Origin of the sequence: Humibacillus xanthopallidus (assembly GCF_006716675.1) — a bacterium.
GTDB classification, from domain to species: Bacteria; Actinomycetota; Actinomycetes; order Actinomycetales; family Dermatophilaceae; genus Humibacillus; species Humibacillus xanthopallidus_B.
Genome location: NZ_VFPM01000002.1, coordinates 1,029,943 through 1,086,614, shown reverse-complemented (window position 1 = coordinate 1,086,614; position 56,672 = coordinate 1,029,943). Strand labels below are relative to the sequence as shown.

Here is a 56,672-nt window from a genome sequence, read left to right as displayed (position 1 = left end):
GCGGCCTCGTAGAGGTCCTTCTTGGAGGTCTTCGGCTCCTTGGTCTTGAGGGTGCCACCGTCGACGACCTTGAGCAGCGCGGCGACTGCCTCGGTGGGCTGGGCGCCCTGGGCGAGCCAGTAGTGCGCGCGCTCCATGTCGATCTCGATGAGCGAGGGCTCCTCGGTGGGGTGGTACTTGCCGATCTCCTCGATGGCCCGGCCATCGCGCTTGGTGCGCGAGTCCATGACGACGACGCGGTAGAACGGTGCACGGATCTTGCCCATGCGCTTCAGACGAATCTTGACGGCCACTGGTGTGGTTTCCTCTTCCGTGTTGTGAGCGCGGCAAGACCACGCTGATCTGCGTGGGGGGCCGACACCCGGTGTAGGCGTCCGGGTCAGGCAAGAGAGTTCTGGCCCGACGGGTACAGCCGTCCATTCTGCCAGACTCCGGGGCCTGCTCCGAACCGGCGCCGGTCGTGCTCAGGCGAACGCCGTGCGCACCGCCAGCGCCTGGCGCACGACCTCTGCCTTGGGCACGTCGACCGCGGCATCGAGCACGGGCACGGCCGACGGGTCGAAGCCGGCCCGGGCCAGGCCCATGCGCAGCTCGGGAGCGCTCGCCCGGCACTCCACGACGCCGCCGACCGGCGACGATCGCAGCAGCTCGAAGAGGGTCGGCGTCTGCGGCACGGTGCTCGAGGAGTAGAGCGGCACCTCGAGCTCGAGCGCGAGGGCCGCAGCCAGGGTCGTGCCACCGTAGCCGGCGGTGCCCGTGACGATGCACGCCACCCGGCGGGCGCCGTGGGGCCGGTAGGGCGCCGCGGGCCAGTCGGTCGCGAGCATCGTGTAGCGGTCGTGGTCACGCCAGGCGCGCCGGCCGTCGATGCCGGGCAGGTGCAGGAACGCGCGCGAGAAGCCCTCGTGGACGAAGCCGAGCGAGCGCACGAGCCCCGCCGACCGGGCGTTCGCCGGCTGGATGTTCGCCTCGACGCGGTGCAGCGCCATCCCCACCGGCTCGTCGGCGAAGAGGAGGTCGAGCGTGAGGCTCAGCCCCTCGACGAAGAGGCCGCGGCCGGCATACGGGTCGTAGGCGTCGTAGCCGATCGACGCGCTGAGGAAGGATCCCCGCACGACGTTGGCGACGTTGATCCGCCCGACGAGCCCGTGCTCGCCGGCCGGCTCGCGCGCGATGACCATGAAGGTGCGGTAGTGCGGCGACTGGCTCGCGAGCACCGTCGGCAGGTTGTGGGGGTCGGGCATCGCGAAGTCGGCGAGCCGCCGGCTCGAGCGGGTCACGGCCTCGACGTATGCCGGCTCGTCGGCGGGCGTCGGCGGCCGCACGAGCACGCGCTCCCCCACCGCGGTGAGCGGAGCATCGACCGGGCCGGTCTCGGGGGTCAGGTCAGAGGACAACGCGACCTCGCAGGACGACACCGGAGGGGTCCGTGACGACGCCGACGTCGTCGCGTGGGTCGGCTTTCAACACGACGAGGTCGGCATCGGCACCCTCGACGAGCCCGGGTCGCCCGAGCCACTCGCGGGCCCCCCACGTGGCGGCCGAGATGACCTCGAGGTTCGACAGGCCGGCCTTCGTCAGCTCGACCATCTCCGCGCCGACGAGACCGTGCGGCAGGCTGCCGCCGGCATCGGTGCCGACGTAGATCGGCACGCCGGCCTCGTGGGCGGCGCCGACCGTCGCGTAGCGCCGTTCGTGGAGGTCGAGCATGTGGCGGTGGTAGTCGGGGAACTTCTCCTTGGCGGGCGCCGCGAGGTCGGGGAACTGGGCGATGTTGACGAGGGTGGGCACGATGGCGATGCCCTGGGCGGCAAAGGTGTCGATGGAGTCCTCCTGCAGGCCGGTGGCGTGCTCGATGCAGTCGATGCCGGCGGCTGCGAGGTCGCGCAGCGACTGCTCGCCGAAGCAGTGCGCGGTCACCCGCACACCCTCCTCGTGGGCTGCTGCGACAGCGTCGGCGACGGCCTCGCGGCTCCAGCTCGGCGCGAGGTCGCCCACGTCGCGGTCGATCCAGTCGCCGACGAGCTTGACCCAGCCGTCACCGCGGTGCGCCTCGAGCCGCACGTGCTGCGCGAGCTCGGCCTCCTCGACCTCGTGGGCGTAGTTGCGCATGTAGCGGCGGGTGCGGGCGATGTGTCGGCCGGCGCGGATGATCTTGGGCAGGTCCTCGCGCTCGTCGACCCACCGGGTGTCGCCCGGCTGCCCGGCGTCGCGGATGAGCAGCGTGCCGGCGTCGCGGTCGGTGAGGGCCTGCCGCTCCGCCTCCTCGCGAGGCACCTCGCCGTCCGGGCCGAGCCCGACGTGGCAGTGCGCGTCGACGAGCCCGGGCAGCACCCAGCCCTCGAGCGTCAGGACGTCAGCGGCATACCGGCTCGTCGGTCGTGTGAAGGTCACCCTGCCGTCGACGACCCACAGCTCGTCGACCGTCTCGTCGGGTCCGACGAGGACCTGACCTCTCACGTGGAGCACCGGCGCTGTCATGATCTCGACCCTACCCAGAGCGGTCGCGCGTGAGGGTGGCGAGCATGTCGCGCCAGTAGGGCATGAGGGTGGCGAGGTGGCCCGCGCCCTCGCGCACGACGAGGGTCGAGGTCGGCAGGCGTTCGTGGAGCCACCGACCGTGCTCGAGCGGCACCTGCTGGTCGTGGTCGCCGTACCAGAGCCACACGGGCGCCGTGACGGCCTCGAGGTCGATGTCCCAGCCGACGGCGAAGGCGAGCGAGTCGCGGGAGGCGCCACGGTAGGACGGCAGCCCCGGGCGCCCGCTCGGTGTCCACGGCTCGAGGATCTCGGGTGAGCTGAAACCCCGGGCGCCGGCGCCGCGACGGGCCGCTGCGGCGGCGGTGGCTGTCACGGTGGCGTCCTGGAGGGTGATCGCACCGTCGTGGTCGCCGGCGACAGCGGCCCGGACGGCAGCTCCGGCCGCCGACCCAGGATCGAGCTCGAGCAGCGGACCGACCCCTGCGACGACCCCGACCGCGCGCACGCGGTGGGGCAGCACGGCACCCGTCGCGACGGCATACGGCCCTCCCCCGGAGACGCCGAGCACCGCGAAGCTGCCGATGCCGAGCGTGTCGGCGAGCTGACCTGCGTCGCGCGCCACCGACGCGAGCGTGGTGGCTGCATCCGTCGACCCGCCGTAGCCGGGCCGCGAGAAGGAGACGAGCCGCACGCCGACCCTCGCCGCGGCGCCGTCGCCGAGCGCGCCCTGCAGGCGTCCGCCCGGAGTGCCGTGCAGGAACAGGACCGGGGAGCCGTCCGGGTCACCGCCCTGCCAGACGTCGAGCGCGCGACCGTCAGGCAGCCTCACCCGTGAGCGTCCGTCAGCGGTGACCACGCCCCCGAGCGTATGCCGCCCGCCTCGTCCTGCGGTCGCTTCCACGACACCCACCGCAGCCTGATCCGCAGACTGATCCGCAGACTGATGATGGCCGGCATCAAGCGGCGGATCAGTCTGCGGATGGGGCTGCTCTGACGACACCAGACGCGGACTGATCCGCAGCCTGATCTTCAGGCCCTCCAAGCCCAGGCATCGCGCTCTGTGGCGATGACGGGCGGCCTGGTGCGACGGCGGGCTCGCTCCAGTCCTGCAAGCACGGCCTGGAGGCAGCTGTCCGCATCGTTGGCGATCACGTTAGGCGTCAGGGGCACCACCTCGACGCCCGCGTCGCGGAGATCCTGGTCTGCCAGCACGGTCGAGTCCCAGTCGAGCACGTTCGAGTGGAAGCGACGGGAGTGCACCATGATGGCGAGGCCCACCTCGTCGATCCAGAGGTCCGGCGTTGTCAGCGGCACGTCGTCGCTGGTCGTGAGAGCCGGGTTGGCGCAGAGTCCCGCCAAGAGGGGTGATCTGCGCAGGACACGTGCGAGATCCGACTCCGGCACCGACCACGCCCCTGTCGCGGCTTCGGCCAAGGCTGCGGTGAGCCGCACCGTGCCGTTGCGGCGCCGCACCCCGACCCAGTGCTGCACATCGGCGAGCCGGACGAACCGTTCCTGGATGGCGCCGACGATGATCGCCCGCGCCTGCCGCTCGTCGACCACATCAGCGGCGGCGTCCACGACGGCCCGCGCACGGCAGGAGATCCGGAGCGGACCGCGCTCGATGATGCGCTCGTTGGTGAGGCGCGTCGCCGCGATCGATAACCACATCACACGACGTGACCTCTGCGGGTGAGGGACGAACATCTGGACCGGGGCGCGCAGACCAGGGGGGCCTCCACCGTGAAGCGCCAGAGCGGTTTCACCCCGGAACCAGGCGGCCGGCCCTGCGTAGAGCTGCGCAGCGACGAGCCTCTGCTGATCGGTCGGCTGCCCCGTGTTGAGCATGAGCACCCCAGGCAGGAGCGAGCGCCAGTGCCTGCCGCTGTGCCACCGAATCAGTCCCGGCGGCACACCGACCGCCTCGAGCTGCGCGCGGCTGACCACTCCGGACTGAGCCTCAGCCAACTCTCGGGTCTCTTCAGGGATCTGCATAGGCCGCAGCGTCTGCCCGACTCGGCCTCACCTGAGCGACGGCGGTGGGACCTGCGGATGACGCGTCCGACGCTGGGGCAGGTGTGGACGATGCCGTCGAGGAGGCCAGCCCCTCACGGCCGTCTACGCAGACTGATCTGCAGACTGATCTGGTCAGAGAATCAGTCTGCAGATCAGTCTGCGATCGGTGCCGCCATGACAACACCAGATGCAGACTGATCCGCAGGTTGACGGCCCGAGGCGATCAGTCTGCGACTCAGTCTGCAGTTGAGGTTGTCATGGCGGCACGTCCGGCGCTGCGCGTCTGGAGTCAGCGGCCGCCGAGGAACTTCTCGAAGCCCTTCGGCAGGTTGTTGGGGTCGAAGCCCGCCGCCGGGTCGCCGGCCTGACCGGCACCATCGGCTCCGGCGCCAGGCACGCCGAACGCACTCGCCGCTGCAGCGGACCGACCGGCCGCTGCCTTGTCGGCCGCGGCTCGCTCCTCGGCCGCACGCTTGGCCGGGTTGCCGCTCTTGCTCTTCTTGCGCTGCGGCTGCTGGGGACGACCACGCTTGCCGGTGCCGGGGATCCCGGGCATGCCGGGCAGGCCACCGCCGCCGCCCCGGGCCATCGACTTCATCATCTTCTGCGCATCGCCGAAGCGGACGAGCAGCTGGTTGACCTCGGTCACCGTGACGCCGGAGCCCTTGGCGATGCGGGCGCGGCGCGAGCCGTTGATCTGCTTGGGGTGGGTGCGCTCGAAGGGGGTCATCGATCGGACCATCGCCTCGACCCGGTCGAACTCGCGGTCGTCGAAGGCGTCGAGCTGATCACGCATGCCCTGCATGCCCGGCATCATCTTGAGCATGGACTTCAGCGAGCCCATCTTCTTTATGGCGTTCATCTGCTGGAGGAAGTCCTCGAAGGTGAAGTCCTCCTCGGCCATGAACTTGCGCGCCATCTCATCGGCCTGGCGCTTGTCGAACGCCTTCTCGGCCTGCTCGATGAGCGTCAGCACGTCACCCATGTCGAGGATGCGGCTGGCCATCCGGTCGGGGTGGAACACCTCGATGTCGGTGACCTTCTCACCCGTCGAGGCGAACATGATCGGCTCGCCCGTGATCTCGGCGACCGAGAGCGCGGCACCACCGCGGGCGTCACCGTCGAGCTTCGAGAGCACGACACCGGTGAACGCCAGGCCGGCGTGGAAGGCCTGAGCGGTCTCGACGGCAGCCTGGCCGATCATCGCGTCGATGACGAAGAGCACCTCGTCGGGACGGATCGCCGCACGGATGTCGGCAGCCTGCTGCATGAGGTTCTCGTCGACGGCGAGTCGGCCCGCGGTGTCGACGATGACGACGTCGTACTGCTTCGCACGCGCCTGCTCGATGCCCATCCGCGACACGGCGACCGGGTCACCGAAGGACCGGGTGCCCTCACCGGAGTCGAGCACTGCGTCGTGGCCGCCCATGTTGCCGCGCTCGGGCGCGAAGACGGGCACCCCGGCCCGCTCACCGGTGACTTCGAGCTGAGTGACGGCGTTGGGGCGCTGGAGGTCGGCGGCGACGAGAAGCGGCGTGTGCCCCTGGTCCTTGAGCCACTTGCCGAGCTTGCCCGCGAAGGTCGTCTTGCCCGAGCCCTGCAGGCCCGCGAGCATGATGACGGTCGGGGGCTGCTTCGCCATCGAGAGCTGGCGGGTCTGCCCGCCGAGGATCGCGACGAGCTCCTCCTGCACGATCTTGACGACCTGCTGGGCAGGGTTGAGCGCCTGGCTCACCTCTGCGCCGAGGGCCCGCTCGCGCACCCTCCCGGTGAACCGCTTGACGACGGGCAGCGCGACGTCCGCGTCGAGCAGCGCCAGCCGGATGTCACGGACCGTCGAGTTGACGTCGGACTCCGAGAGGCGGCCCTTGCCGCGGAGGTTCTTGAAGGTGGCGGTCAGCCGGTCAGACAGGGATGCAAACACCCGGCAAGGCTATCCGCTCCCGCGCCCTGCTCCGACTCGGGCGCACTCCTCGGACCCGATGCCGTATGCCGTCCGGCCGCCTCCCGCTCCCGGTCGACGTACCAGCGCGTGCCCGGGCCCGCGAAGATGCATCGACCGGGGAACTCCGGGAAGGTCGGAGGTCGGGATGGGGAGGGCGGGCGGGACTCAGCCGTCGCAGGTGTCGATGATCATCGCGACGGCCTGGGCGGCCCGGGCCGGGGCGAGCTGCCCGCCACCGAACTCCGTCACGTAGAACGTGTCGAGGGTCTGGCCGGCATACGTCGCGATGTGCGCCGAGCGCACCGACAACGCGGCGCGGGCGAGCGTGATGCCGATGTCCTGGAGCAGCCCGGGACGGTCGGTGGCGCGCACCTCGATGACGGTCGCGGTGTCGGAGGCGCTGCTGATGACCATGGCGCGAGCGGAGTCGACCGAGCCCGAGCCGGGGCTGCGCACGCCGCCGGACTTGCGCCGCTGGAGCTTGCCCAGGGGTGAGCGGTCGCCTGCGGCCACCCGGGACAGGTCGCGGGAGATGATCTCCGGCAGTGGCGTCTCGCCTCCCGGCGAGTCGACCCACCACTCGTTGACCGCGAGCCCGTCGACGGTGCGGACGATGGCCGAGCGCACGATGAAGCCGTGCGCAGCGAGCAGGCCCGCGGTGTCGGCGAAGAGTCCGGCGCGGTCGCGGGCGATGATGTCGATGCGGTGGGCGCCACCGAGCGATGACACGGTGACGTAGGGCTCCCCGGAGGCGACCCGGTCGAGGGCCTCCTCGGAGAGCGGCAGGGTCTCGATCGGTTCCACGACGAGAGCCCCCTCTCCTTCGGTCTGGGCGATGAGGGCCGCCCGGCAGGCCGTGTAGAGACGCGAGACGAGACCGGCTCGCCAGTCGCTCCAGGCCTTCGGGCCGGCAGCTGACGCGTCCGCCTCGGTGAGGGCGCGCAGGAGGTCGAGCGTCTGCACCGAGCCGTCGACGGCCTCGGACAGCGCGGCGATGGTCGCCGGGTCCTCGGGGTCGCGGCGCGTGGCCAGGTCGACGAGGGTGAGGTGCTCGCGCACGAGCCGCACGATGATGGTGCGGTCGCCCTCGGACACCCCCATGCGGCGCAGCACGCCGTCGGCGATCTCGGCGCCGGTCACCGCGTGGTCGCGCGAGCCGGGCACCTTGCCGATGTCGTGCAGGACGGAGGCGAGCATGAGCAGGTCGGGTCTCGAGACGTCACGCACCATGCCGCTCGCGGCGACGACGGTCTCGATGAGGTGGCGGTCGACGGTGTGACGGTGCACGGCGTTGCGCTGGGGCCGGCTGCGCACGGCGGACCACTCCGGGATCCACCGCTCCACGACACCCGCGAGGTCGAGGCCCTCCCAGACCGTGACGAGGCCGGGCCCAGCCGCCAGCAGGTCGGCGAAGAGGTTGCGTGCCACCTCGGGCCACGGCTCGGGCAGCGCCGGCGACTGGGCTGCGAGGTTCTTCAGGGTCGTCGGTGAGAGCGGTATGCCGCCGCGTGCCGCCACGACCGCGGCGCGCAGCGGGATGATCGGGTCGGACGAGAGGTCGGCCGACGGGCCGAGCACGGCCTCGCCGTCGTGACGGTAGAGGCCGTAGCCGAGCGGCGCGAGCTGTGGTCGGCGCGGACCGACCCGCAGGGTGCGGGCGCGCTGGGACTGCATGGCGCGACGGACGGTGCTGTCGACGGCATACGCGATCGTGCGGGCCGAGGTGGACAGGTCGGTCAGCAGGTCGTCGGAGTCGGTGTAGCCGAGCAGCGCGGCGCAGGCGTCCTGGTCGTCACGCGTCAGCCGGTCACGGCCGCGGCCGGTGACGACGTGGATCGCGTCGCGCACGTCGAGGATGCGCTCGTAGGCCTCGTCGACGTCGCCGTGGGGGCGGTCAGTGAGCCAGGCGGCCGTGAGGGCCCGCAGGACCGACATGTCGCGCAGGCCGCCGTGGGCCTCCTTGAGGTCGGGCTCGATGAGGTGAGCGAGGTCGCCCTGTCGGGCGTGCCGCTGCACGACGGACTCGTGCATCTCGCCGAGGCGGGTGCGGGCGTTGGCCCGCCAGTCGTGCGCCACCGTGGAGCGGGCCGCGTTGACGACGTCGGCGTCACCGGCCACGTGGGTGAGGTCGAGCAGGCCGACCGCTGCCGAGAGGTCGTCGGAGGCGACGGCGCGACAGTCGGCGACGGTGCGAACGCTGTGGTCGAGCCGGACCCCGGCATCCCAGATGGGATACCAGAGCTTGTCGGCGAAGGCACCGACCTCCTTGCCGGACAGGCCTCGCGGGTGGTGCACGAGCACGAGGTCGTAGTCGCTGAGAGGGCCGCCGTCGCCGCGGGCGAGCGACCCCACCGCGGCGAGGGCGACACCCTCGTGGCGCCGCCCGGCGCAGGCCTCGCGCCACAGCTCCTGGAGCCACCCGAACCCGAACTCCGCGAGCGCCCGGCGGCGGGTCTGGCCCGCGCCGGGCGTCGCGAAGGTTCGGGTGCCGGCGAGGTCCAGACGTCGTGAGGTCACATCCGTCATGTCAGATTCTCGCCGTCCCCTAGGTAGCTGTTCTTTGTGTCGAGCAGTGCGTCGGTGCTCAGAGAGCGTCGACACCGCGCTCGCCGGTGCGGACGCGCACCACCTCGTCGACCGGGACGGACCAGATCTTCCCGTCGCCGATGCGGCCGGTCTGGGCCGCCTTGAGGATGACCTCGAGGACGTCCGAGCTGTCCACGTCGTCGACGAGGACCTCGAGGCGGACCTTCGGCACGAAGTCGACGGTGTACTCCGCACCGCGGTAGACCTCGCTGTGGCCGCGCTGGCGGCCGTAGCCGCTCGCCTCGCTGATCGTCATGCCCGCGACGCCGAAGGCCTCGAGGGCCTCCTTCACCTCGTCGAGCTGGTGGGGCTTGATGATGGCGGTGATGAGCTTCATGCGTTGGCTCCTTCGGCCTGCTCGGCCGGGACGGCAGGACGGTGGGTGGTCGAACGACCGGACGAGGCGGCGAATCCACCGATCTCGTAGGCGGACTCGGCGTGCTCGGTCTGGTCGATGCCCTCGGACTCCTCATCCTCGCTGATCCTCCAGCCGAGGGTCGCCTTGAGGCCCATCGCGATGGCGTAGGTGAGGACCAACGAGAGGACGAGCGAGATGAGGGCGATGAGGATCTGCAGGACGAGCTGGTCCCAGCCGCCGCCGTAGAACAGGCCGGTGGAGGTGGCGAGCAGACCGGCACCGATGGTGCCCCAGAGGCCGGCGACGAGGTGCACGCCGACGACGTCGAGCGAGTCGTCGTAGCCGAACTTGTACTTGAGCCCGACGGCCAGGGCCGAGAGGCCACCGGCGACGACGCCGAGGATGATCGAGCCGACCGGCGACAGCGCGCCACAGGCCGGGGTGATGGCGACGAGACCGGCGACGACCCCCGAGGCGGCGCCGAGCGAGGTCGGGTGGCCGTCACGGACCTTCTCGACGAGGAGCCAGCCGATGGCCGCGGCGCAGGTGGCGACGGTCGTGTTGAGCCACACGGCCGAGGCGACGCCGTCGGCGGCGAGCTCGGAGCCGGCGTTGAAGCCGAACCAGCCGAACCACAGCAGGCCGGCGCCGATCATGACGAGCGGGAGGTTGTGCGGCCGCATGGCGACCTTGCCGAAGCCGAGGCGCTTGCCGACGACGAGCGCGAGGGCCAGGCCCGCCGCACCGGCGTTGATGTGGACGACCGTGCCACCGGCGAAGTCGATGGGCAGGACGTTGGCGACGCCGTCCGTGGCGCCGAAGAGCTTGGCCGACAGGCCGTTCTCGGAGCCGGAGAGCAAGCCGCCGCCCCAGACCATGTGGGCCAGGGGGAAGTAGACGATGGTGACCCAGATGACGGCGAAGGTCATCCACGTCGAGAACTTGACGCGGTCGGCGATCGCACCGCTGATGAGGGCGACCGTGATGACGGCGAAGGTCAGCTGGAAGCCGACGTAGATGTACTCGGGGATGAACACGCCGACCCCGAACGGGTCGATGAGCCGGGGGCCGTCGGGACCGGTCAGGTCACCGAGGCCGAAGAGGTGGAAGGGGTTGGCGAAGATGCCGGCGATGTCACTCGTGCCGTCCTGCAGGTTGCCGAACGACATCGAGTAGCCCCAGAGCACGTAGATGATGCCGACGGCCGCGAGCGCGCCGAAGCTCATCATCATCATGTTGAGGACCGACTTGCTGCGGGTCATGCCGCCGTAGAAGAGCGCAAGACCCGGCGTCATCAGAAGGACCATGGAGGAGGCGATGAGCATGAATGCGGTCGCGGCCTCGTTGATCACTGGTGGTTCTGCCGCGAAGGGCATCAGTGCTGTTGTCATGCGGAGAGTGTCGTGAGGCGCCGTTTCGCCGGAACGCATCGATTGTTACGGGCGTGCTAACAACGCCGGGGTGGTGTAAGCGGATGGTTTCGCGCACGGAGCGCGTCCAGATGCTGGAAAAGCGACAGCGGGCGCCCGGCCGGCCGCGGGGCCGACTGGGCGCCCGCTGGACGTCCGCTGTGAGCCCCGAGCAGGCTCCGTCAGGGCCCCGTCAGGGGGCTCCGCCAAGGGGCTCGGTCAGGCGATGATCGCGTCGACGAAGGCCTCGGGGTCGAAGGGAGCGAGGTCGTCGGGCCCCTCGCCGAGGCCGACGAGCTTGACCGGCACGCCGAGCTGACGCTGGACCGCCACGACGATGCCGCCCTTGGCGGTGCCATCGAGCTTGGTGAGCACGATGCCGGTGACGTCGACGGCCTGGGCGAAGACCTTCGCCTGCTGCAGGCCGTTCTGGCCCGTCGTCGCGTCGAGGACGAGCAGCACCTCGTCGATCGGGCTCTGCTTCTCGATGACGCGCTTGACCTTGCCGAGCTCGTTCATGAGGTCGACCTTGTTGTGGAGGCGGCCGGCCGTGTCGATGATGACGACGTCGACCTCCTCCTCGATGCCCGCCTTGACAGCGTCGAAGGCCACCGCCGCCGGGTCGGCGCCGTCCTTGTCGGAACGCACCGTCGCGACACCGACGCGGGCGCCCCACGTCTCGAGCTGGTCGGCCGCTGCCGCGCGGAAGGTGTCGGCCGCGCCGAGCAGGACCTCACGGTCCTCGGCGACGAGCACGCGGGCGAGCTTGCCGACGGTCGTCGTCTTGCCTGTGCCGTTGACTCCGACGACGAGCACGACGGCAGGACGGTCACCGACCCGGCTACTGGCGATGCGGCGGTCCATGTCGGGCTGGACGAGCGTCAGCAGGTCCTCGCGCAGCCACTCGCGCACGGTCGCCTCGTCGGTCGTGCCGTCGACCTTGACACGCACGCGCAGCGAGTCGACGAGCTCGGTCGTCGCCTCGACGCCGAGGTCGGAGGCGATGAGGGTGTCCTCGACCTCCTCCCAGGCCTCCTCGTCGAGCTTGCCGCGTGACAGCAGGGCGAGCAGTCCCTTGCCGAGCGCGCTGTTGGAGCGGGCGAGCCGGGCGCGCAGGCGGGCGAGCCGCCCCCGCGCGGACTCCGGGCGTTCGATGGTCGGTGCGGCCGGCTCGGTCGGCGCCGGCTCCGGCGGGGCCTGCGGGCCGGCAGTCTCCACCTCGGCCGGCGCAGGTGGCGCTTCCGGTGGAGCCGCCGTTCCGGTGCCTGCCGGCCTGCGGTCGAGGTCCTCCCCGGGCAGAGCGGGCGCGCTCGGCGCCTCGCGGTCGAGGGTGCGGGTGTCTCCGCCGCGCCCGCGGGTCAGGTTCACGCCGTAGGCGATGGCCCCCGCGAGGATGACGACCCCGATGATGACGTAGATCCACACGTTCTCCACGCCGACCATCCAACCACGCTGGCCCGCGGTCCCCGGCCGCGCCGCATACGGCCCCCGGGCGTGGCGGTGACATGGCTCGACCACCGGGCTGGCCGGTGGTCGAGGATTGGGCAGGCGGTCAGCCCGAGCTCACGGCGTGCGTGCGCGCGTGTGTCGACCGAGGGCCGCGGCCCGCTGCTGCGCGGACCGAGCGACCCCTTCCCCCTTGGTGGTGAGCAGGTCCCGGCCATCGCGGTGCGCGGGCACCGCGACGACGCCGACGACCGCCACACCGAGACCGATGATGACGAGCATCGCAATGACCAGGAGAGCCATGTGAACAGAGTGACGCATGTGACCTGTGTGACGCAAACACCCCACCGTGACGGACGCGCACGCACGCCCTGTCCCACCCAGCCACTGGCGTTCTCACCCGGGCGGGTATGCCGTCAGGCGGGCTGCTGCTGGTCGGCGACGTCGCGCAGTCGCTGGGAGACGACCGTCGTCACGCCGTCGCCGCGCATGCTGACGCCGTAGAGGGCGTCGGCGATCTCCATCGTCTTCTTCTGGTGCGTGATGACGATGAGCTGCGAGCTGTCGCGCAGCTCCTCGAAGAGGGTGATGAGACGGCCGAGGTTGGCGTCGTCGAGGGCTGCCTCCACCTCGTCCATGATGTAGAAGGGCGACGGCCGCGCCTTGAAGATGGCGACGAGCAGGGCCACCGCGACGAGCGAGCGCTCGCCACCGGAGAGCAGCGAGAGCCGCTTGATCTTCTTGCCCGGCGGGCGGGCCTCGACCTCGAGCCCGGTCGTCAGCATGTTGCCGGGATCGGTGAGCACGAGGCGCCCCTCACCCCCGGGGAAGAGCCGCTGGAAGACGCGCTCGAACTGCACCGCGGTGTCGGCGAAGGCCTCGGCGAAGACCTTCTCGACGCGCTCGTCGACCTCCTTGACGATGTCGAGCAGGTCGCGCTTGCTGTTGCGCAGGTCCTCGAGCTGCTCCGTGAGGAACTTGTGCCGCTCCTCGAGAGCCGAGAACTCCTCCAGCGCAAGGGGGTTGATACGGCCCAGGGCCCCGAGCTTGCGCTCGGCCGCCCGCAGCCGCTTCTCCTGCACCTCACGGACGAACGGCACCGGGGCGGGCGGCTCGGCCGAGGGGTCGGCATCGGGGTCGGGCACGAAGGGGACGAGCCGGTCGGGGCCGAACTCCTCGACGAGCGCGTCGGGCGAGATGCCGAGCTCCTCGACCGCCCGGGTCTCGAGCTGCTCGATGCGCAGGCGCTGCTGGGTGCGGGCGACCTCGTCGCGGTGCACGGAGTCGGTGAGCTCGCGCAGCTCGGCCTGCAGCACCGCGAGGTCGCGGCGCACGACGGCGAGCTCGGCGTCGCGCTCGGTGCGCGCGGCCTCACCGGCCGCCCGGACTCGACCGGCCTCCTCCGCGGAGCGCGACAGCAGGTCGTGAGCCCAGGTGGAGGCGGTGCGCACGGCCTCGGCGACGGCTGCCTCGCGGCGCCGTCGGGCCTGCTTCTCGGCCAGGCGCTGGCGGGCCTGCTCCTCGTGGCGGGCGCTCCGCTCGAGCGCGTCGGCACGGTCCTTGAGCGCGCGGGCCCGCTCCTCACGGGTGCGCAGCCCGAGGCGCAGCTCGGTCTCCGTCGTGCGGGCTTCACGGGCAAGGGCGTCGAGGCGGTCGCGCTCGGCCGTCGAGGGATCGGCCTCGATCTCGCCCTCGCCGCTCGCGGCCTCGAGGCGCTCGAGAAGCGCGGCGTGCTCGGCCTGGTCGCTCTCGAGAGCGGCGCTCGCGTCGGCGATGGCCTTCTCCGTGCGCTCGACCTCGGCGCGGGCGGCGCGGAGGGCCTGCCCGAGCGAGCCGAGCCTCTCGGCGATCGCCGCCATCCGGGCGTCGCTCTCGTTGAGCCGCTCGAGGGTCGCCTCGACGGCCTCGGCCAGCTCGGCGCGCGTCGCCTCCGCGGCGGCCGCACGGAAGCGAGCCTGCTCGCCGTCGCGGGTGGCCGCTGCCATCCGCGTCTGCGCGTCCTCGAGTGCGGCCTGCAGCTCGAGCAGGCTCGGGGCCGACGTGCTGCCGCCCCGCACCGTACCGGGCGCGTAGACGTCGCCGGCGCGGGTCACCGCGGTGAGCCCGGGGTGCGAGCGCACGAGCCGGACGGCGTCGGCATCGGTGGTCACGAGCGCGACCCTCTCGAGCACCTGCTCGACGGCGGGACGCACCGAGTCCGGGCAACCGACGACCTTACGGGCCCAGCGGGCGCCGTCCGGGAGGGCCGGCCACGAGCGGGGGTCGACGGGGGTGGCCGACTCGGCGACGAGCAGGCTGGCCCGGCCGGAGTCGTCGTCGCGCAGGGCGTCGAGCGCGATGGCTGCTGCGTCGAGCGAGCCGACCGCCAGCGCCTCGGCTGCCGACCCGAGCGCAGCGGCGACAGCGTTCTCGAGGCCGGCCTCGACGGTGACGAGCGAGGCGACGGAGCCGAGGATCTCGTGGGCGTCGTCGGAGGCGGCGAGCAGGGCGGCGGCGCCGTCCTTGCGGCGGAGGCTGAGCTCGAGGGCCTCGACGCGGGCAGCCGCGGTGGTGCGGGCGCGCTCGGCCGTGGCCTCGGCCTCCTTCCAGCGAGCGAGCTCCGCCTCGGCGGCGTCGAGCCGCTCGGCGGCCTCCTCGTAGGCGGTGTCGAGACCCTCCTCGCCCTCCTCGTCCTGGGCGACGCTGGCCTCCAGCCGGGCGAACTCACGCTCGGCCTCGGCCGCGCGGGCCTGGCCCTGGGCCACGGTGGCCCGCAGTCGACCGATCTCGGCCTCTCGCGCCTCGATGCGCGAGGCCTTGGCGCCAACCTGGCCGCCGAGCTTGGCCAGCCCTTCACGGCGGTCGGCGGCGGCGCGCGCGGCGCGGGCGAGCCGCGAGGTCTCCTCGGCGTGGCTGCGCTCGGCAGCGGTGCGGGCCAGCACGGCCTCCTCGAGGGCTGCCTTGGCGGCGGCGATCTCGGCGACGAGGGCCTGCTCCTGCTCGCGCACCTGGGCGGACTGCGACCGCAGCTGCTCGGGGTCGCGGGACTGACCGACGGGCTCGGGCTCGTCGTCCTCGGAGAGCAGGCGCACACGCTCGGCGGCCAGGGAGCGTGTCGCGGCCAGCCGCTCGACGAGCCGGCCGACGGCGACGTAGTCGTCCTGGGCGCGGGTCAGCGCGGGCCGGGCCTGCTCGGCGGCTGACTCGAGGGCGGCGAGCCGGGCAGCCAGCTCGGCCATGGCCGCCTCGACCTCGGTGCGCCGCTGGATGAGGGCGGACTCGTCGGCGACCTCCTGCTCGAGGGTCGAGGTGAGCTGCACGAGGTCGTCGGCGAGCAGTCGCAGGCGCGCGTCGCGAGCGTCTGCCTGGATGACCGCGGCCTTGCGGGCCGTCTCGGCCTGCCGTCCGAGCGGGCCGAGCTGGCGGCGGATCTCGCCGGTGAGATCCTGCACGCGGGTGAGGTTGGACTCCATCGTCTCGAGCTTGCGAAGCGCACGTTCCTTGCGCTTGCGGTGCTTGAGGACACCCGCGGCCTCCTCGATGAAGCCGCGGCGCTCCTCCGGGGTGGCTCGGAGCACGGTGTCGAGCTGGCCCTGGCCGACGATGACGTGCATCTCGCGTCCGATGCCGCTGTCGCTCAGCAGCTCCTGCACGTCGAGCAGGCGGCACGGGGTGCCGTTGATCGAGTAGTCGGAGCCGCCGTTGCGGAACATCGTGCGGGCGATCGTCACCTCGGTGTAGTCGATCGGGAGCGCACCGTCGGTGTTGTCGATCGTCAGGGCGACCTCGGCGCGGCCGAGCGGCGCACGCCCTGCGGTGCCGGCGAAGATGACGTCCTCCATCTTGCCGCCGCGCAGCGACTTCGCGCCCTGCTCGCCCATGACCCACGCGAGCGCGTCGACGACGTTGGACTTGCCGGAGCCGTTGGGGCCCACGATGCACGTGATGCCAGGCTCGAGCCGCAGGTGGGTCGCCGAGGCGAAGGACTTGAAGCCCTTCAGGGTGAGGCTCTTGACGTACACGGGAGGTGAAGTTCCTTCGTCCTGCGATCGGCGATCCCGGTCAGCGTACTAGCCGGGCCGAGCGACCCCGGGGAGGCGAGCGCTCCCGGGCCTCGCGGCATACCGTGGCGGGGTGAGCTCGCAGCCCCCGCAGGACCCGTATGCCGTGACCTCGATCGAGCGGCTGCTCGAGGTCTATCCGCTCTCCCCCGCGCCCAACTCCCTCGCCAAGGAGTCGGTGACGATCCTGCCGACGCACGCCCGCGTCATCGCGGCCTCGCCGTTCTGCGTCATCGCGACGGTGGGCGACGGCGGACTCGACCAGTCGCCCCGCGGCGACGCGCCCGGCTTCGTCACGGTGCGCGACGAACGCACGCTCGTCGTGCCCGACCGCCGGGGCAACAACCGGCTCGACACCCTGCGCAATGTCGTCGCCGACCCACGGGTCGGGCTGGTCTTCCTCGTGCCGGGTGTCGGTGAGGAGCTACGCGTACGCGGCACCGCCGTCGTGTCGACCGACCCCGCCGAGCTCGCTCGCCACGAGGTCCGGGGTGTCCGGCCGGCCTCGGTGCTCGTCGTGACCGTCGAGCGGGTCTACTTCCAGTGCGCCCGAGCCATCAAGCGAAGTCGTCTGTGGGACAACGAGGCTCGCGTCGACCCAGGCACGGTGCCCTCCGCCGGGCAGATGACGCGCGAGGCCGGTGGCTTCGGGTCCGACGACGAGGCCGCGGACTACGACCGGGAGCTCGACGCTCGTCAGGACGCCACGCTCTACTGACCGGGTGCCCTACTCCTCGCCGGCAGCGATGCGCTCGTGGTGGTGGATGACCTCGGCGATGATGAAGGAGAGGAACTTCTCGGCGAAGACGGGGTCGAGGCCGGCCTCGTCGGCCAGGGCCCGCAACCGCGCGACCTGCCGCTCCTCGCGGGCCGGGTCGGCTGCGGGCAGGTGCCGCTCGGCCTTGAGCTGACCGACCTGCTGGGTGCACTTGAAGCGCTCGGCGAGCAGGTGCACGAGGGCGGCGTCGATGTTGTCGATGCTGCTGCGCAGCCGCGCGAGCTCCGTGGGGATCTCCGTGGAGATCCCGGGCGGGATCTCGGTCGGGATCTCGCCTCCGGGCCGGGTCGCGTCGCTCACCTGTGCAGCGTAGGTCGTCGTCGCCACGTGGGCGTCGGGGGTTTCGTCCGCTGGGACGGCGTCGTGACACGCCGCCGCCGGACGCCAACGGGCCGTGCCGGCCACTCCCAGCGGCGCCAGCAGCCCCGACCCCGGCAGTCCTAGCGCTCCACGAACGAGGTGATCCCGTCCTTCGCGGCACTGCGCTGCGACACCACCTGCGTGACGCGCCCCGGGCGACGGGCTGTCGAGGGCACCTCGGTGAGCAGCTCCTGGAGGCGGTCGACCGCATCGGGCGGCCCTTGAGCGACGACCTCCACCCTGCCGTCCACGGTGTTGCGCGCGTGCCCGACGAGACCCAGCTCGAGCGCCCGGGCGCGGACCCACCAGCGGAAGCCGACGCCCTGCACGTAGCCGTGCACGAAGAAGGTGCCCCGCACCGGTTCGGCCGCGGACGACTCGCTCGCATCCATGACCCCACGGTATGCCGCCGGGCGGGGCCGCGTGGGACGGTGGCGACCCGCTCGAGCGCACTCCACGCATACCGTCGTGGCGGGGCGGAGACGCGCCGCGCGCCTCCGTCGCGCGTGTCCCACCCGTCACTATGCTCACGACAAGCACACCGGGGTTGCAGCGGACCTCCCGTCCGACGCGTCTCCCCGGCGCCCGAGGAGGGAGCGGCGTGACGACGTCGGCGAGGCCGCTGGGGCAGGAGCGCACCGCTTCCGCCGAGGTGGCGACCGGATCGATCCCCGTGGGCGGCCGGCATCCCCGTGACCGCATCGAGGGACTCGACGGCCTGCGGGCCCTCGCGATCGTCGGCGTGCTCATCTACCACCTCGACGCGGCGTGGCTGCCCGGCGGCTTCCTCGGCGTCGAGGTCTTCTTCGTCGTGTCGGGCTTCCTCATCACGACCCTGCTCGTTCGCGAGCACCGGCGCACCGGGCGGATCGCCCTCTCCCAGTTCTGGGTGCGCAGGGCCCGGCGGCTGCTGCCCGCCCTCGTCCTCTGTGTCGTGACGAGCGTGCTCATCGCCCGGGTCGTCAGTGCCGACCTGCTCGTCGACGTCGGGCGGCAGATGGTGGGCGCCCTGACCTTCTCGACGAACTGGCTCGAGATCACCGCGGGGTCGAGCTACTTCGACCAGACGGCGCCGCAGCTGTTCATGAACTTCTGGTCGCTGGCGGTCGAGGAGCAGTTCTACCTCCTCTGGCCGCTCATCACCATCGGCCTCCTCGCCTTCTCGAGCCGGGTCAGGGTGGCGGCCGCGGTCGCCATCGGCGGCGGCTCGGCGCTGCTCATGGCGCTGCTCTACGTGCCCGACAGCGACGCCACCCGCGTCTACTACGGCACCGACACCCACCTCATCGGCCTCATGGCCGGGGCGGCGCTGGCCTTCGCGTGGGCCAGCCCCCGCCTGGCTCGCTTCGTCACGCCGTCCCACTGGGGGCGGTTCGGCTGGGTCGCCGGACCACTCGCCGGCATCGTCCTCGTGACCGAGATGCTCCTGCTGGACGAGCAGGAGGCGCTGACCTTCCGCGGCGGGATCGCCCTCGCCGCCCTGGCGACGACCGTGCTCATCATCGGCGTCATCGACCCGGCGCCCGCGGCGACCGGCGGCCCGACGGTGCTCCAGCGCATCGCCCGCCATCGCGCGGCGACGTGGATCGGCGCGCGCTCCTACTCGATCTACCTCTGGCACTGGCCGGTCATCCTGCTCGTCGCCCTCGACAACCCGTCGGCCCCGGGCACCCTCTCGCACGTGCTGACGCGCTTGTGGTGCGTCGTCGTGACGCTGGCCCTGGCCGATCTCACCTACCGCTTCGTCGAGGGGCCGTTCCGCACCCTCGGCTTCCGGGGCGTCGGTGCGCGGGTGCTGGACCGGGCCGCCGCGCTGTCGGTGCCGACCCGGCGAGGCGTGGCAGCACTCGTCGTCGTCGCCGCCGCGCTCGTCACCGGCATCGTCGTCACGGCGCCCGCCCAGAGCGAGACGGCACGGATGCTCGCCGCCAACGAGGCGGCGGCCGAGGCCGACGAGCCGAGCCCGCTGCCATCGGGCGCTGCCGCCACCGGTTCGCCGTCGGGGCAGCCCAGTGCGGTGCCGAGTGCGGTGCCGACGGGCCTCAACGCCACCTTCACGATGCCCGCCGGCACGGACATCGACGCCTACGGCGACTCCATCATGGTCGGCAGTCTCGCGGCGATGCGCTACTACTTCCCCGGCATCCGCATCGACGCCAAGTCCAACCGCAGGTGGTCCGACGCGGTGACGCAGGTGACGGCGCGAGGGGATGCCAACCGCCGTGCGGTCGTCCTGGCGTTCGGCACCAACGCCGGCGTCGACGAGGACGGCGTGGTCAAGGTGCTCGACGAGCTCGGCCCCAACCGGATGATCGTCCTCGTCAACGTCATGGGGCCCTTCAGCCGCATCGAGAAGGACAACGCGAAGCTCGAGGCCGTCGCACGCGGGCGCAGCAACGTCGCCATCGCCGACTGGGCCTCAGCAGTGCGGGCCCACCCGGAGCAGGTCCAGTCCGACCGGATCCACCCGACCATCAAGGGCGCTCACCTCTTCTCCAACGCAGTGCGACAGGCGCTGGCCGAGATCTCCGAGCGCAACACGGGCAAGCCAGTCGTCCTCAAGGACCTCCCGATCCCCTGACCCCGATCGAAAGAGCAGTTTGTCGTCGAGGCCGCTCACGGCCGAGCCGACGAACTGCTCTTTCGATTGGGTGGGGGCGGTCAGCTGTGGTCTGGCGCGGCGTGGGCGACCACGTCGTCTCCGACGCGGATCGTGGCACCGGGTGCGAGGGGCAGCACGGGCGTCAGGCGGACGCCGAACCACGTCGCGCCCGCCCACTTCCGGTGCCTCGCCAGGGTGCGGATCGGCTCCTGCGCGCTCTCGCCCGTCGCCCGGTCGATCGTCGTCATGACGCAGCGGTCGCACACCATCGTGGCCCGGAACGGCACGTCGCCGATGCGGACCTCCGTCCACGAGTCCTCGGCGAACGGCTCCCGACCGCCGACGACGACGTTGGGCCGGAAGCGGTCGTGCCCCAGGGGCACTCTCGGCTGCTCTCCACGCTCCAGCGCGGTCTCGGCCACCCAGTCGTTGAGCCGACGCAGCGATGCCTCGGAGGTGACGTGCAGCGGCGCCGCGTCCGAGAGCGAGTTGCGGTCTCCCTCCACGCCGCCCATCTCCGGCCGGATCGGACGGTGCGTGCCGTCGTCCTGCCACACGAGCCGCAACGGGCGCCCGAGCCGCTCGGTCAGCCAGTGATCGGCCTCGTCGCCCGCCGGGCGAGCAGTCTCCTGCCCGGAGAACCGGACCGCCACGGGTGCCGCGTCACGCGGGGGCGCCACCTCGAGGGCGTCCCCTCCCGGCGACACCAGCCGAACCGCACCGTGCTCGAGGGGCTCGGCCCTCAGGCCGAGGAGGGCGCGCTCCTCTCGAGCCGTGACCTTGGTGCCGTGCGGGTCGACGACGGCCCACCGGCGGTCACCCCGCAGCCCCCGCTCCTCCACCGCCGCCTCGGCGAGCGAGACTCCCGCGAGCGACTTGACGGGGTATGCCGTCAACGACGTGACGCGCACGGGCGCGGCGAGCATCACTCCGCCAGCCAGGCGGCATACGCGTCGAAGGTGTAGGGGCGGCCGAGGAAGTCCTCGACGAGGTCGGCGGCGTCGCGCCGACCACCTTGCGACAGCACCTTGTCGCGGTAGGCTCCCGCGACCTCGGGGTCGAAGAGGTCGTGACGGTCGAACGCGGAGAACATGTCCTTGGCGATGACGAGCGACCACATGTAGGTGTAGTAGGCCGAGCTGTAGCCGTCGAGGTGACCGAAGTGGCACTGCATGTGGGTGCCTTCGAGGTAGGGGAAGACGGAGTAGCGCGCCATCAGCTCGCGCAAGCGCGCCGTGAGGTCATCGGTCTCGTTGACGTGGAAGTCGTAGGACAGCGCTGCGTAGAACATCTGGGTGCGGGCGTCGTAGCCCTTGCCGAAGTCGTCGGCACGCCGCATCGCCTCGACGAGGTCGGCCGGGATGGTCTCGCCGTCGGCGTTGCGGGCGAAGGTCGCGAGCACCTCCGGGTCCCAGGCCCACTCCTCGAGCATCTGGCTCGGCGCCTCCACGAAGTCCCACTCGGTCGCGACGCCCGAGAAGCGCACCCACTCGGTGCGCCCGGCGAGCACGTGGTGCACGAGGTGCCCGAACTCGTGGAAGAGGGTGACGACCTCGTCGTGCTCGAGCAGGCCGCGGTTGAAGTTGCAGACGAGCACCCCTTCGGCGAGCTGGACGTCCGTGACACCGCGGACGAGGTCGAACTGGGCCGCGTGCTTGTACTTGCCGTCGCGCGGGTGCAGGTCGAGGTGGATGCGCCCGATCCGCTCGCCCTCGAACGACACGTCGTAGGTCGCCACCTCCTCGTGCCAGGTGCGGGCCTCCTCACGGGGCACCGGCACCCACTCGAGGCCGAAGAGCCGGCCGGTCACGTCGAGAAGGCCCTGGCGCACCGCCTCGAAGGGGAAGTACGTGCGCACCCGCTGGGCGTCGACGGCGAGCTGCTCCTTGCGAACGAGCTCGGCGTAGTACGGGGCGGCGGCGCCGTCGATGTCGGTGGCCTCGGGGCGGTCCTGCCGGAGCCGCTCGAGGAGCACTGCCTTGTCACGCTCGGCGCTCGCGGTCGACAGCTCGGTGATGCGGTCGATGAACTCGGCGATGGCGGAGCCCTTGCCGATCATCTTGACCTCGGCGTCGTAGTCGGCCCACGAGGCGTAACCGAGGAGCGCGGCGTGCTCACGCCGGACGGCGAAGATGTCCTGGAGCACCCGGTCGTTGGCGGGCCAGGCGATCGTCAGGAACTGGGTGACGAGGTCGCGACGCGCCTGCGCGTCGCGCGCGAAGGTGCGGAAGGGCACGATGTCCGGGTAGTCGGTCGTCACCGCCACGAGCCCGTCGTCGCCCACCGGGTGCGCCGCCACCCAGTCGTCGGGCATGCCGGCGAGCTGCTCGGGCCGCACGCGGATGCTGCGCACGTCGCCGCGGATGTTCTTGCTGAACTCCTGGCTGAGCAGCACGGCCCGCTCGGAGAGCTCGCGCAGTCGCGCCCGCGTCGCCTCGTCGCGGTCGACGCCCGAGCGGCGGAAGTCGCGCAGCGTGCGCTCCAGCACGCGCGACGCGTCGGCGTCGAGGCCGTTGCTGTCGACCGCGGCGAGGACGGCATACAGCTCGGTGTCGAGGCCGAGGTCGGTGTCGAGCTTCTGGACGTCCTGCGCGACCTTCTCGGCGCGCTCGCGCACGGCCTTGTCGGGGTGGACCTCGGCGAAGAGCGAGCCCACGGACGCGGCGTTGGACAACGCGAGCTGCGCGTCGTTCCACAGCCGAAGGACCTCAAGCCCCTCGCTCGGGGGCTCGCTCTTCAGCTCGCCCACGAGGGCACGAGCGCGGACGAGCTGCTCCTGCCCACGCTCGGTGACCCAGTCGAGCCAGGCGTCGTCGGAGGGCAGCGGCAGCGATGTGGGTGTCGTCGTCACAGAGGGCACTGTATGCCGCCCTCCCGGCGCCGCGTCGACGGCTTTCCCCAGGGCGCGGCCGGCCTCTCAGTCCCAGAGGCTCATCGACCGACCGATGATGCCGGCGAGATCGTCGGCCGTGACCTCCCGGGGGCTCGTCGCAAGGAGCCGCTGCTGGGCGAGCGCGCCCTCGACGAGACCGTCGACGTCGCGCTCGTCGTAGCCCACGGCATACAGCCCGTTCGGCATGTCGATGTCGCGCATGAGGTCGCGCAGCACACCGGGCAGCACGTCACGGGGCTCGGACTGCCAGCGCGGCCCGTGCCCCGGGTCGAGGAGCCGGGCCGCCGCGAGGTGGCGCTCCGGAGCCGCGTCGAAGGTCCAGCGGAACGCCTCCGGTGCCGTCAGCGCCACGGCCATGCCGTGCGGCACCATCGGTTCCTCCCTCGGGTAGTCGGCGGGGTGGAAGCCGCGCACCCGACCGGCGATGGGGTAGGCGTTGGCGTGGGGCACGTGCACCCCGGCGTTGCCGAAACCGAGCCCCGCGAAGGTGGCCGCGAGCGCCATCTCACCGCGAGCCCCGGCGCCGGCTCCGTCGTGGACAGCGGCGCGAAAGGCGCCCGCCAGCAAGGACATCGAGCGCTCTGCCCACATGTCGGAGATCGGGTTGCTCCCGCAGTACGGCACGCGCTGCTCCGGCCGCTTGCGCTCGTAGCTCGTGAACGGGCGCGCGGTCCAGCTCTCGAGCGCGTGGCAGAGGATGTCCATGCCGGCGCTCGCCGTGACACCCGCCGGCTGCGTCACGGTGAGGTCGGGGTCGACGATCGCGAGCACCGGACGCAGCCGGACGTGGCTGATGCCGGTCTTGACCTCGAGGGCGAGGACGTCGAGGACGCAGATCGTCGTGCTCTCGGCCCCCGTGCCCGTCGTCGTCGGGACGGCGACGAGCGGCAGGAGGGGGCGCTGCGGCGCCCGCCCCGCCCCGACCGGCGCATTGACGTAGTCCATGAGGTCGCCGCCGTTGCTGAGGATGAGGTCGACGGCCTTGGCGGTGTCGATCGACGAGCCTCCACCCACCGCGACGACGGCGTCGAAGGGTCCGTCGGCGCGAGCCCGGGCGATCGCCACCTCGAGGCTCGCGTCCGTGGGCTCGACGTGTGCCGAGTCGTGCACCACGGCCACGAGCCCGGCTCGGCGCAGCGCCTCGGCGACCAGGTCCGGCGCCCCGGTGGCGAGGACGCCGGCGTCGGTGACGACGAGGACCCGGGAGGCCCCGAGGGCCGCGACGTCGTGCCCGATCTCCAGGGCGGCCCCCGTGCCGAACTTCAGCGCCGGCGCGCCGTAGGTGAAGACGGACTCGGGCTGCGTCGGCGACCACGTCATGCCGCGATTGTGGCACCGACGGGCACCTACGCTGGAGACATGACGTCTCGCCCGACCCTCGTCGTCGGCGCCGGCCAGGCCGGCATCTCGCTCGTCGCGGAGCTTCGGGCGCTCGGCGACAAGCGGCCCGTCGTGCTCGTCGGCGACGAGGACGAGCCGCCCTACGAGCGCCCTCCCCTGTCGAAGGGCTACCTGCGCGGAGAGCACAACCGCTCCTCGCTCACGCTGCGCGATGCGGCCTGGTGCGCCGAGCACGGCGTCGAGCTCGTCACCGGCGATGCCGTCGTGTCGATCGAGCGGGGCGACGAGGGCGGCCTCGCCCTCACACGGTCGGGCCGCCACCTCGACTTCGACCGGCTCGCCCTGACGACCGGGGCGTCCGAGGCCGCGCTGCCCGTCGACGGGGCCGAGCTCGACCGGGTGCTCACGCTGCGCACCGTCCGCGACGCCGACCTTCTCGCCGCCGCCCTGCGCGACAGTCGCGATGTCGTCGTCGTCGGCGGTGGCTTCATCGGTCTCGAGGTGGCGGCCAGCGCCCGCCTGCTCGGGGCGACGGTGACGGTCGTCGAGGCGGCCGACCGGCTGCTCGCACGCTCGGTGACGCCGGTCCTGTCGGACTTCTACCTCGCCGCGCACGAGCGCCGCGGCACGAGAGTGCTCCTCGGCACGACGGCGGTGCGCATCCACGGCACCGCCGACCGGGCCGAGGCGGTCGTCCTCGACGACGGGCGCGAGCTGCGCGCCGACCTCGTCGTCGTCGGCATCGGGGCGCTCCCCCGCACCGACCTCGCCGCGGCCATGGGCCTCGAGGTCGAGCCCCGCGGCATCGTCGTCGACCGCCGGGCGCTCACCTCCGACGGCGCCACGGTGGCCGCCGGGGACTGCACCGTCGGGCCCAATCCCTTCACCCGCGGCCGCCCCGGACGACTCCGGCTCGAGAGCGTGGCGCACGCGACCGACCAGGCGCGGGTGGCGGCGGCGACCCTCCTCGGCCACGACACGGCATACGCCTCGGTGCCGTGGTTCTGGAGCGACCAGGGCGACCTCCGCCTGCAGATCGCCGGACTCCCCCACGGAGCCGACCAGCTCGTCATCCGAGGCGAGCTGGGCTCCGAGTCGTTCTCGCTCCTGTCCTACCGAGAGGGCCTGCTCATCGCCATCGAGGCGGTCGGTGCGAGCGCCGACTACGTCGTGGTCAAGCGGGCGCTCGAGCGGGGTATGACCGTTCCGGCCAACCTCGCAGCGGACCCGTCGATCCCCCTGCGCCGCGGGCTGCAGACCGCCGTCACCGGCACGAGCGACCCCCCGAACAACCCGCCTCCCAGCGCGCCGAGATCCTGACGTGCGGGCCCGCGGGGCCGGCGCTGGCGTGAGGCGTCGCCCCTCGAAGGGACTGATCGCATGCCCGGCTTGTCGTCCTTGTCCGACGACGCCACCCGTCCCGCGCCGAAGCGCCGTCTGTCAGGCCACTGACCGGCGTCGCGGACGCGGCTGGCAGACGGGGCAGGAGAACGACGACCGGTTCATGAAGTGCTCGCGGCGCATCGGCGCGCCGCACCGGTCGCACGGGGTGCCCGCGCGGCCGTAGGCATGGAGCGAGCGGTCGAAGTAGCCGCTCGCTCCGTTGACGTTGACGTAGAGCGAGTCGAAGCTCGTGCCCCCGTGCCCGAGGGCCTCGCCCATGACGTCGCGGGCGTGGTCGAGGATGCGCGAGAGGGTCGGCTTCGTGAGGGCCGAGCACAGCCGCTCCCCGTGCACCTTCGCGCGCCACAGTGCCTCGTCGGCGTAGATGTTGCCGATGCCGGAGACGAGGGTCTGGTCGAGCAGGGCACGCTTGACCGCGCTGTCGCGCAGCTTCATCCGTCGCACGACGGCCGCCTGGTCGTAGGCCGCCTCGAAGGGGTCGGGCGCGATGTGCGCGACCGCCTGCGGTATGCCGTCCGCCCCGAGAGGCGACAGCGCGAGTCCCCCGAAGGTACGTTGGTCGACGAACCGCAGCTGCGGCCCCCCGTCGGAGAAGTCGAAGCGCGCGTGGCAGTGCTTCTCGAGGGGTGCGTCGGCCGGCTCGACGAGCATCTGGCCGCTCATCCCGAGGTGGACGATGAGGGCGTCCTCGCCGTCGAGGGCGAGCCAGAGGTACTTCCCTCGACGCGAGGCCGCGGTGACGGTGACGTCGTGGAGGCGGCCGGCGAGGTCCTCGGCGCCGGCGTCGTGGCGGCGCGCCACGCGGACGCCACTGATGCGGGCGCGCGCGATGTGGCGGCCGACGACGTGGTCCTGCAGACCACGCCGCACCACCTCGACCTCAGGCAGCTCCGGCACGCGACGGTCAGAGGCCGGGCGAGCCCGTGGACGAGCTCGTGGCGCCGGTCGTGACGGCGCGCCGGACCTCGATGGCGTGCCAGGCCTGCTTGGCCGCCTTCTGCTCGGCCTCCTTCTTGCTGCGGCCCCGGCCCTCACCCAGGACCTCGTCGCCGAAGACCACGCGAGCGTGGAACTCCTTCTCGTGGTCGGGCCCCTGCTCGTCGACGCGGTAGTCGGGTGAGCCGAGCGAGACGCTCGCAGCCATCTCCTGCAGGCTCGTCTTCCAGTCGAGACCGGCGCCGAGCGTCGCCGCCTCCTCGATGATGGCGTCGAAGTGGTGGTGCACGAAGTCCGATGCTCGCTCGATGCCGGCGGAGAGGAAGACCGTGCCGATGAGCGCCTCGAGGGTGTCGGCGAGGATCGAGGCCTTGTCGCGGCCGCCGGTCGCCTCCTCGCCCTTGCCGAGCATGACGTACTCGCCGAGGTCGAAGGTGCGGGCGACGTCGGCCAGCGCCCGCATGTTGACGACGGCAGCGCGCAGCTTGGCGAGCTGACCCTCCGGGAGGTCGGGGTGCCCTCGGTAGAGCGCGTCGGTGACGACGAGACCGAGCACCGAGTCGCCGAGGAACTCGAGGCGCTCGTTGTTGGGCAGCCCGCCGTTCTCGTAGGCGTACGACCGGTGCGTCAGGGCGCGCAGAAGCAGCGGCTCGTCGATGTCCTGGCCGACCACCTCGGTGAGGTGGGCAATCAGGGCATCGACGGGCCGCTGCGGCACCGCCGGAACACCCTGGGTGTCAGGGTTGCTCACGGCGGCGGTCAGCTCTGGTGCTCGGTGCGCTCCGCCACGGCGTAGTGGCGGCCCTTGTAGGTGCCGCAGGACGGGCACGCGATGTGCGGCTGGGCAGCCGAGCCACACTGGGGGCAGGTCGTGAGCGCGGTCGGCGTTGCCTTCCAGTTCGCGCGACGCGAACGGGTGTTGGAGCGCGACATCTTCCGCTTCGGGACGGCCACGTCAGTTCCTCTTCTCTTGCGGGTCGTCCTGCAGCATCCCGCGCAGGGCCGACCATCGGGGGTCGAACACATCATGGTGGTGGTCGGGGTCGTCCGCGAGCCGTGCTCCGCACTCGGAGCACAGCCCGGGGCAGTCCGGCCGGCACATCGGCTTGAACGGCAGCGTCGGAACGACCGCGTCCCGGAGCACGGGCTCGAGGTCGATGAGGTCACCGACCAGCTCGTGCACCTCGTCCTCGTCCGCGTCGGCTCCCACCTCGTGGTGGTGCGCCGCCCGGTCGGTGTAGGCGAACAGCTCCTGGAAGCTCCCGTCGACAGACAGCTCGACGGGGTCCAGGCACCGCACGCAGGCACCGGTCGCCGTGCCCGTGACCGAACCCGTGAGGAGCACGCCCTCGACGACGGACTCGAGTCGCACCGCGAGCTCGACCGGCGAGCCGGCCCTGATCGCGATGATGTCGGTTCCGAGGTCTTCAGGCAGCTCCACCGTGCGCGAGAGCTCCAGCATCGTCCCGGGTCGCCGATCGAGCCGCTTGGTGTCGAGCACCAGTGGGGAACGGGGGTCGGGGCGGTTCATGGCTCCTGCGCACGATTGAGGTTCGGTCCACTCCACGGCGGATGAGGACCGACGTCCAAGGCTACCGGAGCGTCCTCCACCGCCCAAATCAGCCCAGTCGCTCTTCGAGGGCGACACGCACGTCGTCGGGCACGAGGCCGGAGACGTCGCCGCCGTAGCGCACGACCTCCTTGATGAGCGAGCTCGAGACGTGCTGCAGGTCGGGGGCGGCGGTGAGGAAGAGGGTCTCGACCCCCGTCAGGTGCCGGTTCATGTGGGCCATCGGCAGCTCGTAGGCGAAGTCGGTGCCGCCCCGCAGGCCCTTGACCATGGAGTCGGCTCCCACCTCACGGCATACGTCGACGACCAGCGTGTCGGCCCACGAGCCCACCCGGACGTTGGGCAGGTGCCCCAGCGCCCCCTCGAGCAGAGCGGTGCGCTCGTCGATGCCGAACGTGCCGTGCTTGGCGGGGTTGTGCAGGATCGCGACGACGACCTCGTCGAAGAGGCCCGAGGCGCGGGAGATGACGTCGACGTGCCCGTTGGTCACGGGGTCGTAGGAGCCGGGGCAGACACAGCGTCGCGTCGTCACGTGCCCAACCTAGCCAGCGCGGGCCTCACGCGACGACCTCGTGCGGGGTGGGCTCGGCGAACCACACGGCCGTCTCGCCGTAGCGCTTCTCCCCCGACAGCTCGAGTCCGGCCGGCCACCGCGGCTGCGGCGAGCGGGTCGACCGCTCGACGACGACGAAGGACTCCGGCCCGAGCCACCCGTTCGCGACGAGAGCGCCCAGCACGTCGGCGAGCGCGTCCTCGGACAGGTCGTAGGGCGGGTCGAGGATGACGAGGTCGGTCGGTATGCCGTCCGGTGGGCCCCCGCTCAGCGCGCGTTCCACCGTGTCGACGACGAGACGCACCGCGGGATGCCCGACGGCCGCGATGTTGGCGCGGATCGCGGCTGCCGCACCGCGGTGCGACTCCACGAGGACGACGTGGGCCGCCCCCCGGCTGGCCGCCTCGAGCCCCAGGGCGCCCGAGCCGGCGTAGAGGTCGAGGACCCGCGTGCCGTCGAGGAGGCCACGGTGCTCGAGCCGGCTGAAGAGCGCCTCGCGCACCCGGTCGGAGGTGGGCCGGGTCGATGCGCCCGGGGGCGTGCGCAGCCGACGGCCGCCGGCGGTGCCGCTGATGATCCGGGTCATCTCAGCCCCGCTCCAGCCACGCCGCCTGCTCCTCGTCGAGCCGCATGGCGACGGCCGCGGCGAGGGCGGGGTGCCGGCGCAGGTCGGGGTCCTGCGCGACGAGCGCGAAGGCGTCCTCGCGGGCGTCGGCGATCACCTGCTCGTCCTCGGGCCGGCCGAGACGCAGGTGGCGCACCGAGTTGCCGCGCCCGCTCTGCCGCGCCCCGAGCACGTCGCCCTCGCGCCGGAGCACCAGGTCGACCTGGGCGAGCTCGAAGCCGTCGGTCGTCGCGGCGACCCGGGCGAGGCGCTCGGCGGCGAGCTCCCCCGCGCCCTGGGTCATGAGAAGGCAGAGTCCCGGCGCGGAGCCGCGGCCGACGCGGCCGCGCAGCTGGTGCAGCTGCGAGATGCCGAAGCGGTCGGCGTCGACGACGACCATGACCGAGGCGTTCGGCACGTCCACCCCGACCTCGATGACGGTCGTCGCCACGAGGACGTCGATGTCGCCGGCGGCGAAGGCACGCATCGTCGCCTCCTTGGTGTCCGGGTCGAGGCGACCGTGCAGCACCTCGAGGCGCACGCCCTCGAGAGCGGGGTTGGCCCGCAGCGCCGCGAGCATCGTGTAGACGCCCGTGAGCTCGCGCTCCGGCGGCTCCGGACCCCGGTCACCGTCGCCGTCACCATCGCCGCCGTCGTCCCAGTCGACGTCCCAGGCATCCTCGTCGTCGCCCGCGGAGGCACGGCCCCCGCCGACCGGAGCCGGTCCGAGGGCATCGTCGTCGACGTCGCCGATGCGGGGGCACACGACATAGGCCTGGTGGCCCTTGGCGACCTCCTCGGCCACGCGCTGCCACGTGCGCTCGACCCAGCCGGGCCGGTCGCCGTCGACGACGTGGGTCGAGATCGGAGAGCGTCCGCGGGGCAGCTCGCGCAGGGTGGAGGTCTCCATGTCACCGAAGACGGTCATCGCGACGGTGCGCGGGATGGGGGTCGCGGTCATGACGAGCACGTGGGGCGGACGGATCCCCTTCTCGCGCAGGGCATCGCGCTGCTCGACGCCGAAGCGGTGCTGCTCGTCGACGACGACGAGGGCGAGGTCGGCGAACTGGACGTGCTTCTGGATGAGGGCGTGCGTCCCGATGACGATGCCGGCCTCACCCGACGCGGCGGCCAGCAGCGACCGCTTTCGGGCAGTGGCCCCCTGGCTGCCGGTGAGCAGCGCGACGGTCGTGCCGTGCTCCGCCCCACCGAGCATGCCTCCGAGGGCGAGGTCGCCGAGCATCGCGGTGATCGAGCGGTGGTGCTGCGCGGCCAGCACCTCGGTGGGTGCGAGCAGGGCGGCCTGCCCCCCGGCGTCGATCGCGGCGAGCATGGCGCGCAGCGCCACGACGGTCTTGCCGGAGCCGACCTCGCCCTGGAGCAGCCGGTGCATCGGCCGGTCCGAGGCGAGCTCCGCGGTCAGCACCTCACCGATCTCGCGCTGACCCGCGGTCAGCTCGAAGGGCAGTCGCGCGTCGAAGTCGGCGAGCAGCCCACCCGGCCGGGGGTGGCGAGGGGTCGCGAGCTCGGTCTCGGCGGCCTTGCGCCGCTGGGCGAGGATCGTCTGCAGGACGAAGGCCTCGTCGTACTTGAGGCGCTCGAGGCCTCGCGACGGTTGGTCGTCGACGCGGGGGCGGTGCACGAGCTCTAGCGCTGCGGCCCGGTCGAGCAGCCCGCGGGCTGACCGGACGGGCTCCGGCACCGGCTCGCGGATGCGGTCGACGGAGTCGAGGGCGGTGTGCACGAGGCGCCGCAGCTGCAGGGAGTTGATCTTGCCGGTCGTCGAGTAGACCGGCACCCGGTGCGTCCGGTACCACTCGACGGCCGCCTCGCCCTGCTCGTCGTCGTCGAAGAGCTCGTACTCCGGGTGCGTCAGCTGCAGGCGCCGGCCGTAGGCGCCGATCGTGCCGACGAAGAACCCCCGGACCCCGGGGTGCAGCTTGCCCTCGTGGCCGTACGCGCTGAAGAAGGTGACGTCGAGCTCGTGGCCGTGGTCGTCGGTGAGCACGACGGTGAGCATCTTGCCCCGCCGGTTGCGCATCGTCCGAGACGTCGCCCGCGCGACCTCCGCGACGACGAGCACGTCCTCGCCGACGCGCAAGGAGGACAGGTCGGTCAGCTGCCCGGGCCGCACGTAGCGGCGCGGGACGAACTCGAAGAGGTCGCCGACGGTCTGCAGGCCCTTGGTGCGGGCGAGCTGCTCGGCCTCGCCCTTCTTGACGAGCTTGGTCAGCGGTGAGTCCTCGGTGAGCACGACCACGGCCTACTCCACCCCGACGAGCACGCTGTAGACGGGCTGCCCACCGTCGATCTGTGACACCTCGACCCCGCGGTGCTGCGATGTCGCCTCGGCCGCGAGGGCCTGCCCCAGCCCGTCGCGCGCGCCGGAGCCGAGGACGACCGTCACGAGCTCGCCGCCGCTCGCGAGGAGCCGGCGCACGACCTCGCGGCCCACCTCGACCTCGTCGCTGCCGACGACGACGATGTCGCCGTCGACGACACCGAGCACGTCGCCCGGCTCACACGGCCCGGCGCTCGTCAGAGCCGCCCGGTTCGCCACGGTGACGGCACCGTGGCGCGTTGCCGACGACGCCGACTGCATGGCGAGGACGTTGGCGGACGGGGGCGCACCGGGCTCGAAGACGGCGAGGGCCGCGAGGCCCTGCACCGCCGTACGGGCGTGCACGACCTGGGCGTCGATGCCGTCGTCGGCCACGGCCCGTGCCGCCGCTGCCGCAGCGAGCAGCGTGTCGCCGTCGTTGGGCAGCACGACGACGCCTGCGGCGCCGGTCGCGTGCTGCGCCCTGATGGCGGCGATGAGGGCGCCCGTCGAGGCGCGGCGGCCCGGCCCCGACGGCACGACCGCGGCCCCCGCCTCACCGAAGAGGGCGGCCAGTCCGTCGCCGGCCGCGCAGGCCACGATCGCCGAGCCCGTATGCCGCGAGGCCTCGTGAGCACGCAACGCCGACTCCGCCCCGTGACCGAGGGGCACGACGTCGCGGTCGAGCCGCGTGATGCGCACCCGGTGGGGGCGACCGGCGACGATGCCGGCCTCCACCGCAGCACCGGCGTCGTCGACGTGCGCATGGATGTTCCACTCACCGTCACCACCGACGACGAGCACGGAGTCTCCGAGCTCGACGAGACGGCCTCGCAGCGCGGCGACGGCCTCCTCGTCGGAGTCGGCGAGGAGATACATCACCTCGTAGGCGGGCGAGTCGTCACCAGCGTGGTCGTGCACCGTGTCGTCCGGTCGACCCGCAGTCAGCGGGCCGACGTGCTCGGTGCGGAAGCGCCCTCGGCGCCCCGAGGGGTCGTCGCTGCTCGGGCGACCGCGCTGGCCGGAACAGATGCGCTCCAGGCACTCGAGGAGGATGACGAGCCCGGCGCCCCCGGCATCGACGACCCCCGCGCGAGCGAGCACCTCGAGCTGCTCGGGAGTGTGGTCGAGCGCGACCCGTGCGGCCTCGAGCGCTGCCAGCGACACGGCATACAGCCTCGTCTCGGGGGGCCCGTCGGCCCCGGCGGCCTCGACGGCCGCGGTCGCCATGGCTGTGGCGACCGAGAGGATCGTGCCCTCCTGCGGGTCGGTCACGGCCTGGCGTCCCCGCTCCTCCGCGCGGACGAGGCCGCGGGCGAGCAGCGGGCCGTCGACGACCTCGGCGTCGGCGCACGCCTCGGCGAGGCCACGGGCGAGCTGGCTGAGGATGACCCCGGAGTTGCCGCGGGCCGTCCACAGCAACGCCTTGGCGAAGGCCGCGAGCAGGTCGCCGGCGCCGTGCGGGTCGTGCGTCAGCATCCGCTCGACCGCGCCGTCGAAGGTGAGGAAGAGGTTGGTGCCGGTGTCGCCGTCGGGCACCGGGAAGACGTTGAGGGCATCGATCTCGACGCGCCTCGCCGCGAAGACGGAGCGGGTGAGCAGGGCCCAGCGCCGCACCGCCGGCACGTCGAGGACGGGGAGCGCACCCGGCACGGGGAGCAGGGCACGCGGCGACCCGTCGGGCAGCCGTGCTGCGCCAGGCATCCATCCTCCTGCTCGTCATCGACCGCGACCGTGCATGTGACGGACGCGCGCGGTGCGGGTTCGGGTGGGCCCGCCCGTCGGTCCGACCCACCGGTCCGTACCCACGGCCGCTGGTCGGCAGGCTAGCGCCTCGCCCCGACGGTCGCATGCACCAGCGCGCGGAGCGGGGCGCAGGGCCCGGCTCTCGAGCACTCGCCACGTGATCGGAGCAGCCTTACGGTAAGAGGCGTGCCGCGTCCCGCCTCCGTCCACCGCAAGTCGTGGCCCGGCGCCCCGGCCGGCTTCTTCGAGGTCGAGGCTGCGGGCCTGCGCTGGCTCGCGGAGGCTGAGGGGGGCGCGACAACCGTCGCCGTGCTCGACGTGGCGGTCGACCACATCGACCTGGCCCCGCTCGTCCCGGGACGCGCGACACCCGAGACGGCCGAGGCCCTCGGGCGCGGCCTGGCCCGGACGCACGCCGCGGGAGCCGCGGCCTTCGGCGCTCCCCCACCGGGCTGGAGCGGCGATGCGTGGATCGGCCGACAGCCGCAGCGCAACGAGCCGACCCCCACGTGGGGCGCGTTCTACGCCGAGCAGCGCGTGCGGCCCTTCGTGCGCCGTGCCGTCGACGCAGGCCACCTCGACCGTGCCGGGGCGCTCGTCGTCGAGGCGGTCTGCGACCGCATCGCGGCCGGCACCTTCGACGACGACCGGCCTCCCGCCCGCCTCCACGGCGACCTCTGGTCGGGCAACGTCGTCTTCACCGACGCCGGAGCCGTCATCATCGACCCGGCGGCGCACGGCGGCCACGGCCTGACCGACCTCGCGATGCTCGCGCTCTTCGGCTGCCCCGAGCGTGACCGGGTGGAGGCGGCCTATGCCGAGACCGCGGCGCTCGACCGCACGTGGCGCTCGCTCATCGGCCTCCACCAGCTCCATCCGCTCGCCACCCACGCCGCCTCGCACGGGCCGGCGTATGCCGCGGAGCTCGTCACGGTCGCGGCGCGCTACCGTTGACCTCGGCCCCCGTGACCTCGCGGGGTTCTGCGCCGGGTGAGCGGTCCGCCGTTTTGTCGTCCGAGCACCTCGTCGGCTACGCTTTCCCGGTTCCCCCCGTGCACACGGCGGTGACGCACGCCCCGGCGTGAGTCGGCCCGCGGAGCGGGTGGAGCGCAAGCACTTCGTCAACATCGATCTTCAGGAGAACCCCGTGGCTGCCAACTGCGACGTCTGCGGCAAGGGGCCGAGCTTCGGTCACAACATCTCGCACTCGCACCGCCGCACCAAGCGCCGCTGGAACCCCAACATCCAGCGCGTGCGGACGCTGGTGAACGGTGTGACGCCGAAGCGACTCAACGTCTGCACCTCCTGCCTCAAGGCGGGCAAGGTCGTTCGCTGAACGCCCCTCACCAACGCTGAAGGCCGGCCCCCATCGGGAGCCGGCCTTTGTCGTGCCCGGGGAGGCCTGCTCGCACCAGCGTCCAGTGCGGCTCCGCGCAGTCGCGGTGGTCAGGAGCTGCGGAAGTGGTCCCAGCCGGTGTGGGCGACGGAGTGACCGTCGACGAGCACGCCCGGTCGCTCACCCGCCGCCATCTCGCGGGCGCGACCGATGACCCGCCAGCCGGCGGGCACGAGGTCGACAGGGAAGGTCGCGAGCAGCGAGTGCTCCTCTCCCCCGGCGAGCACGCACTCGAGGGCCTCGGACGCCCCGACGGCGCCGCGGATCTCGGCGAGGTCGACCTCGAGAGCCTCGAGGACGATCTCGAGCACCACACCGCTGGCCCGTGCGAGCCGGGTGCCGTCACGCACGAGTCCGTCCGACACGTCGAGCATCGCGGTCGCCCCGGCCCGCGCGGCCACCGGGCCCTGCGCGAGCGGTGAGACCGGGCGCCGCTGACGCTCCACGGCGAGCGGGTGACGGTCCTCGGACCCGGTCTCGAGCAGGCGCAGACCGGCGGCCGCGAGGCCGAGCGACCCGCACACGGCAAGCGCGTCACCGGGCGTGGCTCCAGACCGCAGCACGACCGGCCCGTCGAGCCGGCCGAGCGCCGTCACTGAGACCATGACGACCCCGGGGGGCGCCGAGGACAGGTCTCCGCCCAGCACGGCCACCCCGGCCTCGGCGCAGGCGCTGCCCAGCCCCGCGGCGTGGTCGAGGACCCATTCGAGCGACAGCCCCGGGTCCGCCACGAGCGTGATGAGCACACCCGTGGGCGTGCCTCCCATGGCCGCGACGTCGGCGAGGTTCTGCACGATCACCTTGTGGCCGATGTCGGAGCCGGACGACCAGGCGTCGAGCCAGTCGCGCCCCAGCACGGCGGTGTCCGTCGTCGCGACCGTCTCGCCGGTGGTGCGCAGCACGGCCGCGTCGTCGCCGGGAGCCACGACGAGGTCGTCGCTGCCTCCGAAGAGCGGCAGGATCCGGTCGAGGAGGTCGTCCTCGTCGAGGGTCCGCAGCGGCGTGCCACCCGTCATCATCGGCCCTCGGGTCGATCGGCTCGGGTCCGGCACGAGGCCCACTCCCCTTCTGGCCCGCGGTCTCGGCCGCGGGGCCCGTCGCTGGGACGAAACGTCTCGTGGCAAGGTAGCGTCAGGTCACGGCCGCAGTCACACTGGGTGCGGGCGGGGCTCGCCCGGCGCGCTCGAGTGTCGCGAGTCCCCCGAGGACCGTCCGATCCGTCAACACAAAGAGGTGACACGTGGTTCAGGCCTACATCCTGATTCAGACCGAAGTCGGCAAGGCGGCCAGCGTCGCGAAGGCGATCGCAGCGATCTCCGGCGTCACGATGGCAGAGGACGTCACCGGCCCCTACGACGTCATCGCCCGCGTCGAGGCGTCCAACGTCGACGACCTCGGGCGGCTCGTCATCGCCAAGCTGCAGGACGTCGCCGGCATCACGCGCACGCTCACCTGCACGGTGGTCCACGTCTGAGGCCCACTCTGAGACGCACACTCACGACGGCGACGCTCTGCGTCGCCGTCGTGCTGCTCGGCTCCTGCTCGCGCGCGCCCGAGGTGGCGCTGGCCCCGGCATCGGCCGCGCCCGCGTGCGCGTCAGCCGCCTGGCCCGCCACCGTGGCGGGCCAGGCGCGCGTCACGACCGACCCCGAGTCCGGGTCGGTGGCGGCGTGGGGAGAGCCGGCACTCATCGCCCGCTGTGGCCTCGAGCCCCTCGGGCCGACCACCGACGACTGCGTGACGGTCGACGGGGTGGACTGGGTCGTGCGCTCGCTCAGCGACGGGTCCATGGCCACGACCTATGGCCGTGACCCCGCGATCGAGGTGCTCGCCCCCGGCGCCTACGGTCCCGTGCCGCTGCTCCTGCCGGCCTTCACTCCGGTGGCCTCGTCGCTCCCGGCGAACGGCCGGCACTGCACCTGAGCCCGTCCCCGTCGAGTGCCCACTTCCCCACGCCCCGAACTGGGCACTCGACTCGGTGTGCCCGTCGAGTGCCCACTTCCCCACGCCCCGAACTGGGCACTCGACGCACCGACCCGGTCGAGTGCCCACTTCCTCGACGCGATGGCCTGTCAGCGCAGCCCGGTGCGTCGCTCGAGGGCGAGCTCGAGCAGCTCGTCGATGAGCTCGGGGTAGGACAGTCCGGTCGCCGCCCACATCCGCGGATACATCGACGTCGGCGTGAAGCCGGGCATCGTGTTGATCTCGTTGACGAGGACGCGGCCGTCGTCGGTGTAGAAGCAGTCGACCCGGGCCAGGCCCTCGCACCCGAGCGACTCGAAGGCCGCCGCCGCCAGCCGGCGCACCTCGTCGGAGATCTCGGGGGGCACGTCGGCCGGGCAGCTGAGGTCGACGTCGGCCTCGGCGAGGTACTTCGCCTCGAAGTCGTAGAAGGCGTGGTTGTCGTGGACGGCGATCTCGCCGACCTGTGACGTGCGCGGCGCGTCCGTGCCGTGCCCCTCGAGCACAGCGCACTCGATCTCGCGGCCGGCGATGCCTTCCTCGACGAGCACCTTGGGGTCGTGCTCGCGCGCTGCCTCGACAGCGGCCTCGAGGTCGGCCGGGTCCTCGACCTTCGTGATGCCCATCGACGACCCGGCCCGCGCCGGCTTGACGAAGAGCGGGTACGTGAGTCTCTCGCAGGACGCCAGTGCGGCGGCACGGTCGGAGCGCCAGGCGCGGTCGGTGATGACGGCATACGGCCCGACGGGGATGCCGTGGCCGGCGAAGACGACCTTCATGTAGTGCTTGTCCATGCCCGTGGCCGAGGCGAGCACGCCGGAGCCGACATAGCGCACGTCCGACATCTCGAGGAAGCCCTGCAGCGTGCCGTCCTCCCCGAACGGCCCGTGCAGGAGCGGGAAGACGACGTCGACCTCACCGAGCTCCTGCGGCGGCTGCCCCGCCTCGAGCACGGTCAGCGACGTCTCCCGCGTCGACAGCGGCAGCACGACGTGGGCGGCGGTCGACTCGACCTCCGGAGTGCGTCCGGCGGTCAGCTCGAAGCGCGACGGGTCGTCCTCGACGAGGACCCACTGGCCGTCGCGCGAGATGCCGATCGGCACGATGTCGTACTTGCTGCGGTCGATGGCGCGCAGCACGCCGGCGGCGGTGGCGCACGAGACGGCGTGCTCGGAGGAACGACCTCCGAAGACGATGGCCACGCGGGGGCGGCGGCTCGGCTGGGCGGGCTGGGGCTGGTCCGTGGTCATCAGACGGAACTCTAGCGGGCGCCCCCGCCCGCCCCTCGTACGCTGAGGCCATGGCTCTCGAGAACGCCCAGGCTCCCCTGCACGTCGACACCGTCCTCGTCGCGTCGGGGCGCCCGCAGCGCACGCCGGGAGCATCAGTCAACGTCCCCGTCGAGCTGACGTCGACGTATGCCGCCGACGGCCCGGTCAACTACGCCCGCGTCGCGAACCCCACGTGGAACGCCTTCGAGTCGGCCCTCGGGGAGCTCGAGGGCGGGGGGGCGCTCGTGCACGCCTCCGGCATGGGCGCGATCTCTGCCGCGCTGTCGCTCGCCGCGCCGGGCCGCACCGTGGTCGCCCCCGACCAGACCTACAACGGCACGGGCGACCTCCTGCTCGCCTTCGAGCAGGCCGGTGGCACGGTCGTCCGGCTGCACGCGAGCGACACCGAGGGCTTCCTCTCCGCGCTCGTCGGTGCCGACCTGCTCTGGCTCGAGTCGCCGACCAACCCGCTCATGGACGTCATCGACCTCGAGCGCGTGCTCGCCCGCTCGCGCGAGCTCGGCGTGACGAGCGTCGTCGACAACACGTTGCCGACACCCCTGCTCTCGCGGCCGCTCGCCCTCGGCGCCGACGTCGTCGTGCACTCGGTGACGAAGTACCTCTCCGGGCACAGCGACGTCGTGCTCGGGGCGACCGTCGTCGCCGACACCGAGCGTGGCCGTGCCCTCGGTGAGCGGCTTCAGCGGCACCGCACGCTGCACGGCGCCATCGCGGGCCCACTCGAGGTCTACCTCGCCCTCCGGGGGCTGCGCACGCTGGCCGTCCGCTTCGAACGGGCCTGCGCCAACGCGACCGTGCTCGCCGAGCGGCTCGCGGGGCACCCCGCCGTCGGTCGCGTGCGCTACCCCGGGGCCGGCGCGATGATCGCCATCGAGGTCGGCGACGACGCGGCCGCCGCAGAGCGCCTGTGCGCGGCCACCCGGCTCTGGCTGCACTCGACGAGCCTGGGTGGCGTCGAGTCGCAGCTCGAGCGCCGCCGCCGCCACCCGAGCGAGCCGCACGCCGTGCCGGTCAACCTCGTGCGGCTCTCCGTCGGCATCGAGCACGTCGAGGACCTCTGGTCCGACCTCGAGCAGGCCCTCGACGCCGTCTGACGCAGCACGTCAGACCCACAAACCCCGGTATGCCGCTCGCCCCGTGCGGCCCCGACGTCGCGGCCGGCACTTCGTGGGTCTGGACGTCCGCGCCCGAGGCGCGGGGCGACCTGCGGGCTCAGCGCTTCTCGGCCTTGAGGTCGCGCGACATGAGTCGCGGGCCGACCTCGCTCGCGGAGTGGCCGTCGCGGATGACGGCGACGACCTGCTCGCAGATCGGCATGTCGACGTCGTGCTGCTGGGCGAGGGTGAGGATCGACTCGCAGGACTTGACGCCCTCGGTGGTCTGACGCATCTCGGCGGCAGCCTGCTCGACCGTCATGCCACGGCCCAGGCGCACCCCGAAGGAGTGGTTGCGCGACAGCGGCGACATGCAGGTGGCGATGAGGTCACCGACGCCCGCGAGCCCCATGAACGTCTGGGGGTCGGCACCGAGGGCCAGCCCCAACCGGGTCGTCTCGGCGAGACCCCGGGTGATGATCGTGGCCTTGGTGTTGTCGCCGAAGCCCATGCCCTCTGCCATGCCCGAGGCGAGCGCGACGACGTTCTTCGTCGCGCCGCAGACCTCGGCGCCGACGACGTCGGTGTCGGTGTAGGGCCGGAAGTAGGGCGTCGCACACGCCGTGGCGACGCGCTCGGCGGTGGCCATGTCACGGCAGGCGACGACACCCGCGGCGGGCTGCTTGCGGGCGATCTCGGGTGCGAGGTTGGGGCCCGACAGCACGACGACACGGTCGTGCTCGATGCGCCCCGCCTCGGCGATGACCTCGCTCATCCGCATCGTCGTACCGAGCTCGACGCCCTTCATGAGGGAGACGACGGGCGCGCCGGACGGGATGTGTGCGCCCCACTGTGACAGGTTGTCGCGCAAGGTCTGCGAGGGCACGACGAGCACGACGATGTCGGCGCTCTCGAGCGCCTCCTCGGGCGCCGTCGTGGCGCGCACGGCCTCCGGCAGGTCGAGCTCGGGCAGGTAGCCCGCGTTGTGCCCGGCGTTGATCGCCGCAGCCGTCTCGGCACGCCGCGCCCACATCGTCACCCTGCACCCTGCATCGGCGAGGATCGCGGCGAAGGCCGTGCCCCAGTTGCCGCTGCCCATGACCGCGACGTGCGTCATGACCTGTCCCTCTCGTCGGAGCGTGGTCGGGCGGTGCGCCCGATGTCCTCGTGGCGCAGCGGGTCGCCGATCTCGGGCACCCCGTGGACTCGCGGGTCGAACCGCTCGACGGGTCGAGACCCCCCGCGCAGCTGCTCGAGCAGCGTCGTGATGGAGTCCATGAGGCGGTCGGTCGCCTCGCGCAGCACCTTCGTGTCCAGGGGCTGGCCGTAGAGGTCAGTGAGGTCGACGGGTGGCCCGGCGATGACCCGGATCGTCTTGCGGGGAAAGAGCGACGGGCGGTGACCGTAGGGAGAGAGGATCTCCTGAGCCCCCCACTGCGCGACGGGGATGAGCGGGCAGCGCGTCTCGAGGGCGACGCGGGCCGCCCCGGTCTTGCCGCGCATCGGCCAGAGGTCCGGGTCTCGCGTGATCGTGCCCTCGGGGAAGATCGCGACGGGCTTGCCCGCACGCACCCCCTCGACGGCGGCCCGGAAGGCGTCGGTGGCCGCCGCCGAGTTGCGGTAGACGGGGATCTGGCCGGCCTTGCGCAGCAGCCAGCCGACACCTCGTACGCGGAAGACGCTCTCCTTGGCGAGGAAGTATGCCGGCCGGCCGTTGTCGAACATGTAGTGCGCGAAGGGCAGCGGGTCGGCATACGAGATGTGGTTGGGCGAGACGACGAAGCCGCCCTCACGCGGGAGGTTCTCGGCGCCCCGCCAGTCGCGCTTCGTGAGCAGCACGAGCCATGGGCGCACCAGGATCTCAGCGAACCGGTAGGCCCACGGGAGGCCTTTTCGGCGGGCACCGGCCACGTTCGTCTGATCCTCCTCGTCGTGCGCACGGCGGGCGCCGTGCGGGGTACGCGACCTCGGGCGGCCGCGCGGGTGTCGCGCAGGTTCATCTTGTCCACGCCGCGACGTGGTGTCGAGCAGCGTAGCCCGCGAGTGGCACGATGTTCGCCAGCATGAGCCAAAGCCCCCGCGAGCCATCCACCGGTCCAACCTCGACGCCACGCACGCCCTCGAGCGCCTCCGACGTCCCGGGGGGCGGCCTCGTGGGCCGCGAGCACCCTTGGCACGTGGTCATCCCCGTCAAGCGGACCGATCAGGGCAAGTCTCGTCTCGGACCCGCCGTCGGCGCCGACCGCGCGATGCTCTCGTGGGCCATCGCCGACGACACCATCGCGGCGGCCGTCGCAGCCGTGGGCCCGAGCAGGGTCGTGGTCGTGACCTCCGACGACGGGGTGCGCACGACGTGGCGGTCGCGTGGCGTCGTGGTCGTCGACGACCCCGGGGCTGGGCTCAACGCCGCCGTCCGCGCCGGCGAGGCGGCGACCCCGGTAGGCCGGTTGACGGCGGCACTGCTCGGAGACGTGCCGGCGCTGCGCCCCGAGGACCTGGCCGCGGCATTGTCAGCGGCCCTCGAGGTCGGGGAGTCCTTCGTGCCCGATGCTGCCGGCACCGGCACCGTGCTCCGGTGCGGCGCTGGTTTCGAGCCGCGCTTCGGACCCGACAGCGCGGCCCGCCATGCGGCGGACGGGGCAGCGCGCCTCGAGCTCGACCTGCCGAGCCTTCGCACCGACGTCGACGACGCCTCGAGCCTCGCCGCAGCCCGACGGATCGGGCTCGGCCGGCGCACGAGCGCCCTTCTCACGGACCGGGCATCTGGTTGGATCAGGAGCATGCAGGCGACCGTGCACACCTTCGACCCCGAGACCCGCACGGGAAGCGTGCTGCGCGACGACGGAGTGCAGCTGTCGTTCGACGCCCACACGTTCGACGACAGCGGTCTTCGGCTGCTGCGCAGCGGTCAGCGGCTCACCGTCGAGGTCGTCGACGACATGGTCGTCGCCATGCGCATCGTCGGCATCGGGCACGACCAGCGCATCCGCTGACACCGCTCACACTGCTGGCGCCGCTGACCCCTCGGGCATCCACCACCCGCGTGGCGACCCCACGGTGCGACGACGGGCCGCGAGCCGGGGTGACCCCGGCGCGGCCCGTCGAGCACCTGAGGGGTGGACGTGCGGCCGATCAGACTGCTCAGCGCGACGCGGCCTTCTTCGCCGTCGTCTTGCGGGTCGTCGTCTTGGCCGCGGTCTTGGCGGGGGCGGCCTTGGTCGCTGCCTTCTTCACCGTGGCGGGTGCTGCCTTGGTCGCCGTCTTCTTCACGGCGGTCTTCGTGGCGGCGGCCTTCGTCGCGGTGGTCGTCGCGGCCTTGCGCGTCGTGGCCCTGGCGGCGGTCTTGGCGGGAGCCGCCTTGGTCGCGGTCGTCGTCTTGCGCGCTGCCGCCTTGGCGGGAGCCGCCTTGGTCGCGGTCGTCGTCTTGCGGGTCGCCGTCTTGGCCGGCGCAGCCTTGGTGGCCGTGGCCCGCTTGGCCGGAGCAGCCTTGGTGGCCGTCTTCTTCGCAGCGGTCCTCGTGGCGGCGGCCTTCGTCGCGGTCTTCTTCGCCGGGGTGGCGGAGCCGGCCGACGCCCGCGAGGCAGCAGGCTGGTCCTTGGCGAGCTTCTTCGTGCCGGCCACGACCTCCTTGAAGTTCGTGCCCGAGCGGAACTTCGGCACGCGGGTCTTCTTGATGCGCACCGTCGCTCCGGTCTTGGGGTTGCGACCGGTGCGCGCCGCACGGTCGGCCCGCTCGAACGTGCCGAAGCCGGTGATCCCGACCTTGCCGCCCTTGGCGACCTCACGGATGACGACGTCGAGGAAGGCCTCCAGCGCGTCGGACGCCACCTTCTTGCTGCCGAGCTTGACCTCGAGTGCGTCGATCAGTTCTGCCTTGTTCACGTCTTCCCCTCCAGAGGACTGTCGGTGTCAGGCGACCCGACGGGATGTGAGTCCGGAGCACGTCCGGCTACCTCCTGACGTTAGGCCGAGTCGGAGGGCACGTCCATCACCGCTCTGTGTCTCTTTCGTTGTGTCGCAAGCACTTTGACGCCCTGGGACGCCTCCTCGACCGCCGGTCGAACCACGTTCCGCGCGACGTCCCGCAACCTAGAAAACGACGAATCCCACTGGGAGGCAGTGGGATTCGTCGTGTCTCAACAGGCACGATCCTGTCGGCTCGGGTCCATCAGGCGAGGGTGGTCACCGGCTTGTGAGTGGGCCGCGACGCCTCGAACTTCGAGACCTCGTCCTCGTGTCGGAGGGTGAGACCGATGTCGTCCAGCCCTTCGAGCAGACGCCAGCGGGTGTAGTCGTCGATCTCGAAGGGGGCCACGATCTCGCCGGCGTGGACGGTGCGGGAGACGAGATCGACGGTGATCTCGGCGCCCGGGTTGTTCTCGAGGTACTTCCAGATCAGCTCCACGTCGTCCTGCGACACGATCGCGGTGAGCAGTCCCTGCTTGCCGCTGTTGCCACGGAAGATGTCGGCGAAGCGCGAGCTGATGACGACGCGGAAGCCCCAGTTCATGAGGGCCCACACGGCGTGCTCTCGACTCGAGCCCGTGCCGAAGTCGGGGCCTGCCACGAGGACCGAGCCATTGGCATACACCGGACTGTTGAGGACGAAGGACTCGTCCTTGCGCCAGGCCGCGAAGAGGCCGTCCTCGAAGCCCGTGCGCGTCACCCGCTTGAGGTACTCGGCCGGGATGATCTGGTCGGTGTCGACGTTGCTGCGCCGCAGCGGCACGCCGACGCCCGTGTGGGTCGTGAATGCGTCCATGGCTCAGGCCTCTCCGGTCGTGGCGGTCGCGCCGGCGGTGGCGGTCGCGCCGGTGGTGGCGGACGCCAGCTCACCGGGGGGCGGGGCGTCGAGGTCGGACGGGCTCGAGAGCGTGCCACGAATGGCGGTGGCCGCCGCGACGAGCGGGCTCACGAGGTGGGTGCGGCCACCCTTGCCCTGCCGCCCCTCGAAGTTTCGGTTGGAGGTCGAGGCGCTGCGCTCCCCCGGCGCGAGGGTGTCGGGGTTCATGCCGAGGCACATCGAGCAGCCGGGCAGGCGCCACTCCGCCCCCGCCTCGGTGAAGACGGTGTCGAGGCCCTCGGCCTCGGCCTGGAGGCGCACCTTGGCCGACCCGGGCACGACGAGCATCCGCACGCCGTCGGCGACCTGGTGGCCCTTGACGACGGCCGCGGCGGCGCGGAGGTCCTCGATGCGGCCGTTGGTGCACGAGCCGACGAAGACGGTGTCGACCTTGATGTCACGCAGGGGCGTGCCGGCCTCGAGACCCATGTAGGCCAGCGCGTTGGCTGCGGCGAGCCGGTCGCTCTCGTCGGCGAAGGACTCGGGGTCCGGCACCGACTCCGAGAGCGGGAGGCCTTGGCCGGGGTTGGTGCCCCAGGTGACGAACGGCGTCAGCTCGGTGGCGTCGAGGTCGACCTCGGCGTCGAAGACGGCGTCGTCGTCGCTGCGCAGCGCGGTCCACTCGGCGACTGCGGCGTCCCAGTCGGCGCCGGTGGGTGCGTGCGGGCGGCCCTTGAGGTAGTCGAAGGTCGTCTGGTCGGGAGCGATCATGCCGGCGCGGGCGCCGGCCTCGATCGACATGTTGCAGACCGTCATGCGCGCCTCCATCGAGAGCGCCTCGATGGCCTCGCCGCGGTACTCGATGACGTAGCCCTGACCGCCGCCGGTGCCGATCTTGGCGATGACGGCGAGCACGACGTCCTTGGCGGTCACGCCGTCGGGCAGGGCGCCCCGGACGTTGACGGCCAAGGTGCGGAACGGCTTGAGCGGCAGCGTCTGGGTGGCGAGGACGTGCTCGACCTCCGACGTGCCGATGCCGAAGGCGAGGGCCCCGAAGGCGCCGTGGGTGGAGGTGTGGCTGTCGCCGCACACGACGGTCATGCCCGGCTGCGTCAGACCCAGCTGGGGGCCGACGACGTGGACGATGCCCTGGTCGGCGTCACCCATCGGATAGAGGCGGACCCCGAACTCCTCGCAGTTGCGGCGCAGCGTCTCGACCTGGACCTTCGACACCGGGTCGGTGATCGGGCCCGGCGTCGTCGGGACGTTGTGGTCCTCGGTCGCGAGCGTGAGGTCGGGGCGGCGCACCCGGCGACCGGCGAGGCGCAGGCCGTCGAACGCCTGGGGACTGGTCACCTCATGGAGGAGGTGGAGGTCGATGTAGAGGAGATCCGGCTCCCCCTCGGCACGTCGCACGACGTGTGCGTCCCAGACCTTCTCGGCGAGTGTGCCTGCCATCTCCAACCTTCCGCTCGCGGGGCTCATGCCCGCTCGTGCCGCTGTCGCTGCCATGGTGACTCAAGGCGAGCGCGCGCCACCGAGGACCCGGTCGCGACGTCGCTCATCCGCCAGCGTGGACCCTTTGTGGGCCCCATGGATTGACGTCTCAGTGCCTGAGACGTCAATATCAGTGCATGGACAACTCTTCTGGCGTCGGCGTACTCGACAAGGCAGCCACCGTGCTCGGGGCGCTGGAGGCCGGTCCGGCCACCCTCGCGCAGCTCGTCGGCGCCACGGGTCTGGCCCGTCCGACCGCCCATCGCCTCGCCGTCGCGCTCGAGCACCACCGGCTCGTCTCGCGTGACATGCAGGGTCGCTTCGTGCTCGGTCCGCGCCTCGGCGAGCTCGCCTCCGCCGCCGGCGAGGACCGACTGCTCGCGGCCGCCGGCCCGGTGCTCGGCGCGCTGCGCGACCACACGAACGAGAGCGCGCAGCTCTTCCGTCGCCAGGGCGACCAGCGCATCTGCGTCGCCGCTGCCGAGCGGCCCGTGGGTCTGCGCGACTCGATCCCGGTCGGGGCCACCCTTTCGATGCTCGCCGGCTCCGCCGCGCAGGTGCTGCTCGCCTGGGAGGAGCCCGACCGGCTCCACCGTGGCCTGCAGGGCGCCGCCTTCACGGCGACCGCGCTGTCCGGTGTCCGTCGCCGTGGCTGGGCCCAGAGCGTCGCCGAGCGTGAGGCAGGGGTGGCCTCGGTGTCCGCTCCCGTACGCGGCCCGTCGGGTCGCGTCGTCGCCGCCGTCTCGATCTCGGGGCCGATCGAGCGGCTCTCGCGCCAGCCCGGTCGGCTGCACGCCGCGACCGTCGTCGCCGGCGCCAACAAGCTCACCGAGGTGCTGCGCCGCCACCACGCGATGCAGCAGCAACAGCAGCAGCAGCACAACGCCTGACGTCTGGAGCCGGGCCGACCCGGCGCCAGAGCGGCGCCAGAGCGGCGCCAGAGCGGTCCCACCCCGTCGCCACACCCACCGCCACGCCCACCGCCACGCCCATCGCCAAGGCAACGGATCGGTCACGATCCGGACCCGGTCCGCCGGGGCGACAACCTCGGGGAGCTCGATCGCGTCAGTCTGTTGAGCGTGCGGTCGACGGTGACCGTGCGCATGATGGGTGCCGGCAGCGGCGCCAGTGTCGACAGGGGAAAGACCATGCAGCAGGTGACCACGAGAGCCGGCGTCGCTCGCCGGCTCCTCGCCATCGGCGGCGCGATCGCCATCGCGCTGACCGCGTCCGCGTGCACGCCCGACGCCGCGGTGATCGCCAACCCGACGAAGGTCGCCCAGTCGTCGCGGGCGACTGCTCCCCCGTCGAGCGCCGAGACGCCGCCCGAGCCCCCCACCTCGACAGCCGTGCCGACGACGACCGCCCAGCCGCTGACGCCGGAGCCCACGGTCACCGCCAAGCCCACCCCGACAGCCAAGCCGACCCCGACCACCACCCCGAAGCCGCCGCCGGCGGTCATCATCCTCGAGCAGGGTGACACCGGCCCCAAGGTCCGCGCCTTCCAGGCCCGCCTGCGCCAGATCGGATGGTTCGCCGGCGACGTCTCCGACCGTTACGGCGCGAAGACCGCCGCCGCGGTGCGCGGCTTCCAGGCGAAGCGCGGCTACCCCGTCACCGGCACGGCCGACGAGCGCACCTACGACAAGCTCATCGCGATGACGCGCCGCCCGACGGCCGACGAGCTCGCCAACGTCAAGCCGAAGCCGCCGGAGGCCAAGCCCGCCTCCGTCTCGTGGGACGTCGACGAGCGCTGCATGACCGGACGCGTCATGTGCATCAGCAAGTCGACGCGGCGTCTCACGTGGGTCGTCGACGGTGTGCCGCAGTACGGCTTCGACGTCCGCTTCGGCAGCGACGAGCTGCCGACCCGTGAAGGCGTCTTCTCCGTCTATCTCAAGAAGGTCGACGTCATCTCGAACCTCTACCACACGCCGATGCCCTACGCGATGTTCTTCTCCGGCGGCCAGGCCGTGCACTACTCGTCGAACTTCGCCCGCCTCGGCTACTCCGGCGCCTCGCACGGCTGCGTCAACGTGCGCAACAAGCCGCTGCTCATCCAGCTCTACAACGAGGTCCGCATCGGCGACAAGGTCGTCGTGCACTGGTGAGTGGCGCACGGGTGCCGGCCGCACGGCATACCCCCGCTCCTGCCCTGACGGGGCACGACCCCACGGACGTAGGCTGACCGGACACCCCAAGGTCACCTCAGGAGGCACCGTGCTCAAGGTCGGTTGGAAGGCGTCAGCGGAGCAGTTCGGACCCCGCGACCTCGTCACGTATGCCGTGCAGGCCGAGGAGGTCGGGCTCGACTCGGTCTTCATCTCCGACCACTTCCAGCCGTGGCGGCACGAGGGCGGGCACGCTCCCTTCGCCATGGCGTGGCTCGCCGCCGCGGGCGAGCGCACCGAGCGCGTCGTGCTCGGGACCTCCGTCATGACGCCGACGTTCCGCTACAACCCCGCCGTCGTGGCGCAGGCGTTCGCCACCCTCGGCGCGCTCCATCCCGGACGCATCGTCCTCGGGATCGGCACGGGCGAGGCGCTCAACGAGGTCGCCGTCGGCGCCGCGGGGTCGCCGTGGCCGGACTTCAAGGAGCGCTTCGCCCGCCTCCGCGAGGCCGTGACGCTCATGCGCCGACTCTGGACCGAGGACCGCGTCGAGTTCGAGGGCGAGTTCTACCGCACCCACGGGGCGTCGGTCTACGACCGCCCCGAGCAGCCCGTGCCCGTCTACGTCGCTGCGGGCGGGCCGCTCGTCGCGCGGTATGCCGGCCGGTCGGGTGACGGGTTCATCTGCACGTCCGGGAAGGGCCGCGAGCTCTACGAGGACAAGCTGCTCCCGGCCGTCGACGAGGGCCTCGAGAAGTCCGGACGCACCCGCGACGACATCGACCGGATGATCGAGATCAAGCTCTCCTACGACCGTGACCACGCGCAGGCGCTGCACAACGTGCGCTTCTGGGCACCCTTGTCGCTCACCGCCGAGCAGAAGCACGGCGTCCACGACCCGATCGAGATGGAGCGGCTCGCCGACGAGCTCTCCGACGAGGAGATCGCCAGGCGGTGGATCGTCACGAGCGACCCCGCGGAGGCGGTCGAGGCCGTGCGGCAGTACGTCGACTGGGGCTTCAACCACGTCGTCTTCCACGCCCCGGGCCACGACCAGGGCCGCTTCCTCGAGCAGTTCTCGGCCGACGTCCTGCCGGGCCTGCGCGAGCTCGGCTGAGCCAGCCGATCGGGTCGCACACGTCGCGGCTGCCGCGGTGGTGCAAGAGCGTCCCCTCCGGGTAGGAGTGGGTCATGAGTGAATCGAACACACCTTCGAAAGAGCAGCCCGACGTCGATGTCATCGGGGCCGGAGCCCCCGCCGGCGGGAGCAGCACCATCAAGGACCCCGACGACTGGGTGACCGGCGACGAGGCCATGACCGGGGCGCAGCGCAGCTACCTCGAGACCCTGGCGCGAGAGGCCGGCGAGACCCTGCCCGCCGACCTCACCAAGGCCGAGGCCTCCGAGCACATCGACCGGCTCCAGGGCGTGACCGGCCGCGGAGCCCCTGACGAGACGTCGACGTCCTCGTCCTAGCCCGCCACGGGCAGGCGGGCGTGGCGGCGACGACGCACGTCGGACGTCAGCCCGAAGGCCTTGCCGAGGCCGGTCGGGGGCATCGCGAGATAGAGGCTCTCGTGGGCGCCCGCCGGCACGGCAAAGGTCTCGTGCCAGATGCCCACGGCGCCGGTCGCGCGCCTCGATCGGGCGTAGAACGCGCGCATGGCCGGGTGGTGCTCGCGGTCTCGGTCGCTCGCGTAGGCGTAGATGTGCTCGGCACTGCGCCAGTACTGCACGAGGGTCGGCCCGCCAGCACCGATGAGGGTGCGGCCGTCGAGGAAGCCGAGGTCGTCGGCCTCGCCGCGCGCGTGGGCCGCCTTCGCGGCATACAGCTCGGCGAGCATGCGTGGCATGGCACCGAACACGGGGGCCCACAGGTCGGGGCGCCACGGCTGGTTGACCCGCATGCCGATGAGGAAGACGGCGAGCCCACCGTCGTGGTCGTGGCTCTCGCGCTGGAAGGCCGGCCCGCTCGACGGGGGGCCGGCTGGGCCGGACGGCGCGGCTGGGACGGACGGGGTGGGTGCTGACACGCGGACCTCCATGGATAGTGTTGCTATCCAATCTTGGACAGCGACACTATCTACTGTCAACCCCTGGAGGCGCCATGCGGATCTCGGAGCTCGCCGACACGACCGGTGTCACCATCGCGACCCTCAAGTACTACCTGCGTGAAGGCCTGCTCCACCCGGGCCGCTCCCAAGGGGCCACGCGAGCTGACTACGACGAGACGCACGTCGAGCGGGTCCGGCTCGTGCGCACCCTCATCGACGTCGGGCGGTTGTCGATCGAGCGGGTGCGCGAGGTGGTCACCGCGCTCGACGTGCCGCCCGAGAGCCGGCACCTGCTCCTCGGCACTGCCCACGACGTGCTGCGTCAGTCCGCGAGCGGCCCCCCGCCGGAGGCCGTGGTCGCCCGCATCACCTCGCTGGGGCTTCCGGACTGCGCGGGCTCGCCGGCGAGCACCCAGCTCGCGCAGGCGCTCGCGGCAGCCGAGGCGGCCGGCTGGCCGATCTCCGACGCCACCCTGACGAGCTGGTATGCCGCGATGACCCGCGTCGCCGACGCCGACGTCGTGCCCGAGCTGGCGGCGATGTCGCCGGGCGACGCCCTGCACCATGCCATCATCGGCAACGTGCTGACCGATCCCGTCGTCATCGCCCTGCGGCGGGTCGCCCAGGAGGCCCTCAGCGCTCGACGGTTCGAGGCCGGCGGGTCGTGAGCGGCACGCGGTGCCCGACGGCGAAGTGCTCTCTCGATCGCGGGGGCGCTCTCTGTCGGGGAGACCGGCCGGCCCCGACCGACGTGCCGCCCGATGGCAGCTGCACTTGTGCCGGGTCTCGAGGCGGCTAGCATCCACCCGAGACGACCGGCTGCGCAGCGAGGGCAAGGGGCTGATGTGACCACCGACGTGACCAGCGACGACACACCCGAGGGCGTGGCCCACCGCGCCGGACGCATCGCACGCGCCGTTCCCTTGACGATCGGGGTCGTGGCCCTCATGGTCGCGCTCGGCATCGCCACGAGGACGCTGTGGGACCCGCTCGAGGACCGCTCCCTGCTCGACGCGGTTGCCTACGGGCTGCCGGCGTTCCAGGACGGCCGGTGGTGGACGCCGGCCACCGGCGCGTTCTTCGCCCTGACGCCTGCCCAGTACCTTCCGGTGGTCGGCGGCGCAGCGGTGCTCCTCGGCTGGTCCGAGTGGCGTCTCGGCACTCGCCGGGTCGCCATCGCGGCAGTGTCGTCGCACCTCGTGGGGGTTCTCGGCGCGGCCATGGTCCTGCTCGCGTTGTCGGGCACCGGGTGGGGCTGGGCGGAACGCACCGCGACGGTGCTCGACACCGGCTTCAGCGCCGGCGTGCTCGGTGCGGTGGCCGCAGCGAGTGTCACGCTCGTGCCCCCGTGGCGCGGCCGGGTGCGGCTGCTCCTCTCCCTTTACGTCGTACTCTCCTTCCTCTACATCGGCCTGCTCTGGGACCTCGAGCACCTCATCGGCGTCGGCTTCGGCCTGCTCCTCGGCCCCTTCCTCGTCGGTCGTCGCCCGGCCCCCGTCGGGGTCCGCTTCTCGCGTCACGAGTGGCGGATGATCGCCTTCACCGGCTTCCTCATCGCCGCGGCTGTCCGCCTCGTGCTCTACTTCGTGCCCTCGGACGGTCCGCTCGGCGCGACGTCCTCCGACTCCAGCGCCATCTCCGTCCTCGTCGGCGCCGCCGTGTCCGTCCTCCTCGCCAACGGGCTGCGCCGCGGCTCTCACCGTGCCTGGCTCATCGCCGGCGCGCTCTCGACCCTGTCGCTGCTCGCCGGCCTCGTCGTGCTGTGGGTCGAGCTCGCAGCGGCCGACGAGCTGAGCGCAGCCGGCACGGTCATCACCTCGTCGGTGCCCGAGCTCGTCGTCGACATCGTGCTGTGGTCGCTCCAGATCCTCGTGCTGATCCTCGGGCGCGCAGCGTTCCGCGCGCGCACCAGTCGCCGCGCGCGCCGCGCTGCGCTCGCCGACATGAACGACCGCGAGACGGCGATCTCGCTGCTCAAGACCCACGGCGGAACGACCATGTCGTGGATGGGCACGTGGGAGTCCAACCGCTGGTTCGTCCGGCGTGACACAGCCGGCGAGCCGTCCGGCTACATCGCCTTCCAGGTGCACCGCGGCGTCGCCATCGCCCTCGGAGACGCCGTCGGCGCCGACGAGGCGACCCGCACGGCGGTGCTCGACGCGTTCGTCGAGGCGCAGGAGGCCCAGGGCCTCATCGTGTGCTTCTTCAGCGTGACGTCCGAGGTCGAGAGTTGGGGCGCCGCTCGCGGCTACCGCGACCTGCTCGTCGCTGAGGAGGCGATCATCGACCTGCCGACCCTCGAGTTCAAGGGAAAGCAGTGGCAGAGCGTGCGCACGGCCCTCAACCGCGCGGCCAAGGAGGGCATCACCTACCGCGAGGGCCGCCTCGCCGAGATGCCGCGCGGCATCCTCACCCAGGTGCGCGCCATCTCGGAGCTCTGGGTCGGTGACAAGGGGCTGCCCGAGATGGCCTTCACGCTCGGCGGCGTCGACGAGGCGCTCGATCCCGACACCGTCGTCGGGCTCGCCATCGATGCCGAAGCGACGGTGCACGGCGTGACCTCCTGGCTGCCGGTGTATGCCGCCGGGGGCACTCCGCACGGCTGGACCCTCGACGTCATGCGGCGCCTGCCCGACGGCTTCCGGCCGGTCACGGAGTTCCTCATCGCGAGCGCCTGCCTGTCCTTCAAGGAGCAGGGCTCCGACCTCGTGTCGCTGTCGGGCGCACCGCTGGCCCACGCCGGTGGCGACACCGCCGACAGCGAGCCGCTCGACCGGCTGCTCGGCGCCCTCGGAGAGGCCTTGGAGCCGCTCTACGGGTTCCGCTCGCTCGAGAGCTTCAAGCAGAAGTTCTCGCCGCGGGGCGAGCCCGTCCACCTCGTCTTCCCGGACGAGGCGGCCCTGCCGCGCATCGGTCTGGCCCTCACCTCGGCCTACCTCCCGGGCGCCTCGATGCGCGACCTCGCCGCGGCCGGCCTCAAGACCATCCGCGAGGACGCGCCGACGCGCTGACGACCGGTCAGGTGTCCTTGTAGGGACGCGCCTCGAGGATGGCGGCGAGCTTCTCCGTCTTGTCCGGGGTCCAGTCGGGCGGGTTGGTCACCCCGACCCAGCCCTCGAGGTTCGCCTTGGCCGAGTAGAGGTGGCCGAACCCCATCGGGATGCTGCCCGCACCCGGGAGGTCGAGCAGCACCTGCCACATCGTGACGACCGGGAACCACCCCATCCGCGGCGAGACGTCGGGGCCGCGCTGGCCGTCCTTCAGCCATTCGGGCGGAGTGAAGGCCAAGCTCTGGTTGAAGAAGACGATCGGGTCGCTCGCGTGCTGGAGGTAGACGAGGCGCGTCGGCCCCCACGGCCCTGTCGTGCGGTCCAGGCCGTTCTGCTCTGCCGTGAAGCGCACGGTGCGCCCCTGCTCGTAGATCGGCAGCCATGCCGGGCTGCCGGCATCGCGCTGCGCCGTGAGGCTGGCGTGCAGCTCGTTGACGAAGGGCGGACCGACCATGAGCGCGCCGTCGATCGGCTCGTTGATGATGTTGATCTGAGACAGGATGCTCTCGACACCGAACGAGCCGAGCGAGAGGCCGTAGAGGTAGAGCTTGGGACGGGTGGCCTCGGGCAGCGTCGACCAGTACTGGTGCACGGTGTCGAAGGTGACGCGCGAGGTCTCCTTGACGGCGTCCTGGTCGGCGAGGAGCGAGATCCAGCTCGGCAGGTAGGAGTACTGCACCCCCGCGATCGCGGTGTCGCCGTTCCAGGCGAACTCCAGCGGGTCGACGCCGTTCTGGTCGAGGAAGCCCGTGCCCGTGGTCGTGGCGACGACGAGGACCTTGCGGTCGAAGGCACCGGTGCGCTTGAGCTCCTCGAGCAGCAGGTCGGCCCGGGCCTGCAGCGAGTCGGCGCCTCGCAGCCCGACGTAGACCCGGATCGGCTCCTTCGCCCCTCCCCCGTTCGCGGCGTTCAGCTCCGTGACCGTGGGACCGCCGCCGACGAAGTAGCGGCCCTGACGGCCGAGCACCTCCCAGGCGGAGAGCGACTGCGGGCTGCCGGAGCGCTCGGCGTTCTGCGGCTGGCGCATGTCATCGGCGATGATGGTGTCACGCGTGCCGAAGATGTTGTTGGCGACGGTGAAGAAGCCGTTGACGAGCACGCCGCTGAACAGCGCCCATCCGAGCACGAGGAGCAGGACGCTGCCGACGAGCACCGCGACCCGTCGCGGGAGCGCCCGGTCGAGCCAGCGGACGAGAGTGGTGAAGAGCAGTCGCAGCGCGCGTCCGATGACGAGGAGCAGGACCGCGACGACCACGGTGAGAGCGAGGATGGTCGGCCAGATCGTCGGTGAGGTGGCCTCCATGCCGAAGGTGCTGCGGATCTCGTTCTGCCAGCCCACCATGCGCCATCCGGTGAAGACCGCTGCCCAGATGCCGAGCCCGACGGTGACCCAGACGAGGACGGTGCGCACCCGCCCCCGCGGCTTCGGGATGCCGAGGTACTCCCAGATCGCCTGGCAGGCGGCCCCGAATGCGTAGCCGATGATGACCGTGACGCCGGACACGACGCCCTGCACCATGCCCGAGCGCGGCAGCAGCGAGGGCACGAGCGACAGCGCGAAGAACCACGCGGCCATCGTCAGCCCGGTGCCCGAGAAGGACGGCTCGAAGACCCGGACCGGGCGACCAAGGGTCGGCCGCCACCCGCGCCAGGCGGGCTTGCCGCCTGGAACCGGCCGGGCGGAGCGCTCCTGCTCCGGGGTCTGCTCGGACTCCACCGCCACCGACATACGTCATCCCTCGTTCCCCGAGCCGCACCACCGGCCTCGTCACGGCAGAGCATAGGGCTGGCCGGCAGGCTGCGTCCCTCCATTCGGGGGACTGTCCAAGGTGCACGGCAAAGGCCCGGATCCTCGAGAGGATCCGGGCCTTGCGACGTGGTAGCCCCGACGGGATTCGAACCCGCGCTACCGCCTTGAGAGGGCGGCGTGCTAGGCCGCTACACAACGGGGCCACGCGCGAACCGAGCGGACTCGGCACGAGAAGGAACCATACCGTGAAGGCATCGTTTCTTCGAATCGGCCCGACGACGTCGGACCAAAGCTGGGGTACCAGGACTCGAACCTAGAATGACGGAACCAGAAACCGTAGTGTTGCCAATTACACCATACCCCAAGGGGTTTCACTCCGAGCGCGCCTCGCGGCCTTCTGCGTTGTGAACCGAAGAGGAATACTACCGGTCCCCGAGCGCGCGCCCAAATCGGGTGGTGAGGACTGCCGTGACCTCGTCGAGCCCGCGCACCGAGGCCACCGGTTGCGCCGTGCCGGCACCCGCACGGTCGAGCCAGACAGCCCGCAGGCCGGCGGTGCGCGCACCCAGCACGTCCCACTCCAGGCTGTCGCCGAGGCAGACGACGGCACCGGGGTCGGCGCCGACCTGGCGGCAGGCCTCGAGGTAGACCCGCACGTCCGGCTTGCCGAAGCCGAGGGTGTCTGTTGTGACGACGACGTCGAAGCGGTCGTGCAGACCGAGGGCCTCGAGCTTGACCCGGGTCGGGGCGTGCGCCGAGTTGGTGAGCAGCGCGACGGGAAGCCCCGCCTGGTCGGCCGCCGCCAGCAGGGCGGGCACGTCGGGGAAGAGCCGCTGGGCCATCCGGAAGGCCGGCGCGTAGGCCTCCTCGTAGCGCTCGTGCGCGCCGTCGGGCAGGTCGAGCCCCAGCGCGCGGGCCACCTCGCCGAGCCGGCCCGCTCGCATGGCGTCGAAACCCACGTCGCCCGCGGCATACCTCCGGAACCACTGGGCGGGGTCGTCGTAGTAGCGCTGCGCGACGGCGCGGTGCTCGCCGTGCCGCTCGGGCCACACGGCGGCCGCGGCCACCGTGCCGGCCTCCACCATCGCCCCCTGGGTGTCGACGATCGTGTCGTCGACGTCGAGGAGCAGCGCCTGCGCACCGTCCAGCTCGCGCTCGAGCAGGGTGCGGCTCGCGCCGTCGGTCCGCGTCCGTATGCCGTCCGGCACGTCGCGCAGGGCGGGCGGGCTCACGCGTCACCCAGCACGCCGAAGAGTGCCAGGGTCGCGCGGTCGGCGCCCTCGACGACGACGCCGTCGCCCAGACCCGAGGCCTGCCAGGCCTCGTGCTCGAGGCGGACGTGGCGCAGCGTCTGGCCCGAGTGCTCGAGGACGGAGACGTGCGTCTCGCGGTAGCCGAGCGAGCGGGAGACGCCGAGAGACGAGGCATTGTCGACGACGGCGGAGCTGATCGCTGCCCGGGCACCGAGCGGGCCGAACGCGAGGGCGAGCACGGCCGCCCGCATCTGCTTGCCCCACCCCTTGCCGCGGGAGTCGGCCGCGAGCCACGACCACGAGTCGACCGTGCGGTCCGACGTCCAGTCCGGCCCCTCGAGCGCCTGCATGCCGACGAGCTCACCCTCGTGGCGCACGGCGAACGGCACCACCCAGTCGTGCGGCGACCACGTGCCCATGGACCGCCAGTAGCCCTGGGCGAGGATGGCGCGGTGGTTGGCACGGTCGTCGAGGCCGGCATAGCGCGTCGCCGCCGGGTCGGTCTCGAGGTCGTCCGGCAGGATCTCACACAGCTGCGGCAGCTCCGCCTCCGTCGTCGGCCTCAGGTCGAGATCGACTGTCGTCAGGCGAAGCCCGTGCAACGGCCACACGTCGACGAGGCGCATCGGGACCTGTCAGAGGGAGTCGCGCAGCGACCGGAGCCGCGCGAGCGTCGAGGTCTTGCCGAGGATCTCCATCGACTCGAAGAGGGGCGGCGAGATGCGCGCCCCGGACACCGCGGTGCGCAGCGGGCCGAAGGCGAAGCGCGGCTTGATGCCGAGCCCGTCGACGATCGCCTCGCGCAACGCGGCCTCGATGGTGGCGGCGTTCCAGGCGCTGCCCGTGCCGAGGACGCCGGAGCCGTGGTCGTCGATGTCACCGAGCACCCGCACGGCCGCGTCGAGCACGGCGCCGGAGTCGTCCTTGAGCTGGGCGCGCGCGTCGTCGTCGATGGCGAGCTGGTCGTCGCTGATGAAGAAGGGGCGCACGAGGGCGGGCGCCTCCGTGAGCAGCACCATGCGGGTCTGGATCAGCTCGGCAA

At 72.2% G+C, this 56,672-nt stretch carries 52 protein-coding genes and 2 tRNA genes (2 of these 54 only partly in view); 15 read left to right on the top strand and 39 right to left on the bottom strand.

The genetic code is table 11. The annotated features are described in order from the left end of the window. The 12 genes from rpsP to smc form a co-directional block, all read right to left on the bottom strand. A protein-coding gene (gene rpsP, locus FBY41_RS12925; protein WP_141844637.1) for a 30S ribosomal protein S16 crosses the window boundary here: on the bottom strand, positions 1-293 show its 5' portion. Its footprint begins 145 nt before the window's first position; only the first 293 of its 438 coding nucleotides appear in the window; its start codon is at positions 291-293; its stop codon lies off the left edge, out of view. Between the two features lie 171 nt (positions 294-464). Further along, on the bottom strand, positions 465-1,397 hold the full coding sequence (locus FBY41_RS12920; RefSeq protein WP_260439745.1) for a GNAT family N-acetyltransferase: 933 nt from the start codon (positions 1,395-1,397) through the stop codon (positions 465-467). Next, entirely contained in the window at positions 1,387-2,481 is a 1,095-nt protein-coding gene (locus FBY41_RS12915) for an amidohydrolase family protein (RefSeq protein WP_141844636.1), read from the bottom strand. Before FBY41_RS12915 ends, FBY41_RS12920 begins: the two co-directional genes overlap by 11 nt. Positions 2,482-2,491: 10 nt before the next feature. Further along, positions 2,492-3,337 (bottom strand): alpha/beta fold hydrolase, encoded by an 846-nt coding sequence (locus FBY41_RS12910; protein WP_185749036.1) that lies wholly within the window; start codon positions 3,335-3,337, stop codon positions 2,492-2,494. A 173-nt stretch (positions 3,338-3,510) separates the two neighbouring features. Continuing rightward, the gene (locus FBY41_RS12905) at positions 3,511-4,152 is read right to left on the bottom strand and encodes a hypothetical protein (RefSeq protein WP_185749035.1); all 642 of its coding nucleotides are present in this window, start codon (positions 4,150-4,152) and stop codon (positions 3,511-3,513) included. A 634-nt stretch (positions 4,153-4,786) separates the two neighbouring features. Next, complete coding sequence (ffh, locus tag FBY41_RS12900) at positions 4,787-6,421, bottom strand: signal recognition particle protein (RefSeq protein WP_141844633.1); 1,635 nt, start codon at positions 6,419-6,421, stop codon at positions 4,787-4,789. 186 nt (positions 6,422-6,607) lie between these two features. After that, positions 6,608-8,968, bottom strand: a complete 2,361-nt coding sequence (locus tag FBY41_RS12895) for a [protein-PII] uridylyltransferase (protein ID WP_141844632.1) — start codon at positions 8,966-8,968, stop codon at positions 6,608-6,610. Between the two features lie 58 nt (positions 8,969-9,026). After that, positions 9,027-9,365 carry a P-II family nitrogen regulator gene (locus FBY41_RS12890; RefSeq protein WP_141819194.1) on the bottom strand — a complete coding sequence of 113 codons (339 nt, stop codon included), beginning with the start codon at positions 9,363-9,365 and terminating at the stop codon, positions 9,027-9,029. After that, complete coding sequence (locus FBY41_RS12885; RefSeq protein WP_141844631.1) at positions 9,362-10,777, bottom strand: ammonium transporter; 1,416 nt, start codon at positions 10,775-10,777, stop codon at positions 9,362-9,364. Before FBY41_RS12885 ends, FBY41_RS12890 begins: the two co-directional genes overlap by 4 nt. A gap of 237 nt (positions 10,778-11,014) precedes the next feature. Continuing rightward, positions 11,015-12,238 (bottom strand): signal recognition particle-docking protein FtsY, encoded by a 1,224-nt coding sequence (ftsY, locus tag FBY41_RS12880; RefSeq protein WP_141844630.1) that lies wholly within the window; start codon positions 12,236-12,238, stop codon positions 11,015-11,017. A gap of 120 nt (positions 12,239-12,358) precedes the next feature. Next, complete coding sequence (locus tag FBY41_RS12875; RefSeq protein WP_141844629.1) at positions 12,359-12,544, bottom strand: hypothetical protein; 186 nt, start codon at positions 12,542-12,544, stop codon at positions 12,359-12,361. 113 nt (positions 12,545-12,657) lie between these two features. After that, a complete protein-coding gene (smc, locus tag FBY41_RS12870; protein WP_141844628.1) occupies positions 12,658-16,242 on the bottom strand; it encodes a chromosome segregation protein SMC in 3,585 nt (1,194 codons plus the stop codon). Between the two features lie 112 nt (positions 16,243-16,354). Here smc and FBY41_RS12865 point away from each other — a divergent pair, with 112 nt between their 5' ends. Continuing rightward, positions 16,355-16,999 (top strand): MSMEG_1061 family FMN-dependent PPOX-type flavoprotein, encoded by a 645-nt coding sequence (locus tag FBY41_RS12865; RefSeq protein WP_141844627.1) that lies wholly within the window; start codon positions 16,355-16,357, stop codon positions 16,997-16,999. 9 nt (positions 17,000-17,008) lie between these two features. On the opposite strand, the gene FBY41_RS12860 is transcribed toward FBY41_RS12865, so the two are convergent. Further along, a complete protein-coding gene (locus FBY41_RS12860) occupies positions 17,009-17,305 on the bottom strand; it encodes a chorismate mutase (RefSeq protein WP_221629301.1) in 297 nt (98 codons plus the stop codon). Between the two features lie 194 nt (positions 17,306-17,499). After that, positions 17,500-17,811 (bottom strand): acylphosphatase, encoded by a 312-nt coding sequence (locus FBY41_RS12855; RefSeq protein WP_141844626.1) that lies wholly within the window; start codon positions 17,809-17,811, stop codon positions 17,500-17,502. A gap of 209 nt (positions 17,812-18,020) precedes the next feature. Between FBY41_RS12855 and FBY41_RS12850 the strand changes: the two genes are divergently transcribed. Beyond that, positions 18,021-20,000, top strand: a complete 1,980-nt coding sequence (locus tag FBY41_RS12850; RefSeq protein WP_260439743.1) for an acyltransferase family protein — start codon at positions 18,021-18,023, stop codon at positions 19,998-20,000. Positions 20,001-20,080: 80 nt separating this feature from the next. Here FBY41_RS12850 and FBY41_RS12845 read toward each other — a convergent pair whose 3' ends face one another. The 3 genes from FBY41_RS12845 to FBY41_RS12835 all read right to left on the bottom strand — a co-directional run bounded on the left by FBY41_RS12845 (position 20,081) and on the right by FBY41_RS12835 (position 24,234). Continuing rightward, a complete protein-coding gene (locus tag FBY41_RS12845; protein ID WP_260439807.1) occupies positions 20,081-20,947 on the bottom strand; it encodes an MOSC domain-containing protein in 867 nt (288 codons plus the stop codon). After that, positions 20,947-22,872 carry a M3 family metallopeptidase gene (locus tag FBY41_RS12840; protein ID WP_141844624.1) on the bottom strand — a complete coding sequence of 642 codons (1,926 nt, stop codon included), beginning with the start codon at positions 22,870-22,872 and terminating at the stop codon, positions 20,947-20,949. The genes FBY41_RS12845 and FBY41_RS12840 overlap by 1 nt, the downstream gene beginning before the upstream one ends. Positions 22,873-22,938: 66 nt before the next feature. Continuing rightward, positions 22,939-24,234, bottom strand: a complete 1,296-nt coding sequence (locus FBY41_RS12835) for a hydroxyacid-oxoacid transhydrogenase (RefSeq protein WP_141844623.1) — start codon at positions 24,232-24,234, stop codon at positions 22,939-22,941. 39 nt (positions 24,235-24,273) lie between these two features. On the opposite strand from FBY41_RS12835, the gene FBY41_RS12830 reads away from it, so the two are divergent. Next, complete coding sequence (locus FBY41_RS12830) at positions 24,274-25,575, top strand: NAD(P)/FAD-dependent oxidoreductase (RefSeq protein ID WP_141844622.1); 1,302 nt, start codon at positions 24,274-24,276, stop codon at positions 25,573-25,575. 120 nt (positions 25,576-25,695) lie between these two features. Here the strand turns inward: FBY41_RS12830 and mutM are convergent, their stop codons facing one another. The 8 genes from mutM to FBY41_RS12790 all read right to left on the bottom strand — a co-directional run bounded on the left by mutM (position 25,696) and on the right by FBY41_RS12790 (position 33,346). Next, positions 25,696-26,556 (bottom strand): bifunctional DNA-formamidopyrimidine glycosylase/DNA-(apurinic or apyrimidinic site) lyase, encoded by an 861-nt coding sequence (mutM, locus tag FBY41_RS12825; RefSeq protein WP_141844621.1) that lies wholly within the window; start codon positions 26,554-26,556, stop codon positions 25,696-25,698. A 7-nt stretch (positions 26,557-26,563) separates the two neighbouring features. Next, complete coding sequence (gene rnc / locus FBY41_RS12820) at positions 26,564-27,346, bottom strand: ribonuclease III (RefSeq protein ID WP_260439742.1); 783 nt, start codon at positions 27,344-27,346, stop codon at positions 26,564-26,566. Between the two features lie 8 nt (positions 27,347-27,354). After that, a complete protein-coding gene (gene rpmF / locus FBY41_RS12815) occupies positions 27,355-27,549 on the bottom strand; it encodes a 50S ribosomal protein L32 (protein WP_141819164.1) in 195 nt (64 codons plus the stop codon). A gap of 1 nt (position 27,550) precedes the next feature. Further along, positions 27,551-28,126 carry a YceD family protein gene (locus FBY41_RS12810; protein WP_141844620.1) on the bottom strand — a complete coding sequence of 192 codons (576 nt, stop codon included), beginning with the start codon at positions 28,124-28,126 and terminating at the stop codon, positions 27,551-27,553. Positions 28,127-28,214: 88 nt separating this feature from the next. Then, positions 28,215-28,697 carry a pantetheine-phosphate adenylyltransferase gene (gene coaD, locus FBY41_RS12805; protein ID WP_141844619.1) on the bottom strand — a complete coding sequence of 161 codons (483 nt, stop codon included), beginning with the start codon at positions 28,695-28,697 and terminating at the stop codon, positions 28,215-28,217. A gap of 25 nt (positions 28,698-28,722) precedes the next feature. Next, positions 28,723-29,304, bottom strand: coding sequence for a 16S rRNA (guanine(966)-N(2))-methyltransferase RsmD (rsmD, locus tag FBY41_RS12800; protein WP_141844618.1), 582 nt, complete (start codon positions 29,302-29,304; stop codon positions 28,723-28,725). A 1-nt stretch (position 29,305) separates the two neighbouring features. Beyond that, complete coding sequence (locus FBY41_RS12795) at positions 29,306-31,582, bottom strand: ATP-dependent DNA helicase RecG (RefSeq protein WP_141844617.1); 2,277 nt, start codon at positions 31,580-31,582, stop codon at positions 29,306-29,308. Between the two features lie 3 nt (positions 31,583-31,585). Further along, complete coding sequence (locus FBY41_RS12790) at positions 31,586-33,346, bottom strand: DAK2 domain-containing protein (RefSeq protein ID WP_141844616.1); 1,761 nt, start codon at positions 33,344-33,346, stop codon at positions 31,586-31,588. Between the two features lie 228 nt (positions 33,347-33,574). Between FBY41_RS12790 and FBY41_RS12785 the strand changes: the two genes are divergently transcribed. Both FBY41_RS12785 and rpmB read left to right on the top strand, forming a co-directional pair. Next, positions 33,575-34,342: a fructosamine kinase family protein gene (locus FBY41_RS12785; protein ID WP_141844615.1), complete on the top strand. Its 768-nt coding sequence runs from the start codon at positions 33,575-33,577 to the stop codon at positions 34,340-34,342. 193 nt (positions 34,343-34,535) lie between these two features. Beyond that, positions 34,536-34,724 carry a 50S ribosomal protein L28 gene (rpmB, locus tag FBY41_RS12780; protein ID WP_141821962.1) on the top strand — a complete coding sequence of 63 codons (189 nt, stop codon included), beginning with the start codon at positions 34,536-34,538 and terminating at the stop codon, positions 34,722-34,724. A 110-nt stretch (positions 34,725-34,834) separates the two neighbouring features. On the opposite strand, the gene thiL is transcribed toward rpmB, so the two are convergent. Next, complete coding sequence (gene thiL / locus FBY41_RS12775; RefSeq protein WP_260439741.1) at positions 34,835-35,800, bottom strand: thiamine-phosphate kinase; 966 nt, start codon at positions 35,798-35,800, stop codon at positions 34,835-34,837. A 224-nt stretch (positions 35,801-36,024) separates the two neighbouring features. On the opposite strand from thiL, the gene FBY41_RS12770 reads away from it, so the two are divergent. Together FBY41_RS12770 and FBY41_RS12765 are read left to right on the top strand one after the other, a co-directional pair. After that, positions 36,025-36,258, top strand: a complete 234-nt coding sequence (locus FBY41_RS12770; protein WP_141819150.1) for an Lrp/AsnC ligand binding domain-containing protein — start codon at positions 36,025-36,027, stop codon at positions 36,256-36,258. A 50-nt stretch (positions 36,259-36,308) separates the two neighbouring features. Next, complete coding sequence (locus tag FBY41_RS12765) at positions 36,309-36,707, top strand: DUF3515 domain-containing protein (protein WP_260439740.1); 399 nt, start codon at positions 36,309-36,311, stop codon at positions 36,705-36,707. A gap of 149 nt (positions 36,708-36,856) precedes the next feature. Here FBY41_RS12765 and FBY41_RS12760 read toward each other — a convergent pair whose 3' ends face one another. After that, a complete protein-coding gene (locus FBY41_RS12760; protein WP_141844614.1) occupies positions 36,857-37,996 on the bottom strand; it encodes a D-alanine--D-alanine ligase family protein in 1,140 nt (379 codons plus the stop codon). Between the two features lie 50 nt (positions 37,997-38,046). Between FBY41_RS12760 and FBY41_RS12755 the strand changes: the two genes are divergently transcribed. Beyond that, positions 38,047-39,132 (top strand): trans-sulfuration enzyme family protein, encoded by a 1,086-nt coding sequence (locus FBY41_RS12755; protein WP_141844613.1) that lies wholly within the window; start codon positions 38,047-38,049, stop codon positions 39,130-39,132. Between the two features lie 118 nt (positions 39,133-39,250). Here the strand turns inward: FBY41_RS12755 and FBY41_RS12750 are convergent, their stop codons facing one another. Together FBY41_RS12750 and FBY41_RS12745 are read right to left on the bottom strand one after the other, a co-directional pair. Further along, a complete protein-coding gene (locus tag FBY41_RS12750) occupies positions 39,251-40,249 on the bottom strand; it encodes an NAD(P)H-dependent glycerol-3-phosphate dehydrogenase (RefSeq protein WP_141844612.1) in 999 nt (332 codons plus the stop codon). After that, positions 40,246-41,043 (bottom strand): lysophospholipid acyltransferase family protein, encoded by a 798-nt coding sequence (locus FBY41_RS12745; protein ID WP_260439738.1) that lies wholly within the window; start codon positions 41,041-41,043, stop codon positions 40,246-40,248. Before FBY41_RS12745 ends, FBY41_RS12750 begins: the two co-directional genes overlap by 4 nt. Before the next feature lie 266 nt (positions 41,044-41,309). On the opposite strand from FBY41_RS12745, the gene cofC reads away from it, so the two are divergent. After that, complete coding sequence (cofC, locus tag FBY41_RS12740; protein ID WP_221629273.1) at positions 41,310-42,125, top strand: 2-phospho-L-lactate guanylyltransferase; 816 nt, start codon at positions 41,310-41,312, stop codon at positions 42,123-42,125. A gap of 148 nt (positions 42,126-42,273) precedes the next feature. Here cofC and FBY41_RS12735 read toward each other — a convergent pair whose 3' ends face one another. From FBY41_RS12735 to leuC, 3 genes are all read right to left on the bottom strand, one after another. After that, positions 42,274-43,014: an HU family DNA-binding protein gene (locus FBY41_RS12735; RefSeq protein WP_141844609.1), complete on the bottom strand. Its 741-nt coding sequence runs from the start codon at positions 43,012-43,014 to the stop codon at positions 42,274-42,276. Between the two features lie 286 nt (positions 43,015-43,300). Beyond that, positions 43,301-43,894, bottom strand: coding sequence for a 3-isopropylmalate dehydratase small subunit (gene leuD, locus FBY41_RS12730; protein ID WP_141844608.1), 594 nt, complete (start codon positions 43,892-43,894; stop codon positions 43,301-43,303). A gap of 3 nt (positions 43,895-43,897) precedes the next feature. Next, positions 43,898-45,373, bottom strand: coding sequence for a 3-isopropylmalate dehydratase large subunit (leuC, locus tag FBY41_RS12725; RefSeq protein WP_141844607.1), 1,476 nt, complete (start codon positions 45,371-45,373; stop codon positions 43,898-43,900). 176 nt (positions 45,374-45,549) lie between these two features. On the opposite strand from leuC, the gene FBY41_RS12720 reads away from it, so the two are divergent. From FBY41_RS12720 to FBY41_RS12705, 4 genes are all read left to right on the top strand, one after another. Beyond that, the gene (locus tag FBY41_RS12720) at positions 45,550-46,302 is read left to right on the top strand and encodes an IclR family transcriptional regulator (RefSeq protein ID WP_020142814.1); all 753 of its coding nucleotides are present in this window, start codon (positions 45,550-45,552) and stop codon (positions 46,300-46,302) included. Positions 46,303-46,569: 267 nt separating this feature from the next. Further along, the gene (locus FBY41_RS12715) at positions 46,570-47,523 is read left to right on the top strand and encodes a peptidoglycan-binding protein (protein ID WP_260439735.1); all 954 of its coding nucleotides are present in this window, start codon (positions 46,570-46,572) and stop codon (positions 47,521-47,523) included. Positions 47,524-47,632: 109 nt separating this feature from the next. Further along, positions 47,633-48,640 carry a glucose-6-phosphate dehydrogenase (coenzyme-F420) gene (gene fgd / locus FBY41_RS12710; RefSeq protein WP_141844605.1) on the top strand — a complete coding sequence of 336 codons (1,008 nt, stop codon included), beginning with the start codon at positions 47,633-47,635 and terminating at the stop codon, positions 48,638-48,640. Positions 48,641-48,714: 74 nt separating this feature from the next. Further along, the gene (locus tag FBY41_RS12705; RefSeq protein ID WP_141844604.1) at positions 48,715-48,999 is read left to right on the top strand and encodes a DUF3072 domain-containing protein; all 285 of its coding nucleotides are present in this window, start codon (positions 48,715-48,717) and stop codon (positions 48,997-48,999) included. Here FBY41_RS12705 and FBY41_RS12700 read toward each other — a convergent pair. Then, the gene (locus FBY41_RS12700) at positions 48,996-49,556 is read right to left on the bottom strand and encodes a DUF4188 domain-containing protein (RefSeq protein WP_260439734.1); all 561 of its coding nucleotides are present in this window, start codon (positions 49,554-49,556) and stop codon (positions 48,996-48,998) included. The genes FBY41_RS12705 and FBY41_RS12700 overlap by 4 nt on opposite strands. A 74-nt stretch (positions 49,557-49,630) precedes the next feature. Between FBY41_RS12700 and FBY41_RS12695 the strand changes: the two genes are divergently transcribed. Continuing rightward, positions 49,631-50,245 carry a MerR family transcriptional regulator gene (locus FBY41_RS12695; RefSeq protein ID WP_141844602.1) on the top strand — a complete coding sequence of 205 codons (615 nt, stop codon included), beginning with the start codon at positions 49,631-49,633 and terminating at the stop codon, positions 50,243-50,245. Positions 50,246-50,422: 177 nt separating this feature from the next. Then, on the top strand, positions 50,423-52,588 hold the full coding sequence (locus FBY41_RS12690) for a bifunctional lysylphosphatidylglycerol flippase/synthetase MprF (RefSeq protein WP_221629272.1): 2,166 nt from the start codon (positions 50,423-50,425) through the stop codon (positions 52,586-52,588). 7 nt (positions 52,589-52,595) lie between these two features. On the opposite strand, the gene FBY41_RS12685 is transcribed toward FBY41_RS12690, so the two are convergent. The 6 genes from FBY41_RS12685 to gltX form a co-directional block, all read right to left on the bottom strand. Beyond that, complete coding sequence (locus FBY41_RS12685) at positions 52,596-54,356, bottom strand: alpha/beta hydrolase (RefSeq protein ID WP_141844601.1); 1,761 nt, start codon at positions 54,354-54,356, stop codon at positions 52,596-52,598. A 148-nt stretch (positions 54,357-54,504) separates the two neighbouring features. Further along, positions 54,505-54,580: transfer RNA gene (locus FBY41_RS12680), tRNA-Glu, on the bottom strand. Positions 54,581-54,669: 89 nt separating this feature from the next. Beyond that, positions 54,670-54,741 (bottom strand) — tRNA-Gln (locus tag FBY41_RS12675). A 58-nt stretch (positions 54,742-54,799) separates the two neighbouring features. Further along, complete coding sequence (locus FBY41_RS12670; RefSeq protein WP_260439733.1) at positions 54,800-55,609, bottom strand: HAD family hydrolase; 810 nt, start codon at positions 55,607-55,609, stop codon at positions 54,800-54,802. Beyond that, positions 55,606-56,256 (bottom strand): GNAT family N-acetyltransferase, encoded by a 651-nt coding sequence (locus FBY41_RS12665; protein WP_141844600.1) that lies wholly within the window; start codon positions 56,254-56,256, stop codon positions 55,606-55,608. Before FBY41_RS12665 ends, FBY41_RS12670 begins: the two co-directional genes overlap by 4 nt. Positions 56,257-56,265: 9 nt before the next feature. Beyond that, positions 56,266-56,672, bottom strand: partial view of a glutamate--tRNA ligase gene (gene gltX / locus FBY41_RS12660; RefSeq protein ID WP_260439732.1) — the 3' portion only. Its footprint extends 1,237 nt past the window's final position; 407 of the gene's 1,644 nt are visible here — the last part of the coding sequence; its start codon lies off the right edge, out of view; its stop codon occupies positions 56,266-56,268.

What these genes read in the sequence shown, in the direction of transcription:
- FBY41_RS12685 (WP_141844601.1), bottom strand. Translation starts at nt 54,356, where the DNA reads ATGTCGGTGGCGGTGGAGTCCGAGCAGACCCCGGAGCAGGAGCGCTCC.
- rsmD (WP_141844618.1), bottom strand. Translation starts at nt 29,304, where the DNA reads ATGACCCGGATCATCAGCGGCACCGCCGGCGGCCGTCGGCTGCGCACG.
- leuD (WP_141844608.1), bottom strand. Translation starts at nt 43,894, where the DNA reads ATGGACGCATTCACGACCCACACGGGCGTCGGCGTGCCGCTGCGGCGC.
- FBY41_RS12845 (WP_260439807.1), bottom strand. Translation starts at nt 20,947, where the DNA reads ATGCTCGCCGCGCCCGTGCGCGTCACGTCGTTGACGGCATACCCCGTC.
- leuC (WP_141844607.1), bottom strand. Translation starts at nt 45,373, where the DNA reads ATGGCAGGCACACTCGCCGAGAAGGTCTGGGACGCACACGTCGTGCGA.
- FBY41_RS12705 (WP_141844604.1), top strand. Translation starts at nt 48,715, where the DNA reads ATGAGTGAATCGAACACACCTTCGAAAGAGCAGCCCGACGTCGATGTC.
- thiL (WP_260439741.1), bottom strand. Translation starts at nt 35,800, where the DNA reads ATGACGGGTGGCACGCCGCTGCGGACCCTCGACGAGGACGACCTCCTC.
- FBY41_RS12915 (WP_141844636.1), bottom strand. Translation starts at nt 2,481, where the DNA reads ATGACAGCGCCGGTGCTCCACGTGAGAGGTCAGGTCCTCGTCGGACCC.
- FBY41_RS12830 (WP_141844622.1), top strand. Translation starts at nt 24,274, where the DNA reads ATGACGTCTCGCCCGACCCTCGTCGTCGGCGCCGGCCAGGCCGGCATC.
- FBY41_RS12855 (WP_141844626.1), bottom strand. Translation starts at nt 17,811, where the DNA reads ATGGATGCGAGCGAGTCGTCCGCGGCCGAACCGGTGCGGGGCACCTTC.
- FBY41_RS12760 (WP_141844614.1), bottom strand. Translation starts at nt 37,996, where the DNA reads ATGACCACGGACCAGCCCCAGCCCGCCCAGCCGAGCCGCCGCCCCCGC.
- FBY41_RS12750 (WP_141844612.1), bottom strand. Translation starts at nt 40,249, where the DNA reads ATGACGCACGTCGCGGTCATGGGCAGCGGCAACTGGGGCACGGCCTTC.
- FBY41_RS12790 (WP_141844616.1), bottom strand. Translation starts at nt 33,346, where the DNA reads ATGCCTGGCGCAGCACGGCTGCCCGACGGGTCGCCGCGTGCCCTGCTC.
- FBY41_RS12810 (WP_141844620.1), bottom strand. Translation starts at nt 28,126, where the DNA reads ATGAACCGCCCCGACCCCCGTTCCCCACTGGTGCTCGACACCAAGCGG.
- FBY41_RS12835 (WP_141844623.1), bottom strand. Translation starts at nt 24,234, where the DNA reads ATGACGTGGTCGCCGACGCAGCCCGAGTCCGTCTTCACCTACGGCGCG.
- FBY41_RS12875 (WP_141844629.1), bottom strand. Translation starts at nt 12,544, where the DNA reads ATGGCTCTCCTGGTCATTGCGATGCTCGTCATCATCGGTCTCGGTGTG.
- FBY41_RS12885 (WP_141844631.1), bottom strand. Translation starts at nt 10,777, where the DNA reads ATGACAACAGCACTGATGCCCTTCGCGGCAGAACCACCAGTGATCAAC.
- FBY41_RS12890 (WP_141819194.1), bottom strand. Translation starts at nt 9,365, where the DNA reads ATGAAGCTCATCACCGCCATCATCAAGCCCCACCAGCTCGACGAGGTG.
- FBY41_RS12755 (WP_141844613.1), top strand. Translation starts at nt 38,047, where the DNA reads ATGGCTCTCGAGAACGCCCAGGCTCCCCTGCACGTCGACACCGTCCTC.
- FBY41_RS12695 (WP_141844602.1), top strand. Translation starts at nt 49,631, where the DNA reads ATGCGGATCTCGGAGCTCGCCGACACGACCGGTGTCACCATCGCGACC.
- FBY41_RS12905 (WP_185749035.1), bottom strand. Translation starts at nt 4,152, where the DNA reads ATGTGGTTATCGATCGCGGCGACGCGCCTCACCAACGAGCGCATCATC.
- ftsY (WP_141844630.1), bottom strand. Translation starts at nt 12,238, where the DNA reads ATGGTCGGCGTGGAGAACGTGTGGATCTACGTCATCATCGGGGTCGTC.
- FBY41_RS12720 (WP_020142814.1), top strand. Translation starts at nt 45,550, where the DNA reads ATGGACAACTCTTCTGGCGTCGGCGTACTCGACAAGGCAGCCACCGTG.
- FBY41_RS12665 (WP_141844600.1), bottom strand. Translation starts at nt 56,256, where the DNA reads ATGCGCCTCGTCGACGTGTGGCCGTTGCACGGGCTTCGCCTGACGACA.
- FBY41_RS12895 (WP_141844632.1), bottom strand. Translation starts at nt 8,968, where the DNA reads ATGACGGATGTGACCTCACGACGTCTGGACCTCGCCGGCACCCGAACC.